Origin of the sequence: Winogradskyella sp. ECml5-4 (genome assembly GCF_036903175.1) — a bacterium.
Classification (GTDB): domain Bacteria; phylum Bacteroidota; class Bacteroidia; order Flavobacteriales; family Flavobacteriaceae; genus Winogradskyella; species Winogradskyella damuponensis.
Window position 1 is genome coordinate 230,687 of record NZ_JAYJLF010000007.1, and the last position, 57,671, is coordinate 288,357.

At 33.4% G+C, this 57,671-nt stretch carries 56 protein-coding genes (2 of these 56 running past the window's edge); 23 read left to right on the forward strand and 33 right to left on the reverse strand.

The genetic code is table 11. The features are described 5' to 3' along the window. The 4 genes from VDP25_RS08595 to VDP25_RS08610 all read left to right on the forward strand — a co-directional run. Window positions 1-2,316 carry the 3' portion of a penicillin-binding protein 1A gene (locus VDP25_RS08595; RefSeq protein WP_334468761.1) on the forward strand. The gene continues 42 nt to the left of window position 1, outside the view, so the window shows 2,316 of its 2,358 coding nt (coding positions 43-2,358); its start codon lies off the left edge, out of view; it ends in the stop codon at window positions 2,314-2,316. A 92-nt stretch (window positions 2,317-2,408) separates the two neighbouring features. Then, a complete protein-coding gene (locus tag VDP25_RS08600; RefSeq protein WP_215926534.1) occupies window positions 2,409-3,110 on the forward strand; it encodes a CoA transferase subunit A in 702 nt (233 codons plus the stop codon). Between the two features lie 2 nt (window positions 3,111-3,112). After that, window positions 3,113-3,766: a CoA transferase subunit B gene (locus tag VDP25_RS08605; protein WP_215926536.1), complete on the forward strand. Its 654-nt coding sequence runs from the start codon at window positions 3,113-3,115 to the stop codon at window positions 3,764-3,766. A gap of 240 nt (window positions 3,767-4,006) precedes the next feature. Continuing rightward, window positions 4,007-4,132, forward strand: a complete 126-nt coding sequence (locus VDP25_RS08610) for a hypothetical protein (protein ID WP_289846248.1) — start codon at window positions 4,007-4,009, stop codon at window positions 4,130-4,132. On the opposite strand, the gene VDP25_RS08615 is transcribed toward VDP25_RS08610, so the two are convergent. The 5 genes from VDP25_RS08615 to VDP25_RS08635 all read right to left on the reverse strand — a co-directional run bounded on the left by VDP25_RS08615 (window position 4,127) and on the right by VDP25_RS08635 (window position 9,499). Then, complete coding sequence (locus VDP25_RS08615; RefSeq protein WP_334468763.1) at window positions 4,127-5,812, reverse strand: ABC transporter ATP-binding protein; 1,686 nt, start codon at window positions 5,810-5,812, stop codon at window positions 4,127-4,129. The two genes, VDP25_RS08610 and VDP25_RS08615, sit on opposite strands and share 6 nt — an antisense overlap. Window positions 5,813-5,840: 28 nt before the next feature. Continuing rightward, window positions 5,841-6,554: a 3'-5' exonuclease gene (locus VDP25_RS08620; RefSeq protein WP_334468765.1), complete on the reverse strand. Its 714-nt coding sequence runs from the start codon at window positions 6,552-6,554 to the stop codon at window positions 5,841-5,843. Window positions 6,555-6,616: 62 nt separating this feature from the next. Beyond that, window positions 6,617-7,756, reverse strand: coding sequence for a serine hydrolase domain-containing protein (locus VDP25_RS08625; protein ID WP_334468767.1), 1,140 nt, complete (start codon window positions 7,754-7,756; stop codon window positions 6,617-6,619). A gap of 127 nt (window positions 7,757-7,883) precedes the next feature. Further along, a complete protein-coding gene (locus VDP25_RS08630) occupies window positions 7,884-8,372 on the reverse strand; it encodes a methylated-DNA--[protein]-cysteine S-methyltransferase (protein ID WP_334468769.1) in 489 nt (162 codons plus the stop codon). A gap of 8 nt (window positions 8,373-8,380) precedes the next feature. After that, window positions 8,381-9,499: a CNNM domain-containing protein gene (locus VDP25_RS08635; protein WP_215926548.1), complete on the reverse strand. Its 1,119-nt coding sequence runs from the start codon at window positions 9,497-9,499 to the stop codon at window positions 8,381-8,383. Window positions 9,500-9,635: 136 nt separating this feature from the next. On the opposite strand from VDP25_RS08635, the gene VDP25_RS08640 reads away from it, so the two are divergent. Next, a complete protein-coding gene (locus tag VDP25_RS08640) occupies window positions 9,636-10,256 on the forward strand; it encodes a GLPGLI family protein (RefSeq protein ID WP_334468772.1) in 621 nt (206 codons plus the stop codon). Further along, window positions 10,238-10,390 (forward strand): hypothetical protein, encoded by a 153-nt coding sequence (locus tag VDP25_RS08645; protein ID WP_334468774.1) that lies wholly within the window; start codon window positions 10,238-10,240, stop codon window positions 10,388-10,390. Before VDP25_RS08640 ends, VDP25_RS08645 begins: the two co-directional genes overlap by 19 nt. Window positions 10,391-10,422: 32 nt before the next feature. On the opposite strand, the gene VDP25_RS08650 is transcribed toward VDP25_RS08645, so the two are convergent. Beyond that, complete coding sequence (locus tag VDP25_RS08650) at window positions 10,423-10,830, reverse strand: Lrp/AsnC family transcriptional regulator (protein ID WP_334468775.1); 408 nt, start codon at window positions 10,828-10,830, stop codon at window positions 10,423-10,425. An 86-nt stretch (window positions 10,831-10,916) separates the two neighbouring features. Then, on the reverse strand, window positions 10,917-11,909 hold the full coding sequence (hemB, locus tag VDP25_RS08655; protein WP_334468776.1) for a porphobilinogen synthase: 993 nt from the start codon (window positions 11,907-11,909) through the stop codon (window positions 10,917-10,919). A gap of 109 nt (window positions 11,910-12,018) precedes the next feature. On the opposite strand from hemB, the gene VDP25_RS08660 reads away from it, so the two are divergent. Continuing rightward, window positions 12,019-14,655 (forward strand): DEAD/DEAH box helicase family protein, encoded by a 2,637-nt coding sequence (locus VDP25_RS08660; RefSeq protein WP_334468777.1) that lies wholly within the window; start codon window positions 12,019-12,021, stop codon window positions 14,653-14,655. A gap of 54 nt (window positions 14,656-14,709) precedes the next feature. On the opposite strand, the gene VDP25_RS08665 is transcribed toward VDP25_RS08660, so the two are convergent. The 7 genes from VDP25_RS08665 to hemA form a co-directional block, all read right to left on the reverse strand. Then, window positions 14,710-15,096, reverse strand: a complete 387-nt coding sequence (locus VDP25_RS08665; RefSeq protein ID WP_334468779.1) for a YchJ family protein — start codon at window positions 15,094-15,096, stop codon at window positions 14,710-14,712. Window positions 15,097-15,178: 82 nt separating this feature from the next. Beyond that, window positions 15,179-16,081: an oxygen-dependent coproporphyrinogen oxidase gene (hemF, locus tag VDP25_RS08670; protein WP_334468867.1), complete on the reverse strand. Its 903-nt coding sequence runs from the start codon at window positions 16,079-16,081 to the stop codon at window positions 15,179-15,181. Window positions 16,082-16,740: 659 nt separating this feature from the next. After that, complete coding sequence (locus VDP25_RS08675) at window positions 16,741-17,286, reverse strand: GNAT family N-acetyltransferase (RefSeq protein ID WP_334468781.1); 546 nt, start codon at window positions 17,284-17,286, stop codon at window positions 16,741-16,743. After that, a complete protein-coding gene (locus VDP25_RS08680; RefSeq protein WP_334468783.1) occupies window positions 17,283-18,068 on the reverse strand; it encodes an EI24 domain-containing protein in 786 nt (261 codons plus the stop codon). Before VDP25_RS08680 ends, VDP25_RS08675 begins: the two co-directional genes overlap by 4 nt. A gap of 73 nt (window positions 18,069-18,141) precedes the next feature. Continuing rightward, window positions 18,142-19,170, reverse strand: a complete 1,029-nt coding sequence (hemE, locus tag VDP25_RS08685) for a uroporphyrinogen decarboxylase (protein WP_334468785.1) — start codon at window positions 19,168-19,170, stop codon at window positions 18,142-18,144. Window positions 19,171-19,379: 209 nt separating this feature from the next. Then, window positions 19,380-20,960: a hydroxymethylbilane synthase gene (hemC, locus tag VDP25_RS08690; RefSeq protein WP_334468788.1), complete on the reverse strand. Its 1,581-nt coding sequence runs from the start codon at window positions 20,958-20,960 to the stop codon at window positions 19,380-19,382. Beyond that, a complete protein-coding gene (gene hemA / locus VDP25_RS08695) occupies window positions 20,953-22,200 on the reverse strand; it encodes a glutamyl-tRNA reductase (protein ID WP_334468790.1) in 1,248 nt (415 codons plus the stop codon). Before hemA ends, hemC begins: the two co-directional genes overlap by 8 nt. A gap of 210 nt (window positions 22,201-22,410) precedes the next feature. Between hemA and VDP25_RS08700 the strand changes: the two genes are divergently transcribed. Then, window positions 22,411-23,310 carry a helix-turn-helix transcriptional regulator gene (locus tag VDP25_RS08700; protein ID WP_334468792.1) on the forward strand — a complete coding sequence of 300 codons (900 nt, stop codon included), beginning with the start codon at window positions 22,411-22,413 and terminating at the stop codon, window positions 23,308-23,310. Window positions 23,311-23,331: 21 nt separating this feature from the next. On the opposite strand, the gene VDP25_RS08705 is transcribed toward VDP25_RS08700, so the two are convergent. The 5 genes from VDP25_RS08705 to VDP25_RS08725 form a co-directional block, all read right to left on the reverse strand. Beyond that, on the reverse strand, window positions 23,332-23,913 hold the full coding sequence (locus VDP25_RS08705; protein ID WP_334468794.1) for a DUF6705 family protein: 582 nt from the start codon (window positions 23,911-23,913) through the stop codon (window positions 23,332-23,334). Window positions 23,914-23,962: 49 nt separating this feature from the next. Further along, window positions 23,963-24,544 carry a DUF6705 family protein gene (locus VDP25_RS08710; RefSeq protein ID WP_334468796.1) on the reverse strand — a complete coding sequence of 194 codons (582 nt, stop codon included), beginning with the start codon at window positions 24,542-24,544 and terminating at the stop codon, window positions 23,963-23,965. Between the two features lie 47 nt (window positions 24,545-24,591). Continuing rightward, the gene (locus VDP25_RS08715; protein ID WP_334468799.1) at window positions 24,592-25,194 is read right to left on the reverse strand and encodes a DUF6705 family protein; all 603 of its coding nucleotides are present in this window, start codon (window positions 25,192-25,194) and stop codon (window positions 24,592-24,594) included. A gap of 11 nt (window positions 25,195-25,205) precedes the next feature. After that, entirely contained in the window at window positions 25,206-26,657 is a 1,452-nt protein-coding gene (locus tag VDP25_RS08720; RefSeq protein ID WP_334468801.1) for a hypothetical protein, read from the reverse strand. A 306-nt stretch (window positions 26,658-26,963) separates the two neighbouring features. Continuing rightward, the gene (locus tag VDP25_RS08725; RefSeq protein WP_334468803.1) at window positions 26,964-30,473 is read right to left on the reverse strand and encodes a TraB/GumN family protein; all 3,510 of its coding nucleotides are present in this window, start codon (window positions 30,471-30,473) and stop codon (window positions 26,964-26,966) included. Between the two features lie 315 nt (window positions 30,474-30,788). Here VDP25_RS08725 and hemH point away from each other — a divergent pair, with 315 nt between their 5' ends. The 9 genes from hemH to VDP25_RS08770 all read left to right on the forward strand — a co-directional run bounded on the left by hemH (window position 30,789) and on the right by VDP25_RS08770 (window position 40,744). Continuing rightward, complete coding sequence (hemH, locus tag VDP25_RS08730; protein ID WP_334468805.1) at window positions 30,789-31,826, forward strand: ferrochelatase; 1,038 nt, start codon at window positions 30,789-30,791, stop codon at window positions 31,824-31,826. Further along, the gene (locus tag VDP25_RS08735) at window positions 31,826-33,175 is read left to right on the forward strand and encodes an MATE family efflux transporter (protein WP_334468807.1); all 1,350 of its coding nucleotides are present in this window, start codon (window positions 31,826-31,828) and stop codon (window positions 33,173-33,175) included. The genes hemH and VDP25_RS08735 overlap by 1 nt, the downstream gene beginning before the upstream one ends. A gap of 4 nt (window positions 33,176-33,179) precedes the next feature. Then, window positions 33,180-33,728 (forward strand): CopD family protein, encoded by a 549-nt coding sequence (locus VDP25_RS08740; RefSeq protein ID WP_334468810.1) that lies wholly within the window; start codon window positions 33,180-33,182, stop codon window positions 33,726-33,728. 131 nt (window positions 33,729-33,859) lie between these two features. Then, window positions 33,860-35,329: a sensor histidine kinase gene (locus tag VDP25_RS08745; RefSeq protein WP_334468812.1), complete on the forward strand. Its 1,470-nt coding sequence runs from the start codon at window positions 33,860-33,862 to the stop codon at window positions 35,327-35,329. Between the two features lie 120 nt (window positions 35,330-35,449). Then, entirely contained in the window at window positions 35,450-36,232 is a 783-nt protein-coding gene (locus VDP25_RS08750) for an enoyl-CoA hydratase/isomerase family protein (RefSeq protein WP_334468814.1), read from the forward strand. Between the two features lie 8 nt (window positions 36,233-36,240). Then, window positions 36,241-37,947 carry a helix-turn-helix domain-containing protein gene (locus tag VDP25_RS08755; RefSeq protein ID WP_334468817.1) on the forward strand — a complete coding sequence of 569 codons (1,707 nt, stop codon included), beginning with the start codon at window positions 36,241-36,243 and terminating at the stop codon, window positions 37,945-37,947. 219 nt (window positions 37,948-38,166) lie between these two features. Continuing rightward, window positions 38,167-38,565, forward strand: a complete 399-nt coding sequence (locus VDP25_RS08760; RefSeq protein ID WP_334468819.1) for a hypothetical protein — start codon at window positions 38,167-38,169, stop codon at window positions 38,563-38,565. Window positions 38,566-38,651: 86 nt separating this feature from the next. Continuing rightward, window positions 38,652-39,521, forward strand: a complete 870-nt coding sequence (locus VDP25_RS08765) for a TraB/GumN family protein (RefSeq protein ID WP_334468820.1) — start codon at window positions 38,652-38,654, stop codon at window positions 39,519-39,521. A gap of 146 nt (window positions 39,522-39,667) precedes the next feature. After that, window positions 39,668-40,744: a PA0069 family radical SAM protein gene (locus VDP25_RS08770; RefSeq protein ID WP_443089855.1), complete on the forward strand. Its 1,077-nt coding sequence runs from the start codon at window positions 39,668-39,670 to the stop codon at window positions 40,742-40,744. Between the two features lie 72 nt (window positions 40,745-40,816). Here the strand turns inward: VDP25_RS08770 and VDP25_RS08775 are convergent, their stop codons facing one another. Together VDP25_RS08775 and VDP25_RS08780 are read right to left on the reverse strand one after the other, a co-directional pair. Beyond that, on the reverse strand, window positions 40,817-41,374 hold the full coding sequence (locus VDP25_RS08775) for a hypothetical protein (protein WP_334468821.1): 558 nt from the start codon (window positions 41,372-41,374) through the stop codon (window positions 40,817-40,819). Between the two features lie 344 nt (window positions 41,375-41,718). After that, window positions 41,719-42,276 carry a hypothetical protein gene (locus VDP25_RS08780; protein ID WP_334468823.1) on the reverse strand — a complete coding sequence of 186 codons (558 nt, stop codon included), beginning with the start codon at window positions 42,274-42,276 and terminating at the stop codon, window positions 41,719-41,721. A gap of 247 nt (window positions 42,277-42,523) precedes the next feature. Here VDP25_RS08780 and VDP25_RS08785 point away from each other — a divergent pair, with 247 nt between their 5' ends. The 3 genes from VDP25_RS08785 to VDP25_RS08795 all read left to right on the forward strand — a co-directional run bounded on the left by VDP25_RS08785 (window position 42,524) and on the right by VDP25_RS08795 (window position 44,495). Beyond that, entirely contained in the window at window positions 42,524-43,402 is an 879-nt protein-coding gene (locus VDP25_RS08785; RefSeq protein ID WP_334468825.1) for an AraC family transcriptional regulator, read from the forward strand. A 16-nt stretch (window positions 43,403-43,418) separates the two neighbouring features. Beyond that, window positions 43,419-43,592, forward strand: a complete 174-nt coding sequence (locus VDP25_RS08790) for a hypothetical protein (RefSeq protein ID WP_334468827.1) — start codon at window positions 43,419-43,421, stop codon at window positions 43,590-43,592. A gap of 123 nt (window positions 43,593-43,715) precedes the next feature. After that, window positions 43,716-44,495, forward strand: a complete 780-nt coding sequence (locus tag VDP25_RS08795; RefSeq protein WP_334468829.1) for a hypothetical protein — start codon at window positions 43,716-43,718, stop codon at window positions 44,493-44,495. A 60-nt stretch (window positions 44,496-44,555) separates the two neighbouring features. On the opposite strand, the gene VDP25_RS08800 is transcribed toward VDP25_RS08795, so the two are convergent. From VDP25_RS08800 to VDP25_RS08820, 5 genes are all read right to left on the reverse strand, one after another. After that, entirely contained in the window at window positions 44,556-45,218 is a 663-nt protein-coding gene (locus tag VDP25_RS08800; protein WP_334468831.1) for an HD domain-containing protein, read from the reverse strand. A gap of 9 nt (window positions 45,219-45,227) precedes the next feature. After that, the gene (locus tag VDP25_RS08805) at window positions 45,228-46,208 is read right to left on the reverse strand and encodes an acyl-ACP desaturase (protein ID WP_334468833.1); all 981 of its coding nucleotides are present in this window, start codon (window positions 46,206-46,208) and stop codon (window positions 45,228-45,230) included. Between the two features lie 20 nt (window positions 46,209-46,228). Beyond that, window positions 46,229-46,966, reverse strand: coding sequence for a lysophospholipid acyltransferase family protein (locus VDP25_RS08810; RefSeq protein WP_334468834.1), 738 nt, complete (start codon window positions 46,964-46,966; stop codon window positions 46,229-46,231). Between the two features lie 81 nt (window positions 46,967-47,047). Next, on the reverse strand, window positions 47,048-47,458 hold the full coding sequence (locus VDP25_RS08815) for a BrxA/BrxB family bacilliredoxin (RefSeq protein WP_215926607.1): 411 nt from the start codon (window positions 47,456-47,458) through the stop codon (window positions 47,048-47,050). Window positions 47,459-47,596: 138 nt separating this feature from the next. Then, the gene (locus tag VDP25_RS08820; protein ID WP_334468836.1) at window positions 47,597-48,001 is read right to left on the reverse strand and encodes a hypothetical protein; all 405 of its coding nucleotides are present in this window, start codon (window positions 47,999-48,001) and stop codon (window positions 47,597-47,599) included. 131 nt (window positions 48,002-48,132) lie between these two features. On the opposite strand from VDP25_RS08820, the gene VDP25_RS08825 reads away from it, so the two are divergent. Then, the gene (locus VDP25_RS08825) at window positions 48,133-48,921 is read left to right on the forward strand and encodes a TerB family tellurite resistance protein (RefSeq protein WP_334468838.1); all 789 of its coding nucleotides are present in this window, start codon (window positions 48,133-48,135) and stop codon (window positions 48,919-48,921) included. A 262-nt stretch (window positions 48,922-49,183) separates the two neighbouring features. On the opposite strand, the gene VDP25_RS08830 is transcribed toward VDP25_RS08825, so the two are convergent. The 6 genes from VDP25_RS08830 to VDP25_RS08855 form a co-directional block, all read right to left on the reverse strand. Beyond that, a complete protein-coding gene (locus VDP25_RS08830; protein ID WP_334468841.1) occupies window positions 49,184-50,344 on the reverse strand; it encodes a metal ABC transporter permease in 1,161 nt (386 codons plus the stop codon). Further along, window positions 50,337-51,464 (reverse strand): metal ABC transporter permease, encoded by a 1,128-nt coding sequence (locus VDP25_RS08835; protein ID WP_334468872.1) that lies wholly within the window; start codon window positions 51,462-51,464, stop codon window positions 50,337-50,339. The genes VDP25_RS08830 and VDP25_RS08835 overlap by 8 nt, the downstream gene beginning before the upstream one ends. 5 nt (window positions 51,465-51,469) lie before the next feature. After that, window positions 51,470-51,862: a VOC family protein gene (locus tag VDP25_RS08840; RefSeq protein WP_334468843.1), complete on the reverse strand. Its 393-nt coding sequence runs from the start codon at window positions 51,860-51,862 to the stop codon at window positions 51,470-51,472. A 69-nt stretch (window positions 51,863-51,931) separates the two neighbouring features. Continuing rightward, complete coding sequence (locus tag VDP25_RS08845) at window positions 51,932-52,729, reverse strand: metal ABC transporter ATP-binding protein (protein ID WP_334468845.1); 798 nt, start codon at window positions 52,727-52,729, stop codon at window positions 51,932-51,934. Between the two features lie 49 nt (window positions 52,730-52,778). Further along, window positions 52,779-53,690 (reverse strand): metal ABC transporter solute-binding protein, Zn/Mn family, encoded by a 912-nt coding sequence (locus VDP25_RS08850; protein WP_334468847.1) that lies wholly within the window; start codon window positions 53,688-53,690, stop codon window positions 52,779-52,781. A 40-nt stretch (window positions 53,691-53,730) separates the two neighbouring features. Next, on the reverse strand, window positions 53,731-55,983 hold the full coding sequence (locus VDP25_RS08855; RefSeq protein WP_334468849.1) for a TonB-dependent receptor: 2,253 nt from the start codon (window positions 55,981-55,983) through the stop codon (window positions 53,731-53,733). 99 nt (window positions 55,984-56,082) lie between these two features. On the opposite strand from VDP25_RS08855, the gene VDP25_RS08860 reads away from it, so the two are divergent. Together VDP25_RS08860 and VDP25_RS08865 are read left to right on the forward strand one after the other, a co-directional pair. After that, on the forward strand, window positions 56,083-56,739 hold the full coding sequence (locus tag VDP25_RS08860; protein ID WP_334468850.1) for a metal-dependent transcriptional regulator: 657 nt from the start codon (window positions 56,083-56,085) through the stop codon (window positions 56,737-56,739). A gap of 110 nt (window positions 56,740-56,849) precedes the next feature. Then, on the forward strand, window positions 56,850-57,659 hold the full coding sequence (locus VDP25_RS08865) for a DUF6503 family protein (RefSeq protein ID WP_334468851.1): 810 nt from the start codon (window positions 56,850-56,852) through the stop codon (window positions 57,657-57,659). 7 nt (window positions 57,660-57,666) lie between these two features. On the opposite strand, the gene VDP25_RS08870 is transcribed toward VDP25_RS08865, so the two are convergent. After that, on the reverse strand, window positions 57,667-57,671 hold the end of the coding sequence (locus VDP25_RS08870) for a hypothetical protein (protein ID WP_334468853.1). It continues 235 nt past the right edge of the window; only the last 5 of its 240 coding nucleotides appear in the window; its start codon lies off the right edge, out of view; its stop codon occupies window positions 57,667-57,669.

A 57,671-nucleotide genomic window follows, 5' to 3' on the forward strand; every position in this document is an offset into this window, starting at 1 on the left:
GATTTTTCAAAATATGTACGTTGGTTTTGGATGGTATTTTTAGGAGGTGTTTTAGCCTTTGTATTATTATTTCTATTCGCTTCTTGGGGATTTTTAGGTGAAATGCCAGATCACACCAAGTTAGAAAATCCTGAAACTAATTTAGCTTCGGAAATCATTTCTTCAGATGATAAAACATTAGGTAAATTCTATTTTAACGATAATAGAACGCCTGTAGATTTTAAAGAATTACCTCAAAATATTGTAGATGCTTTAATTGCGACTGAAGATGTGCGTCATTACGAACATTCAGGTATTGACGGCAGAGGTACACTAAGAGCTATTTATAAATTAGGAAGCGGAGGAGGAGCTAGTACAATCTCTCAACAATTAGCTAAGAATTTATTTACAAAACAAGTGTCTAGTAATATTATTGAACGTCTTTCTCAGAAAGTAAGAGAATGGATTATTGCTATTCGTTTAGAACGTCAATACACAAAAGAAGAAATTATAGCCCAATATCTTAACATTGTTGATTTCAATAACAATGCAGATGGTATACGTAGTGCCGCTAGAATATATTTTGGTAAAGAACCTAAAGATTTAGATATTAAGGAATCGGCTATGATTGTAGGAATGTTAAAAAATCCAACCTTATACAATCCTAGACCACATAGAAACCCTGTTGGGACTAGAAATAGACGTAATGTTGTTTTAGCTCAAATGAAAAAATATGGATTCATTACTGAAGACGTAAAAGATTCACTTCAAAAAACAGAGTTAGATTTAAATTATTCTCCAGAATCACATCGTGAAGGGATTGCTACTTATTTTAGAGAATACCTTAGAGGTTTCATGAAAGAATGGACAAGTGATAAAAAGAATAGAAAACCAGATGGTAGTAAATACGACTTATACACAGATGGTTTAAAAATCTATACAACAATAGATTCCCGAATGCAACAATATGCAGAAGATGCTATTGAGCAACACATGCCGAGATTACAAGCAGAATTTAACAATCAAAATACTCCAAAACGTAATAAAACAACACCGTTTCTAGGTTTAAGTACCTCAGAGGTTGATAAATTACTAAACGATCATATGAAACGTGGTGAGCGTTGGAGGGTGCTTAAAAGTCAGGGGAAATCTGAAAAAGAGATTAGAGCTTCGTTTCAAAAACCAATAGAAATGACGGTTTTTAAATGGGTAAATGGAAAAGCAAGCGAAGTAGATACGGTTATGAAACCTATAGATTCTATGCGTTATTATAAATCTTTTTTCCGTCCAGGTATGATGTCTATGGACCCATTGACAGGTCATGTAAAAGCTTGGGTAGGAGGTATGAATTATAAACACTTCCAATACGATATGGTAAAACAAGGAACAAGGCAAGTAGGTTCTACGTTTAAACCTTTTGTTTATGCCACAGCGATAGATCAATTACAATTTTCTCCTTGCGATTCATTTCCAAGAACTCCAATAACTATTGAAGCCAATAAATTTGGAAATCCAGAACCTTGGACGACTAAGAATTCTGATGGAAATTACTCAGGGAAACAAACCCTTAAAGATGCTTTGGCAAGTTCTACCAATACAGTAACAGCGCGTTTAATTAACGAAATTGGACCGCAACCAGTTGTAGAAATGGCAAAAAAATTAGGGGTTACTTCAGATATTTTACCTGTACCAGCAATTGCATTGGGTACGACAGAGATTAGTGTTTACGAGATGGTTGCTGCCTATTCTACATTTGCAAACAAAGGAGTATATAATAAACCTGTAATGGTAACACGCATTGAGGATAAAAACGGAACAGTACTTTATCAGTTTACGCCAGAAAGTAAGGATGTTCTAAGTGAAGAGGTTGCTTATGTAACTGTAAACTTAATGGAAGGAGTTACTCAAGCAGGATCTTCTGGAGGACGTCTAAGGTCTAAAGGTGTAGATAAATACAATACAATGTATAGAGAGATAATGACGGGTTATCCTTATGAATTAGACAATCCAATTGCAGGTAAAACAGGAACAACTCAAAATCAAAGTGATGGTTGGTTTATGGGTATGGTACCAAATTTAGTTACCGGAGTTTGGGTTGGAGCTGAAGATAGATCTGTACATTTTAGATCTATTACCTATGGTCAAGGTGCGTCTATGGCATTACCAATATGGGGTTTATATATGAAAGCTTGCTATGAAGATGAAACTTTAGATATTTCAAAAGATGAATTTGAAAAACCTTCAAATTTAACCATTAATATTGATTGTGATGTTAAAGGAGAAGGCGATCTTGGTGGCAACGAAGACCCAGAAGGGGTTATTGACTTTGATTTCTAATAATCTGCAATAGTCACACCCTTATTTTATGACTATATATTATAAAGTAAGAGCATAGTTTTGTATTTTTCAGAAGCAAAATTTCTTTATATATGATTAATAAAAAAGTGGACAATATTACAGAGGCGCTAAAAGGTGTTAGTGATAATATGACCTTTATGTTTGGCGGTTTTGGATTATCTGGAATTCCAGAAAATGCCATTGCAGAACTTGTAAAACGCAAAGTAAAAGGTTTAACCTGTATTTCTAATAATGCAGGAGTCGATGATTTTGGTTTAGGTTTATTACTACATCAAAAACAAATCAAAAAAATGATTTCCTCTTATGTAGGCGAAAATGATGAGTTTGAACGTCAAATGCTTTCAGGTGAGTTAGATGTTGAGTTAATACCTCAAGGAACATTAGCTGAGCGCGCTAGAGCAGCACAGGCAGGTTTTCCTGCGTTTTATACTCCAGCGGGTTACGGAACAGAAGTTGCAGAAGGTAAAGAAACAAGAGAGTTTGATGGTAAAATGTATGTGTTAGAGCATGCGTTTAAAGCCGATTTTGCTTTTATAAAAGCATGGAAAGGCGATGCTGCAGGAAACTTAATTTTTAAAGGAACAGCAAGAAATTTTAATCCAAACATGTGTGGAGCAGCTAAAATTACTGTTGTTGAGGTTGAAGAATTAGTTCCAGTAGGTGATTTAGATCCTAATCAAATACATATTCCTGGCATTTTTGTTCAACGTATTTTTCAAGGTGAGACATATGAAAAAAGAATAGAACAATTAACAGTTAGACAAAGAGCATAGTTATGTTAGATAAAAACGGAATAGCAAAACGAATTGCAAAGGAAGTAAAAGACGGTTACTATGTTAATTTAGGAATTGGGATTCCAACATTAGTAGCAAATTTTGTAAGAGACGATATTGATGTCGAATTTCAAAGTGAAAATGGTGTTTTAGGAATGGGACCTTTTCCTTTTGAAGGAGATGAAGATGCAGATATTATTAATGCAGGAAAACAGACTATAACGACTTTGCCTGGAGCTTCATTTTTTGATTCAGCAACAAGTTTTGCGATGATTAGAGGTCAACATGTTGATTTAACAATACTTGGATCGATGGAAGTGTCAGAAAAAGGAGATATAGCTAATTGGAAAATTCCAGGTAAAATGGTTAAAGGTATGGGAGGTGCTATGGATTTAGTTGCTAGCGCAGAAAATATTATCGTTGCCATGATGCATACTAATAGAGCAGGTGAATCTAAGTTACTGAAAGAGTGTTCTTTACCTTTAACTGGAGTTGCCTGTGTAAAGAAAATAGTAACAAACTTGGCTGTTATAGAAGTAACACCAAAAGGATTTAAACTTTTAGAACGCGCACCTGGTGTTTCTGTAGAAGAGATAAAAAAAGCAACAGAAGGAGAATTGATTATTGAAGGTGATATTCCCGAAATGGAATTATAAAAATAGCTTACATAATAAATTTAAAACCGCTAATGTATAGCGGTTTTTTTGTGCGAAAAATAACAATAAAATATGTTAAATGTTAAAATTAAGTGTATTTCAACGATTAATTATGTGTTTTAGCTGATTTAATAAAAATAAATTACATATTGCAGTCCCAAACAAAATGAATTAAATTAACCTGATTTACCATAAACTTAATTTACCTTTTTGCCCCAAATCTACCATGAATTACTGCTTATGAAATCAAAACCAAATCTACCAGAACCTACTTTAAATGAAAACGATGAGTTTTCAGTATTAGAAAACACTTTTGAGTTAGTGTCAAATGTTTTTAAATTAGCAAAAAAAGTATTCATGCTATAATCCTTTTGGAATAGCATGAATTAACTTTTTTGTGTAAGCTTTTTTTGGTGAAGCGTAAATTATATCTGCATCACCAATTTCTTCAATTTTTCCTTTATTCATTACTAATAGTTGATCTGACATATATTTTACAACCGCCAAATCGTGCGAAATAAATATATAAGTAAATCCAAATTGCTCTTTTAAATCATTCAGCAAGTTTAAAACTTGTGCTTGTACAGAAATGTCTAAAGCAGAAACAGACTCGTCACAAACTATAAGCTGAGGTTCTAATGCAATAGTTCTAGCAATACCTACACGTTGGCGTTGTCCACCAGAAAACTCATGAGGATAGCGATCAAAAGCAGTGGCATCTAACCCTACTTTGTTTAAAATGTCAATTACCTTTTCTTTACGTGCTTCATGGGAAATTCCAATATTATGAACCGTCATAGGTTCTAAAATAGCGTTACCAACAGTTAAACGAGGGTTTAAAGAGGCAAAGGGATCCTGAAATATAATCTGAATATCTTTTCGCAAGGCTCGCATTTCAGAAGTCCTTAAATTAGTGATATCCTTGCCTTTGTATAAAATTCTTCCAGCTGTGGCTTTGTCTAATTGTAGTATGGCATTTCCTAAAGTAGATTTTCCACAACCAGATTCTCCAACTAAGCCTAAGGTTTCACCTGTATATACCTTAAAGCTTACGCCATCAACAGCGTTAAACGGTTGGTTTTTAGAAAACCATCCTGTTTTTGAGAGGTACGTTTTTTCTACGTCAATGACTTCCAATAGCGGTTGTTGTGCATATAGCTTTTTATGATTTTTTATGCGATCTGCTTCAGAAATAATAGTAGTATTCACATTATCTGTCATAAAATCAGAAATGGTAGGTAGTTGTTTTAACCTAAAATCTGTTGAAGGTCTTGCTGCAATTAATGCTTTTGTATAAGTGTGTTTTGGTAAATGAAAAATGTCTTTAGTCGTTCCTTGTTCTACAATTTGGCCTTGATACATCACTAAAACACGATCTGCCAATTCAGAAACCAAGGATAAATCATGCGAAATAAATAAGACACTCATTTCTGTTTCTGTTTGGATGTCTTTTAAAAGCTCTAAAATCTCTTTTTGAACGGTTACATCTAATGCTGTTGTTGGTTCGTCTGCAATGAGTAATTTAGGTTTACAGGCAATAGCCATAGCAATCATGACGCGTTGTTTTTGTCCACCAGAAATTTCATGTGGATAAGCCTTTAAAATTCGCTCTGGATTGGGAAGTTTTACTTTTTCAAAGAGGTTTATAACTTCAGATGTTAGTTCTGTAGCTGATAATTTAAAGTGTTGTTTTAAGATTTCTTCAACTTGTTTCCCGCAACGCATCGATGGATTTAAAGAACTCATAGGTTCTTGAAAAATCATCGCAATGTCTTTTCCTCTTAGGGCTTGAAATTCTTTTTCAGGCAAACCAACGAGATCTTTATCCTTAAATAAGATAGAGCCAGAGGTAATTTTGGAAATCTGTTTGGGTAATAAACCTATTAGAGCTAATGACGAAATGGACTTGCCAGAACCAGATTCTCCAACAACAGCTACAATTTCATTTGCTTTTATATCAAATGAAATGTTTTTTATAATTTGTTTTTCAACCTTGTCTTTATAAAAAGAAATATGTAGTTGTTTAACGCTAATTAAATTTGCCATAAATAAAGTTTCAATCTAATGCGCTAAATTACACATGTTTTATTTCATTATCGTGAAGTAATTCGTCTCCTCGCAATCTTAAGAAAATTTGAGCTACAGCAATGGTGTCTTTTTCACAATAAATGATAATACGATCTATTTCTTTCTCTTTATAATAGACACGATATACTTCACTACCATCTATGTCATCTTTTGGTGAAGGAATGCCTAAAACGTTGGTTAATAGTTTTAAAGAGGTATAGGTTTTATAATCTCCAAATTTCCATAATTCTAACGTATCGAGATGTGGTACTTCCCATGGTTTTTTACCGAAAAGATTCAATTTGTATGGTAATTCTATGTTGTGGATAATCATACGTCTTGCAATGTATGGAAAGTCAAATTCCTTACCGTTATGGGCACAAAGTAAATGTTTATTAGAACTGAAATGTGAAATCAGTAAATTTTTAAAATCCTTTAAAATCTTGACTTCATCACCGTAAAACGATGTGACTCTAAAGCTTCGAGATTCGCCTTGCATTTTAAAATGGCCGACCGAAATACACACAATTTTACCAAATTCGGCCCAAATACCAGCTCTGTCATAGAATTCTTCCGCCGTAAACTCGTCTTTACGTTGGTAACGCGATTTAGCATCCCAAAGGTCTTGTTTTGTTTTGTCTAAATCAGTGAAGTTTTCTGTTTCAGGAACGGTTTCTATGTCTAAAAATAGAATGTGTTCTAAGTTGAGTTTTGAAATCATAGCTGTTAATTTTCTAAATCTCAAAAGATTTAAAAAGCTTTAGAGATTTTAATTCTAAAAATCTATTTCTTCATCATCGCATAAGCTTCATCAATATAAACATAAAAATCCGAAGGGAAAAAATTAACTTTTTCGGGACTCCTATGGTGTCCTAGTCTGATAATGATGACGTTATCTTCAGGAATTGTAATTACATATTGCCCTAAAATACCAATCATTGCAAAGGTGTGTTTGTTATTATAATCACTAACCCAAAAGCCATAACCATAAGGCTGACCTTTAAACCTAGATTGGGTTGACTTGGCAACAAAAGTAGAATCAAGGAGCTGTTTGCCATTCCATTTTCCATGGTCTTTATAAAGCTTTCCAAAACGCGCAAAATCGCGAGCATTACTAGAGATACAGCAAAAGGCTTTTGCTAGTTTATTTTCATCATCATCTAATTGCCATAACGCATCGTTTTCGGCTCCTAAAGGTTGCCAAAAACTTTCAGAGAGATAGTCTGCTAATTGTTTTCCGGTGGCTTCTTTAATGACCATACCTAGTAATTGAGTGCTGCCACTTAAATATTCAAATTCTTTACCAGGTGTTTTTACGACTTTCTGATTTAAAATAGTTTCAGCCAAATCATCATCATAATTTGCTCTTGCTGTAATAGAAAATGGACTTGTATAAGATTCTACCCAATCTAAACCAGAAGACATAGACGATAAGTCTCCAACTGTAGTTTTTGTATCTTTAAATTGCGGATAAAAATCACTAATGGGTTGATCTAAATTTTTTATATAACCCTCCATAATAGCCTTACCAAGTAATGCTGAGGTGATGCTTTTGGCCATTGAAAAAGAATTGGTTTTAGAGTCTTTACTGTAACCTTCTGCATACTGTTCGTAAAAAATGCTATCATTTTTTATAATTAAATATGCAATTGTACCGTACTTATCATTTATGGCTGTTAACTCGTCTGTAGCTGTCACAGCATTGTAATTTTTGTGTAAGGGCCAAGCATCAGTTTGGGGGCCTTTCTTAATTGTATCATTTTCAAAATAAGGGTAATCGTCAATAAAGGCTGTAGAATGACCAGTAAAATAGACGACGCGAACTCCTTTTAAAATATAATCATAATCAAAAATATAAGCAGCAATAACGAGTGCGACAACAATTCCGATAAGCCATTTTAGTAGTTTTTTAATGAATTTCATGTGTTCTTACTTATTGGTTTTTACTTGTCATAGGCTATGTGCTATGTATGACTTGGTTGTTTGATACGTTTGTAGAACGCTTGTTTTGTAAAAGCGGATTAAAAAAATAAATATAGTAAAATTCTGACTAAAAAAGGGACTGTTGTTTGTGCTCGCTTTCGTGATTAAGCAACCATTGTTTTCTGTGTAATCCACCAGCGTAACCTGTTAAACTTCCGTCACTTCCAATGACTCTGTGGCAAGGTATAATAATCCAAAGTGGATTTTTGCTGTTGGCACTTGCGACTGCTCTTATAGCTTTTATATCTCCTAATTGTTTAGATAATTGTAAATACGACATGGTTTTGCCAAATGGAATGGTTTCAAGAGCTCTCCATACTTTTTTCTGAAACGCAGTACCTTCAGGGTTTAATTTTAAGTCGAAAGTTTTTCGGGTTTCGTTGAAGTATGCTTTAAGCTGAATTACACCATCTAATAAGGGTTCAGGAATAGTGTCAGATAGTTGTTCTTGTGTGTCTAAAATTGAAACAGAGGTTAAACCATTTTCATTTCCGCTAATTTTGGCATGTCCAAGTGGAGTGTCAATATAGCAGATTTGTAGAGGTAGCTGTTCCAAAAGAAGGTTTAGTTTTCTGGATTATCATTATCAATGATACCCAATCGTTTTGCTCTAGATTCCCAGCTTCGTCTTGCTAAAAGTTGTAAGTCGGATACATTATCGCTTTCATCCATAATTTCTAAGCCAAGTAATGTTTCAATAACATCTTCCATAGTTACTAAACCACTTACCGAACCGTATTCATCTACAACTAAGGCTAGGTGGTTTCTACTTTCTACCAACTGTTCAAATAAAGTTGGAATAGGTAAACTACGATTTACAATAATAATACTTCGTTTAATATCAGATAATAATTTTGAACCATTACCTAGTGCCATTTCTTTAAAAACTTCAGCTTTTAAAACCAAACCTGTAATATTATCTGCATCATTAGTAAATACAGGAATTCTTGAAAATCTAACATTAGAGTTTGCATTAAAAAAGGCTTCAATAGTCATGCTTTCGTCTTCCGTTTTCATTACTGTACGAGGTGTCATAACATCTTTAGCTTGTACCTCTTTAAAGCTCAATAAGTTTTTAATGACTTTACTTTCGTTTTCTTCAAAAACACCTTCTTCTTGTGCAATCTCTGCCATAGCAGCAAAACTCTCTCTGCTTAAAACACTACCATGACCTTTACCGCCAATTAATTTTGTAGTGAGTTGAAGTACCCATAAAATACCAGTGTATTTTAATGGAAATATTAAAATGTTTAAAGCTTTTGATGTAAAGTTTGCTAATTGTCTCCAAAATGTGGCTCCAATGGTTTTAGGAATAATTTCTGAAGCGACTAAAATAAGAATAGTCATTATTGTAGAAACAACAGCAACCATAATGTCCTCAGTGAATTCGAATCCTAAAATGCTTCGTTTAGTAGAGCCATAAAGCTCAACATAAGCCACTTTTGCTTGCACACCAACTAAAATTGCGCCAACAGTGTGGGCAATGGTATTTAGTGTAAGTATAGCGATGAGTGGACGATCGACATCTTTTTTTAATTCTTCTAATTCTGTAGCATAAGTTTTTCCTTCTTTCTTTTTTATATTAATAAAAGTAGGAGTAATGCTTAAAAGTACAGCCTCTAAAATAGAGCATAAAAATGAAAAAAAGATAGAGATGACAGCGTAAAAAATGAGTAAGCCCATTAATGTTTTGTAGTTTTTATAAATACAAAGTTACGAAATGAATACTAATTACAACCTAGCTATTTTTTTAGTTATTACTAAGTTATAAGGAATACGAAATAAAAAGGGATATTAAAACATTTTGTAAATTAGACCTATGAGAACTATTATATTAATATTTGTTTTGTTAGGGTACTATAGTTTGTCTGCACAAATAAAAGGAAAGGTAACCTATCGTCTAGAGACTATAAAAGATAGTGTAGAAGAGCCGTTTCAAAATCGTAAAAATACAGAGGCCAAAAATGAAGCCTTATTGATGATGAAAGAATCTCAACCGGTTGAAGGCTATTTAGTGTTTAATGATAGTATCGCTATTTATAATGTGGAGCCAAAGATTGATATTCCGGGATGGAATAACAGTGGTGACGGACTTAGCATAACCCTAAGTAATATAAACCTTACTTGGTTTATGGCTGGAGGGAGTTCTATATATTACAATGACAGGAGTCGTAATTATAGCATTACTCAAAATACTATAATGGGGCCTACAAAAAGAGTAATTCAAAAACCAAAAGACTGGGTAATTACTAAAGAGACCAAACAAATAGACGGCTATACATGTTATTTGGCAACTATAGAGAAACGCAATAATAAAAAAGTAAAGGCGTGGTTTGCTCCTGAGATTCCGGTTAAACATGGTCCAAGAGGTTTTAACGGTTTGCCTGGCTTAATCCTAGAAATAGAAGATGTAGCGCTGTTATGGACTGTAATGATGTAGCGCTGTTATGGACTGTAATTAAAATTGATATTGACCACCCTGAAGCGGATGATATAATTGAGCCTACAGAAGGCGAACTGTTAACTCAAGAAGAATTTATTAGGTTTAGCGGTAATCCTTTTGGAGATAATTAAAGAACAATTAAAATGATATAGAAAGTAAAAAGTTAACTTTCTAAAATAATACGTGTATTTGGCACACCATATTGCGATATACGTTCCAATAAGGTTATTAAATCTTTGTTGCTTTTAAAATAAGCCAAAATGCAAAGACTGTCTTCACCTGTAATGCGATCACATCGTTGTACTTCGTCTAAGTATTTAATTTGATTGTAGGCTGTTCTTATAGTACTAGATTGATGGATTTTTAGATTGATATAAGCTTTAACATTCACTCCAAGTTTTTCATGATTAAGATGAAGCGAATAGCCTAAGATAATACCTTTTTCTTCCAATTGTTTGACGCGTTTTCCAACAGCAGGCGCAGATAAATCTACAGATTTTCCGATAGTTGCAAAGGACTCACGTGCGTTTACACTGAGCATTTTTATGATTTTTTCGTCAATGTCGTCCATTTTTAGTTTCGAAATCAATTTATTGGTTATTCGATTGATTCGAAACTAAAAATAGTAAAATTAATTTGATTAGTGTTTGATATTTATTAATCGTTAAGTAGTTTAACCACATCTTTAGCGAAATAGGAAGCAATAATATCAGCGCCAGCACGCTTAAAAGCCATCGTGGTTTCTAGCATTACCTGGTCATGATTTAACCAGCCTTTTTCTGCTGCTGCTTTTATCATGGCGTATTCGCCTGAGACTTGATAAACTGCCACAGGCACATTGACTTCATTTTTAATATCTCTTAAAATATCAAGATATGAAAGGCCTGGTTTAACCATAACAATATCGGCACCTTCCTCAATATCTATTAGAGTTTCTCTAACCGCTTCTATTCGGTTACCAAAATCCATTTGGTAGGTTTTTTTGTCTTTTGGTACATCCACTAAATCCACAGGTGCAGAATCAAGAGCATCGCGAAAAGGACCATAAAACGAAGACGCGTATTTTGCAGTATAAGCCATAATACCAGTGTTTTTATAGCCTTCTTGTTCTAATAATTGGCGAATTTGTAACGTTCTTCCATCGTTCATATCGCTAGGTGCTACAAAATCAGAACCCGCTTGAGCGTGTGTTAAGGCCATTTTTGCTAGCACTTCGGCCGATTCGTCATTAATAATCATCCCGTTTTGTACAATACCATCATGACCAACAGAAGAATAAGGGTCTAGGGCAACATCTGTCATCACTATCATATCCGGACAAGCATTTTTTACCGTTTTAATAGCACGTTGCATCAATCCATTTGGGTTTAATGCCTCTGTACCTTTATTATCTTTTAAATTATCCGGAACTTTTACAAAGAGTAACACCGCTTTTAAACCTAAGTTCCATAATTCTTTGACTTCACCTTCAAGTAAATCTAAACTGTACCTAAAATAATTGGGCATAGACGGAATTTCATCTTTTACGCCCTTGCCTTCAACCACAAAAAGTGGTACTAAAAAATCATTTGGTGTAATGTAGTTTTCTCTAACTAAACTTCTAATAGCCGCGTTAGTTCTTAGTCTTCTATTTCTTCGTAATGGAAACATGATTATATCTTTTAGACCTGTCAGGTTTTAGAAACCGGACAGGTTTTAATGTATGAGGATTATGATTACTTTTATCACCACAAAGTTAACTAATAAAACCCATTTCTGAGTGCTCAAATCCCTAGATGATTTAGAATTTATTTTTCCTTGGAGAAGCTATCAAGCTGAACTTTTAAAGCATTTTAATAGTCATATTGCAGACAATCATTTTCACGTGATTGCACCTCCTGGTTCAGGGAAAACCATCTTAGGATTAGAAATCGTTAGAAAATTAGGAAAGAAAACACTTGTCCTTGCTCCAACATTGACCATAAGAAACCAATGGGAAGACCGCTTACAAAACTTTTTTACCGAGAATTGTGATTTTGAAGCCTATTCATTCGATATTAAAGCGCCAAGCGATATCACGTTTTCTACCTATCAATCACTTCATGCGTTTTATAAAACGTTTGAAGATAAAAACGACTACTACCAATTCTTTAAAACCCATCACATTGAAACTTTAGTTTTAGACGAAGCGCATCACTTAAAAAATGCTTGGTGGAAATGTTTAATGGATTTAAAACAGAATTCTGAATTTTACGTTGTGGCGCTCACAGCAACACCACCTTACGATAGCAGTAGAGCAGAGGTATCTAAATATTTTACGCTTTGTGGCGAGGTGGATGATGAGATAGCGGTTCCAGATTTGGTGCGCGAAGGCGATTTAAGTCCGCATCAAGATTTTGTATACTTCTCAAAACCTGAAGATTTAGAGATAAATTTTATTGTTGATTTTAGACGCGATATTGCCGATTTTAAAGATGAATTATTAAAGGATGAGGTGTTCATTAACTTTCTAATTGAACATCGTTTTTATAAAAATCCGAATTGGCATTTGGATGAACTCTATTCAAATACGGAATACTTTTCGGCCATTCTCATATTTTTATATGCTTGTGGCTTTGAAATTGATCATCAAAAATTAGAAGTTTTAGGTTTTGAAAAACAAGAACTGATTCAGTTTCCTAAGCTCGATTTGCATTGGCTTGGTATTTTGTTTCAGAATATATTAGTTTCAGACAGAGAACAATTAATTGAGCAAGAAAAGTACATTTCAACTTTAGAAAAACAACTAAGACGACTTCATGTTTTTGAACGAAATTCAGTCGATTTTATTGGAGAACAACTGCTTTACAAATCCTTATCTAACAGTCCAAGTAAATTAAAAAGCATCGTTAGTATTGTTAAGGCAGAACGCGAAAGCTTAAAACGAGATTTAAGATGCGTGATTCTAACAGATTACATTCGAAAAGAATTTTTAAATATTAAAACTGAAGAAATAGAAGACATCGATAAAATTGGTGTGCTTCCTATTTTTCAATATGTTCGTTATTATTGTAATAGGCCTGAAGAATTAGCGGTGCTTTCCGGCAGTATTGTTATTATTCATCAATCCATTTTAAGGCATTTTGAAACGATTGCTTCTTTAGATGATTTTTCCTTTTCGTCCTTACAAATAGATGAATCCTTTTTATTGGTAACTTCAAAAGGAAAACCGAAAAATTCTATCGTTAGCATTCTCACCCAACTTTTTGAAGCAGGTTATATTAGAGTTTTAGTCGGTACAAAATCCTTATTAGGCGAAGGTTGGGATGCGCCATCTATTAACAGTTTAATTCTAGCGTCTTTTATAGGATCTTTTGTGTCTTCTAATCAAATGCGAGGAAGAGCAATCAGAAAAGATGCCAATGCACCCAACAAAACCGGAAACATTTGGCATTTGGCCTGCGTGGACCCAACAGATTTAGATGGCGGAAGAGAAGTAGATACTTTAAAGCGACGCTTTGAAGCTTTTGTAGGTGTAACCAACAGTACGATTCCTTTTATTTCCAATGGTTTTGAACGTTTAAATATTCCTGATGAGATTCCGGTGGAACAGATTGATACTTTAAATGAATCGACCTTAAATGTTGCAACCAAACGTATATTAACGACTGAAAAATGGAATAATGCCATCGGAAAAGGCACAAAGCTAACCAAGGAAGTCAAGGTTTTACATCAAGGCAAACGCCCTTATAAACGCCAACAGCAAATCTATTATTTTGATGTGCTTCGCTTTTTTATAGTCGAATTGTTATTTACCATGATGCTGTTTTATGTGGAGTTTGTTGCTCAAAGTTTTCATCTCATCTTACAGCGTGGTGTTTTTTATTTTATATATGCGCTTTTAGCGGCCTTTATAGGTGTGTTTGGCTATAAACTTTATAAGACCTTAAAATTATATCTACGTCATGGTTACCTCTATAAAAAGATTGGCAAAATGGGATTAGCCATTCTCGATACTTTGGATGACTTGGGTTATATCACTTCGGGTAGAGCTAGTATAAACATGAATTCTTATGTATTAGGAAAAGGCGATGTGGTTTGTAATTTGGTTGGTGCTAATGCGCTTGAAAATTCGCTATTCGCAAAAGCGTTGACTGAGCTTTTAGAACCTATAGAATCGCCAAGATATTTAATTGTAAAGACGAATTTTTTCAGAAAGCGATTAGATGTTGAAAATTTCTATCCAGTTCCGGAATTGTTTGGCGATAAAAAAGAAAATGCCTTAGTGTTTCAAAAACATTGGAAACATTATTTAGGGCAAAGCAAATTGATTTTTACACGAAGCGTGGAAGGCCGAAAATTACTTTTAAAAGCACGATTGTTTCATGTGTATAATGCTTTTAAGGAAGTGACCAAAGAGGTTATGGTTTGGAAGTGATAAGTTAGACCTGCAAGGTTTTTAAAACCTGCTAGGTCAGGTTTAAGGTTTTTACTATCGACTCAAGCCTAAGTAAAACCATTGCTCATTCTCTTTTACTAAAGCTGATTTTTCATGAATAACATCTACGTTTCCATTTTCAAAAAAGTAAGCATTAAAGGTTACCGTGCCTTCTGTATCGTTCTCAGTTCCTTTTGTGGTTTCTAAAACCTCAAGTCGTATCCATTGAACAGATTTTGCCCATTTTACAATCGCTTTTTTCTCTTTTGTTGGTCGTGTAGAGCTGTGATGCGTTGCCATTAAATAATCGCCATCCGCTAAAACAAAAGCGCTATAGCGCGAACGCATCAGTTGCTCAGCGGTTTCTGTTTTTCCGTTGTTGCTATGGAATATTTCGCAGCAGTCCTGGTAGGTTTTGGTATTTCCGCAATGGCAATTCATTGTTGCTATTTTTTAGAGACCTGCTAGGTTTTTAAAACCTGCTAGGTCAAACAGTAAACCTGCTAGGTCTAGTCTGTTTAAATTATACCCAATCTACAGGGTTTTGTAACACTTTAATTAGTTTTTCTTCTTCGCTTCCAGCTTCTGGCTGGTGGTCGTACACCCATTGCACATGTGGCGGTAAGCTCATGAGGATACTTTCTATACGACCATTGGTTTTTAATCCGAATAAGGTGCCTTTATCGTGTACGAGATTGAATTCTACGTAACGTCCTCTTCTAATTTCTTGCCAGTCACGTTGCGCTTTGGTGTAGTCTAAATCTTTTCGTTTTTCAACGATTGGTACATAAGCTTCTAAGAAACTATCGCCAACTTCGGTTACAAAATCGTACCAGTTTTGCATACTCATATTGTCGGTAGCTTTGCAATAATCAAAGAATAAACCGCCAATACCACGACCTTCATTACGGTGTGCGTTATAAAAATATTCATCGCAACGCGCTTTGTATTTAGCATAAAACTCTGGGTTGTGTTTGTCGCAAGCCGTTTTGCAAGTTTGATGGAAGTGTTTCGCATCGTCTTCAAACAAATAGTAAGGCGTTAAATCTTGTCCACCACCAAACCATTGGTCTACAATATTTCCATCTTTATCATACATTTCAAAATAGCGCCAGTTGGCGTGTACGGTTGGTACCATTGGATTTTTAGGATGTAAGACTAAGCTTAATCCACAAGCAAAAAAATCGGCATCCTCTACACCAAAATATTTCTGCATGCTGTCTGGTAACTTACCGTGAACACCAGAAATATTCACACCTCCTTTTTCAAAAACAGCACCGTTTTCAATAACGCGTGTTCTTCCTCCGCCTCCTTCTGGTCGGTCCCAAAGGTCTTCTTGGAATTTAGCCTTGCCGTCTACTTCCTCTAGTTTAGAGGTAATAGTGTCTTGTAATTGGTGTATGTATTTGAAGAATTGGTCTTTCATTGAAGACCTAGCGGGTTTTTCAAACCCAGCAGGTCTAGAATCATCGTATTCCATATTTAATTCGTTCGGTGTATTATTGTTATGTGTTATATTGAAGTTCTTTAAGGCATCAAAAAGCCCAATAATATATGGCTTTTTCTCGCTAATTAATGTAGTATTTTCAGTACTGTATAATTTAAAAGAGGAAAACTCATAAGATTTGAAATCTTCAACAATATTATGATTTTCTGGATTTCTATGTATGTATAAAATGAGTTGTTTTAAATAATTTTCATTTTTAATGTGCTTTCTTTTAAATGGTCTTTCAAATAAAGCACCTGTTCTATAATTCTGCTTGTTGTAAGCTTTGGTATAGGCATTAAATAAATTTGAAAAAGCTTGATTAACTTCTTTGGTGTCTGTTGTGACTTCAATAGCAAAATGAAAATGATTATTGAGTAAACAGTAAGCTAGAATGTTAACTTTTGGAATTAGGTATTTCTCAACAAGTTTGAGAAAATAAGACATATTGTTGTCGTCTTGAAAAACAGTTTCACTATTGATACCACGATTATAAATATGATAGTAATTGTCTTTTTTTAGTAATTCCATTGTATTACAAATTTAGTCTTGAATTAAGTGTAGGATTGACCTGCTAGGTTTTAAAAACCTGCAAGGTCTTAGCGTGTGTTTTGTTTATTTAACTCATACAATTCCATATCCAAAGGCGATTTTCCAATTGGTGTATACTCATTAGCCAAGGTTTTAATCCATTTGAAATCATTTTTTAAAGCCACTTTTACGCTCGGTAAATTATCTTTATGAGCAATAATCTGAAGTGTTTCTAGACCTAAACTAGTAAAAGCATGTTGAGATAGTTGATTAATAGCTCCAGACATTAAGCCTTGCCCTTCAAAAGGATAACCAATGCAGTAGGCAAATTCTCCTTGTTTTATAGTCCAGTCGAGTTCCTTGATGTAAACAAGTCCTGCGAGTTCTCTGGTTTCAGTATGTTTTAATGTGAATAGAAACGTTTCTTTGTTTTCGAACTGTTTCACCATTTTTTCAACAAAGAGTTGAGATAAGGTTGGGTTTAAATTCTGTTCTAAAGTTTTTGGAAAATATAGTTTTAGTCTATCTGCATTTGCGACACAAAAATCACAAATGTTCCATGTGTCTCTTTCATGAATGGGGGTGATTTTAAAACCATTGAATGCCGTTATCATGCTTTCCATTTTTCTATGTTGGAAAGGTCTTTGTTTAATAGGTTTTCATTCTTTAAAAGCTCAACGGTCTTTAGTGTTGCAGCTGTTACACTTAAGGGTAAAACGATGATAACACCAATAACAGGAATGAATAAAAACAACATGAAAACAATACCATTTCCTATAGCAACACCTCTATATTTTCTTACAAATTGAATACTCTCACGATACTTAAAATGACGTTCTAGCGTATAATCCATATTACCGAATCCGGCATAATATGCTTGTACTAAAAACAATATAACTGTAGATGCAATATTTCCAATTAGCGGAATGAAATTCAATAATAAAATGGGTAGTGTAATTAATAATTCCTTTCCTAAGTTTCTAACGTTAATACGAATACCTCTCCATAGTTGTTCTTGAAAAGAGGTCGTTCTGTGATTGTGCTTGTCGATGCCTGTTAAGTGTGTTTCAATTTTTTCTGAAACCGGACTCATAAAAGGTGCAGACAAGGCCATAATGATATGTTTATAAAGAATTAAGCCAATAGCTACTATCATTATACCACCAATAAAGGTAGAAATGGTAGTAAAGGTCTCTTTGCCCCAATCCCAAACCCATACTTTAGCTATAAAACGCCCCATATTATCAGAAAAACCATAAGCTGATAGTCCAATAATGGTAGCAGTAACAATGCTAATAAGTATAGGAATAGCGAAGTATTTCCAAAGTTTTAATTTTGAAATTAAAGCGAAAGTTCCGGTATAGGCTTGTATACCTTTTAATATGTTATTAATCATATTATTGTTTTTAATTGACGATACTTAAAAGACGTTAAAAGGTGTTTTAAGTTACAATAATAGAGAATTAATCTTACTCCGCTTTGTATTCCTTAACGGCGTCAATAAATGCTTTGGCATTCTCTAATGGAATGTTTGGTAAAATACCATGTCCTAAATTAACGATGTATTTATCTTTCCCGAAGTCGTTAATCATTTGAGTCACCATCTTTTTGATTTCTGCAGGTGGCGAGAATAATCGTGTAGGATCAAAATTACCTTGTAAAGTGATATTCCCTCCGGTGAGGTAACGTGCATTTTTTGCAGAACATGTCCAGTCGATACCTAAAGCAGAAGCTCCAGATTTTGCCATTGTATCTAAGGCAAACCAGCAGCCTTTTCCAAAAGCAATAACTGGTGCATCATCCTTTAGGGCATCAATGATTTGTTGTATATATTGCCAAGAAAATTCTTGATAATCTACAGGAGATAACATGCCTCCCCAAGAATCAAAAACTTGTACAGCATTACAACCCGCTTTTACTTTTTCCTTTAAATAGGCGATGGTTGTATCTGTGATTTTCTGCAGTAAACCATGTGCAGCAATCGGATTTGTAAAACAAAATTCTTTAGCTTTATCAAAGTTTTTAGAGCCTTGACCTTGCACACAGTAACAAAGAATAGTCCAAGGTGAACCCGCAAAACCAATTAACGGAATGTCGTCATTTAGCTTTTCTTTGGTCGCTTTTATAGCCTCGTAAACATAGTTTAAAGCCTCTTTTACATCAGGAACAATGACGTTATCGACGTCTTTTTGAGAGCGAATAGGATTTGGTAAGTAAGGCCCAAAATTAGGCTTCATTTGTACCTCAATATTCATCGCTTGTGGAATCACTAAAATATCTGAAAACAGAATCGCAGCATCCATTCCGTATCTACGAATAGGTTGTACCGTAATTTCACTTGCTAATTCTGGTGTTTGACAACGTGTAAAGAAATCATATTTCGCTTTGATTTCCATAAACTCAGGTAAGTATCTGCCCGCTTGACGCATCATCCAAACTGGTGGGCGTTCTACAGTTTCTCCTTTTAATGCTCTTAAAAATAAATCGTTCTTTATCATGTTTCTGTTATTCCTGTAAAGACAGGAATCTATTTTTTAATTATTTTTTCAAAAAACACCCCTAAAGTCCCCTCAAGGGGACAATTTACAGATTTAAAATTGAGTAAACTGATAATATTATGTTCATTTTGAAAATAAGATTTTTTATCATAAACCTCTAAAGTTTCATAGAACAATTGTCCCCTTGAGGGGACTTTAGGGGTGTAATACTATTTGTAAAATTCATTCACCAACTCAACAACACTCTCAACCAAAGGAACTTTAGCAACTCTCACTTCTTTAAAGTACTTTTTAGCTTCAGTAGCCGTCGTTTCGCCAATACAAAATGCAATGCCTTTAGCTTCATTTAGTTGTAAAAAACTTTGAACCGTTGATGGGCTATAAAACATGACGCCATCTAAGTCTCCTTTAACTTTCTTAGCATCAAGCTTAGTTTCGTATGCTTCAACTTCGTTGACTTTGATGTTGTGTTTAGATAAAATATCAGGTATAGTGTCTAATCTTAAATTACTACAGAAATAGGTCACTTCGGTACCATCCATGTATTCAGCCATGTGTTCGGCTAAATCTTTAGCGTACTGCTCGTAATGTTTTACTTTTCCGATACGTTTTTCAACCATTCGCTTTGTCTTTCGACCTACACAATAAATATTTTTGAATTGTAATTCTACAGGTGAAAAATTAGTAAGTAAAGAATCTACAGTATTCTGACTTGTAATGATAACGTTCTCAATTTCATTACGGACGATAGTTTTATTTAATCGGTTAGGATTAATTTTAATATCATCATTACTCTCAGCAACCACTGCTTCATGAAACTTGGCTAGCTGATCGTTGGTTAGTTTTTTTGTGGAATAGATATTAGTGATTTTGTCACCTTGCGTTAATTCGTCAATTAAAACTTTACCACCTTTTCCAATGATATAATTGGCACAGAATTCTGCTACCTCTTCATGTTTGCCTAGAGGTACCACTTTAGTAACTTCTATTTTTTTAGTACCGTCTTTACTTAAAAGAACACCTTTAAAGTTAACCTCTTCTTCTTTATTTATATAACAAATCGCTCCAATTGGTGCAGTACAACCTCCTTCTAAGCGATTTAGAAATTCGCGCTCAATAGACGTACAAATTTGTGTTTCTTCGTGATTAATTTCTGCACAGATTGCTCTAGTGTCCTCGTCAGCTTCTAAAGCCGTAATCATAATAGCTCCTTGTGCTGGTGCTGGAACCATCCAGTGTAGATTAATTGAGTTTTCGGGTGTAATGTTTAAACGCCCTAAACCAGCTCCTGCAAAAATAGCAGCATCCCAATCTTCGTTTTCTTCTAACTTTTCTAGTCTTGAATTTACGTTGCCACGCAAACCAACAATGGTGTGTGTTGGGTAGCGGTTTAACCATTGTGCTCGTCGCCTTAAACTTCCTGTGGCTATAATGGCATCTTTAGCAGATAAAAACTCTTCATTGTCTTTAAAAACTAAGGTGTCATTAATGTTTCCACGTTTTAGAACTGCCGCTTGAATTATGCCTTTTGGTAGAACTGTTGGGACATCTTTTAGTGAATGTACCGCAATATCAATACTCCCATTTAACATGGCAATATCTAAGGTTTTAGTGAAAATTCCGGTAATTCCAAGTTCGTACAAGGGTTTATCGAGTACTAAATCTCCGGTTGATTTTACTGGGACAAGGACGGTTTTATGACCTAAATACTCAAGTTGTGATTGAACGGTTTTTGCTTGCCACATAGCGAGCTGGCTGTCGCGTGTGCCAATGCGAATTATTTTAGACATTATTGGTAGTTTCTAACTGAAATATTTTTTTGATAAGCTCTATACTTTCATCTGAAGTGTTACTGTCTTCTCTAAGATGGTGTGCAAATTGATTGGTAATTTTTTGAATGATATTATTACTAATTAATTCTGCTTGATCTTCATTAAAATCAGCAATTTTCTTGCGTTGTGTATTAAGTTCAGAGTTTTTAAAATCTGTTAACTTATGTTTTATAGCTTGAATGGTTGGAACAAACTTTAAAGTGTTTAACCAAGCATTGAATTCTGATGTGATTTCTAAGATTATGGCCTCAGCATCTGGAATAAACGCTTTACGATTTTCTAAAGTATCATCTGTAATTTTAGCTAAATCATCCATATGTATTAGTGTGATGTTAGCGTGCTCTCTAATGTCTTCGTTTACATTTTTAGGAATCGAAAGGTCTAAAACTAATAGTGGTTTTTCAGTAGAAATTAGGTTTTTATAAACCGTAGGGTTTTGTGCTCCTGTTGCTACAATAACAATGTCTGAAGCATTAATTTCATCTTCTAGTTTCTCGTAATCTTTAACGATGAGGTTAAATTTACCAGCAACTTCTTCAGCTTTATCTTTAGTTCTGTTTATTAAAGTGATATGAGAATTTTTGGTGTGTTTTACCAAGTTTTCACAAGTGTTTCTTCCTATTTTTCCAGTTCCGAAGAGTAAAATGTTTTTTTCAGAAATGTTCTCAACATTCTTCATTATGTATTGAACTGAGGCAAAAGAAACTGAAGTGGCACCAGATGATAATTGCGTTTCGTTTTTAATGCGTTTGCTTGCTTGAATAACAGAATTCACTAAACGCTCGGTAAATGAATTTAATAATCCAACTTTTTTTGAAGCTCTCGCTCCAGCTTTAAGTTGAAAGATAATTTCAAAATCACCTAAAATTTGACTATCTAAACCAGAACCTACACGAAACATGTGATTAATGGCTTCTTTGTTTTTATGAACATAAGCGACGTCTTGAAATTCTTCAACGGTCCCTTTTGTGTTATCGCACAATAATTGAATGAGTTGATAAGGATGTTCTGCAAATCCGTACATTTCTGTTCGGTTGCATGTTGAGATTACTAAAAGACTCTCAATACCGTTTTGTTTGGCCTGCGATAAAACATTTTGCTTAGCAGTATCGCTTAGACTAAAGTGACCACGTATTTCGGCATCTGCTTTTTTATAGCTGAGACCTATAGCGTAAAAATATTTGCTTTTATTATGCATGTGTTGCGTTCGCTCGTTTACCTGACTTTGGAAAGTAACAGCACAAATGTAAATTTGATATTTAAATAAAAACAACGCTAGAAGAACTTAAAGTATCGATTGTGGTTTTTTAGCTTAGTTTTTTACTAAAACATGATAAATATCATATTTTTGTAGTAAAACCAATGGCTTTTTAGCCTTTTGTTTAGAACGAATCTAAATAGGAATGAAATGAATTTAGAAAATACAGGTTTAAAAAGTATCGCTAAAGGTACTTTTGAAGAAACGCGTATTGAAGATGGCTTTTTTGTGCTAACGCATAAAAATGAGAACGATACGGTTGAAATTCTTGAGCGCGAGATTGATAGTAGTTTTATTCAGTTTCATTTTTGTACTAAAGGATCAGCTGCGTTTATGTTTAATCAAGGGAATTATACCTTGAATATTGATGAAGAAACATCGTTATTATTATATAACCCACAGCGCGATTTGCCCATTCACTTAGAATTAAAACCACATTCTTGGTTGGTCTCTTTAGTGATTTCTATTAAAAAATTCCATGGCTTATTTTCTGAAGATGCGAATTATGTTACCTTTTTAACAGATGATAATAAGGGGAAGAAGTATTATAAGGATGGAAAAATATCTCCATCCATGGCGGTTGTTTTAAATCAGTTGATTAGTTTTAATCTTAATAATTCTATTAAGTCTTTATATTTTAAAGGTAAAGCTTACGAATTAATAAGCTTGTTTTTTAACAGAAGTGAGGATGCCGATATTGAACAATGTCCGTTTTTAGTGGATGAGGTTAATGTAGCTAAACTTAAAAAAGCTAAAGATATTATCATCGCTAATATGGCAGAACCGCCAACCTTACAAGAGTTAGCAGACGACATAGATTTAAGCTTAAAAAAATTAAAAGAAGGGTTTAAACAAATTTATGGAGATTCGGTTTTTAGTTTTCTATTTGATTACAAAATGGAAGTCGCACGTAAACTCTTAGAATCTGGTGATTATAACGTCAATGAAGTTGGACTAAAAGTGGGGTACAGCACAGGAAGCCATTTTATTGCCGCTTTTAAGAAGAAATTTGGGACGACGCCTAAGAAGTATATTCAGGCTTCAACATAACAATTGAAGCCTTTTTATAAATTACTGTTTTGTAAATGTTAAAAATGTATCTATAGGAAAAGGAAATGTTACAGGTGCGGTACACTCATTAGAGTTAATAATATCATGACCTCTATCAAAATGAAAAATCATTTCATTTCCTAATACATTATCATTATCTATATATATGATTACATCACCAAATTGCCCACATTTAGAATTTGAGCCAAAATAAGATACTAAATAAGTTTCATTATCACTAAGGAAGAACCGTCCTTTCATAATTAATGGACTCTTATTTGGTAAGATAGTGGTATCATCTAGCACTACACCATTATTATCTGTGATCTTATGCTTAATTAATAAAATATCGTTTGGGATATCAACAAGCATACTCTCAAATTTTGTAATGGTTAACTCATAATGTTTGTTGTTATAGTCTAGTGTCCAAACGCCTAAAAACTCATCGAGTGTATTATTAATGTCTTTTACCCCAGTAACATGGTCTGGTAGGCCTTCATCTTCGCTTAAAAAATAGGTGTTTGCTTCTTCTAAAGAGATTACCTGAGCTTTACAGTTGTATACTGATAAGCTTATGATGAGTATTATAATTATTTTTTTCATATTTAAAATAAAGGCTTCGATACATACATAACCGAAGCCTTTTTATAAATTACTGTTTTGTAAAAGTTAAAAATGTATCTACAGGAAAAGGAAACGTTAAAGGTGCATTGCAATCATTAGACGTAATTGTGTCATGCCCAGGACTTAAGTGAAACAGCATTTCATTTCCACCTAAACTATCATTATCTATATTAATTACTACATCTCCAAATTGCCCACATTTAGTATTTGGTCCCAAATAAGATACCAAATAAGATTCATTATCATTAAGAAAGAATTGTCCATTCATAACTGAGGGACTCTTATTTGGTAAGTTTGTGGTATCATCTAGAACTACACCATTATTATCTGTGATCTTATGCTTAATTAATAAAATATCTATTTTTATTGTTGCTAGCATACTCTCAAATTTTGTAATGGTTAACTCATAATGTTTGCTGTTATAATCTAGTGTCCAAACGCCTAAAAACTCATCGAGTGTGTTGTTAATGTCTTTTACTCCAGTAATATGGTCTGGTAGGCCTTCATCTTCGCTTAAAAAATAGGTGTTTGCTTCTTCTAAAGAGATTACCTGAGCTTTACAGTTGTATACTGATAAGCTTATGACGAGTATTATAATTATTTTTTTCATAATTAAAATAAAAGGCCTCAGCTTAAAACCAAAGCCTATTAAAATTTCTACTGCTTTATAAACGTATAATTTCCAAAAGGAATTCTATTTTCCATGGGTGAATCCAAATTTGGCGGTACGAAACTGTTGAAAGAGTAGAATACAATATTCATTTTTTCTACACCATTTTCTACCTTGTGTCTTAACACCATAGCAGAATTTATATATTCATAAAGGGGATCTTGGTAGTAAACAAATACTTGCCTTTGATTAATGGCGCAATCATCGCATACTGGTTTCCGATTTCTGTGTAAGATTGTGTTACCGGCAATATAATGATCTAACCCTATTAATGTGTTGTCATCAAGTCGAGACAGGTAATCCTGTATAACCGTATTTCCAACTGTAAATTTGTACTCTCCTACAAGGTAATCCTCGTATTGATTATAATCACTATCGTAAACATCTTCTTTTTTTTGTAAAACAATAGTAACTATAGAGTCATTTCTTTGCCATTTCCAAGTGCCTTCAAAATGGTCTAGGTCATTATCTAAGTCTTTAAAATGAGTGCCTTCGGGTAAATCTGTATCAATTTGATATAAAGGTGCGATTTGAGCTTTACATGAGCTAAATATAAAAGTAAATAGTATTAATAAAAATGTATGTTTCATGTTTTTTAGTTTTAATTACAATTTGTTTTTTTAATCTCGTTGGTAGCGTTTGAATCATGTTCAAGTCTTTCCCAAGTTGAAAGCTCATTATTTGCCTTGTATAGAGATATACCTTTACTTTGTATATACTTTGTAAAGATTTTTTCATAATCAATAAAATCTCCTGTAGCTCCAGTTATTGGGTTGTAATGCTTATTATATTTTTCGTTGAATCTTTTGTGTTCCTTCAACTGCTTTTTTAATGTTGGGAATTCATCGCCATAAGCATTTATTGCAGCTAAATCATTAATTTTTATAGCATACGTTCCCGTAGCTACAACTAAAATATAAACTGGTAATGATTCGTCAGTGTTACCGTTGTTATGGTCAAAAGCATTGTTGTAACTGTTTAAAGCAAAAGCATCCATAGCAGAAAACATAGGGTTTGATCCAACCAATTGATGTAAGTGCGCTACACCAAATAAATTTATTAAAGGGCGGTAACTAATACTACCTATATCTGCAGTAATAATAGGTGTTGAGTATGTTTCGTTATTAGCGTTTTTTCTTAAACTAAACCCTTTTTCGTTCTTTAGATATTTATTTTTTGCATCAGCTTTAAGTAAATTCAGCTTATTTTTAATGACGTTATCGTCTGTAAGTTTCTTTAGTTCATTACAATTATTAAGGTGAGTTATTGCATCATCATCTAAAGCTATTGTACCAATTGATTCATCATCATCATTGTCATCATCGTCATCATCAGTATCACCACCACCAGTTTCTCCACCAGAATCTGGGCCACCTGAGCTACTGCTACCTGTGCAACTCCAAGTATTAACATTTGTCCAACCACAATCGTAGGAGGCTCTAGTGCAATCGTGATAATAACCATTTTCAATTGTACCACATTTACAGCCTTCATCTTCTGGGCCATGGTTTTGACCACCACAATTCACTGCTGTACAACTATAAGTTGGTGTTACATCTATAAGTTGAGGTACTGTGCCATTTGTACAAGGAGCTAAAGTACCTCTTCCTAAAAGCGATTGGCCATCTAAAGATTGTAATGTTGCGCTATAATGGTCAATTTCTAAGCCTTCTGCGGTCTCAATTCTGGGGTAGGTGACTAAATACTGACGTTCTTCTCCATCATTATATACAATTAAAACGTAATTTAATAGATTGTTGTTTTGAGATTCGTTTTCTACTACAACCGTATATTGTGTATAGGTGTTTTTCTCAATAATTTGAATATTGTCTAAGTTATAATAGAAATTATAATCGGTAGAATATTCTGTGCCTCTAGCTGCTATATGGTTTTGATTAGCATTTTTAAGTTTGTTATAAATATCTGGATTGGCTTTTGCAAAATGCGCATTGCCATGTACAATCGATATTTTTAAAGGTGGTTTTTCTTCAGCGATAATTGTTTGTGAATCATCAAACTTTTGGCATTGGTAGAGTACTATTGGTATTCCCAAAACAAAAATAATTATTTTGAGATAATGAGATAATGAGATAATGAGATAATGAGATTTTTTTGTTTCATAATTACATTGGTTTTAATAGTAGTGTACTAAACTATATTAATTATTAGTGTCATACTATACGTAAAGTCACGTATATTTTGTTTTAAACAGAATATAAACTTATAAGAAATAACCGACTATTTCAATTATAACTGAGTAAACGCCTCTTTTCAATTAGTGAATAGGCAATTTTTTAAGAAAGTTGTAAAATACAAGTAAATTTAATTTGAGGATGCTTTCTTGTAAGGGTGAATTTTACTAATAATCATAATACCCATCACCACCACTTGGCGTAACACGTTGTCTATCTTTGTAAATCGCTAAATTGAGGATTTCGGTATATTGTTCTTCTATCTCTTTGGTTTTATCTACGATGGTACCATAACTTTCAGATTTAGAATAATAATCTACAGATAGTTGCTTAGGGTCTTTTGGCTTAATAAAAGAGATGTAATGTAAAGCTTCAGTCTTTCCAGAATACTCATCGTCTTTATCTATTTTAAAGAAATACATTTCGGCGTTTTTCCCTTTATCGGTTACAAAATCGCGTTTAAAAAGAAAGGCAATAGAATCTTTTTCTTTTTCAAAATTAGCATCAGATAAGAGCTTTGATTTGGCGAATTGTTGTTGACTGATATTAATAGATTTTAACTTACTTAAAAGCTTGGCGTCATCTAGTTTTTCTATAAGCAAATACTGATTTTCTTCGTCTTCTAAAAGCTTTTTTGTTAATGCTTCTGGAATTGTTTCTTTAGCTTTAGTTAACAATACGTAATATTTTACTAAGGCATTTGTATCCTCTACATTCATCAGTTTTTCAAAAAAATCTTGAGCACTGCGTTCGTTTCTATAAGGGAAAATTAACCTTACATAAGTCGCTAAATTTTGAGAATAGGAATTGTAACCGTAATTATTGTAGTTTCCTAAATTTCGTTTAATCTCCATTTTAGCATCATTAATCAACTGGTTTTTATATTTCTTATAAGTTTTTTGCTTAACCATTCCGCTATCTTTCAGTTTAGCTAGTAAGGTGTAAAGAGGGTATTTGTATTCTTGTATAGTGCTGTATTCTAGTATTTTAGGAAACAATGATGCCTTTAGTTCTAAAGAATCCTTTCCTTTATAGTTATAAAACATACTACTAACACTTCCTAAAGGTAAATCACGCTCCATTAATTCTAAAGCGATAGAATAAGACGCCTTTGTGTTAGAATCTAATAAGCCTTCTAAAATAGAGGTTTGAGTTTGTGGATCAGAATAGCTATCGTGATAGAGTTGTTTTATAAATGGTAAATTGTTTTTTAAATCTATTTTAATAAGTTGTTCTACGAGCTGCGATTTTATCTCTAAGCGTTCTTTATCAAATTCAAAATCCTTCAGAATAGAAACAATGTCTTTACTGTTATGTTTCTTGAATTTAACTAAGCTATAAGACTCTAAAACAATACTGTCTTTTGCTCGTAAGGCTTCGAAAAACTGTTTGGTTTTATCTGTTAACACATTTTTACCCAAAAGCGTATCTTTTGGTGTGAATGTCTCGTAAAATTCAGTGACAAACTTAGAAGGTCCACTAATAGAATCTATCAATGTTTTTAGTTCAAAAAGCACTCCTTCCTTAAGGATGTTTTTTACCAATACTTGCTTGGCGCTTAAAGTATCTGAATAGGTAAAACTATGTGTGTAAATAGTACCTTTTTTTGAAGATGAACGGTTGCTTATAGAAAATGCTTTTTCTGTTTTATAATAACGCGATCTATAATTTACTTTGTCTTCTAAATCTTTCCAAAGACTATCTACATTATGAAACATTTGTAAATCGTGAAACTTAGTTCTTGAGACTGAGATTTGCTCGTTAGCATAGGTAGAATAAACGGTTTCGTTTATGGTTTGTTCGTAATCTTTTGTTTTTTTACTTCCATTGTAGTTGTACGGATTTGGCAAAGGCGCTTTTCCGTTTGTGTAAACCGAAAAATGTAAAGAGGTATCTATCACTTTTTCAAATCCTTTATAATCTGTTTTATTAAACTTAAACGACTTAAAGTATGCCGATTTATCAGCTTCATTTGTGCCTACATAACCTAACAAATAATAACTGCCATCTTTTACAATGGTTTTTAAATATAGCCTTTTATTGGTGTCGGCATCTAATATGGCATTCGATTCATAGGTTCGGTAATCGCCTGCTTTAAAACCACCTTCAGCTTCGGTTAATTTGTAGTTTTTATATAAGGCATGGTGGAAGTATTTAGCCTCAAAACTGTCTTCTTCTATATATGTTAAGTCGTTTAAAACAGCTTCTTCAATAAAATAATAGGCTCCGTTTTTGTAGCCTTCTACTAGCTTTTTGCCATAATTATTCATATTACTAGAAATGTAATACTCTGGAAAATCAACTTGAAATTTTTTCTCAGGAGACACAAATAATTGTGTGGCGTTTGAAGGGTGTTTAAGGGCTATAGAATTAAATATTTTTTCTTCATGTTTTAATACAAAATCACTGCGACCCGCAAATTTTATAATTATAATTTCTAAAGGTGTTTCATAAATATGGTACTTCTGAAATTCTCCTTTTTTGGTTTTATTAACAATGCTGATGCCAGGATAAGGTTGGGTTAATTCTTCCTTTTTAATGATGTCTCCAGGAATATCTTCGTATAATAAATGATCAATCTCTTTAAGGCTAATGTTATCTTTTTCGTTTGGTAAATAGGTAAAACGACTAATTCTATTGATGGTTAAATAGGCACCATTAGTCATGTCTGGGTCTAGATAATATTTTTGTCCTCCATAGGAAAACTCTCTAAGTTTATCATACGTGTTAATGCTTAAGAATCCATCTGGTGTACTGTGTTTTTGTAATTCTGGTGTTACAAAAAGGCTGTCGAGTTTTGTTTTCTCTGTTTTACTATAATCTGTCTGGTTAGATGTTAACGCTTTTACAGTATAACCGCGTTGACGTAACATGTTAATCATACCGTGTTCTCCTGGTAAATGTGCAGCACCAACTCCTGCAAATACAGATTTGGTTGGCATGAGTTTTTCTAAAGAAATTACCATATTCTCGTTTCGGATATAGAGCATGTTTTTGCGGAAGAATTCAGTATTTACTCCAGCTCCAATAGAATCGAGTAGGTCTAAGTTTCTATCGCGATATAAGTTTTCTTGAATTAAATAGGCATTTTCTTTAGCATATAGTTTTTGTACCCAGGGATCTAATTCTTTTTTATTGGCATTGTAAGCTGCTTTTGTAGTTAAGTATCTAGATTCTTCTAAATCTTCTAGGGCATATATTTTTTTATTGTTTTTCTTTCCGGCCTGAAAAATGAACATATCCAAATAGGTTTCTTCTTCAAAATTATCTGAAGAGCTGCTTTTTCTATATAAATACGCATTTACAGCATTGTTGTCCATACGTACAGAACCTCTAATGGCCATTTCTTCAGGGTGGGTTAGTTTAAAAAGATTGGTGTAGAAATCCTCATTATAGTTAGTATAAGCAGCCATTTGGCCAAGCATCATTTCATAATTAAATTCAGGCCACGTAGTTGGATCAGATTCTAAGGCAATACAATCACTTTTATCTAAAGCTTTATAAAATACATCGTCTAATCTAAATGCTACTTTTTTACTGACGTGCATAGTACCATAGAGATATGACGGTTTTTCTAATCCGTTTCCTGTAATTTTCCAAAGTAAACTTTGATATTGTTGTTGTGAAAATGCAATTGTGGTAAATAAAATAAGTATTAGTGCTAAGGATTTTTTCATGTGCTTGTGTTTATTGACATTTAATTGTCACATGCTATTCGCGATTAATCATTGCTTTAAATGATGCCATTTTGAATAAGCTTCTACTTTTCATTATAAAATTTAGTCAAGGCTTGTAAAGATATTTAAATCCTTTAAACAGCCTTAAAGAAAAAGTTAAACTCGATTAAAAGCTGATAATAAAGCTATTTGTTTTAGTGAGTATAACTGAAAAGTATATAAAATATTTTAAGATAGTAGGATAAATAAAAGCAATGCAAACCGTTATTAAGTATTACAATTAGTATCGTATTTTTGTAGTTGAAAATGAAAAGCATGTCAAAAGGAATTTTATTAGTGAATTTGGGCTCTCCAGACAGTCCTAAACCTAAAGATGTTAAGAAATATCTTGGCGAATTTTTAATGGACGAACGCGTTATTGATGTGCCGCTATGGGCGCGTACGCTTTTGGTTAAAGGAATTATTTTAAATACCAGGCCTAAAGCATCTGCAGCAGCGTATCAAAAAATTTGGTGGGAAGAAGGCTCGCCGTTAATTGTACTTTCGGAACGACTTCAAGAAAAAGTGCAGCAAAAAGTAGATTATCCTGTGGCTTTGGCTATGCGTTATGGTAGCATGACAATTAAAAAGGGGTTACAAGAATTAGTAGATAAAGGCTGTACTGAAATAAAAACCATTCCGCTATATCCACAATTTGCGATGGCAACAACAGAAACGATTGATGTTAAAGTAGATGAGTTGGTCGCTGAGCATTTTCCAGGAGTAAAAATTACACGAACACCAGCATTTTACAATCGTGAGGATTATATCAATGTACTTTCAAAAAGTATTGGTGAAACCTTAAATGATTTGGATTATGAACATATCCTTTTTAGTTATCACGGAGTTCCTGAAAGACATATTCGCAAAAGTGATATTACTAATGGCAACTGCCAAATGAATGGCAAGTGCTGTTTTAAAATGGGGAGCAAACAACACGAATTTTGTTACCGTCATCAGTGCGAAATTACCACTGTAAATGTGGCTAAAAAGCTAGGTTTAAAAAATGGTACGTATTCTACGACGTTTCAGTCGAGACTTGGTTTTGATCCATGGTTAAAACCCTATACAGACCGTACTATTGAAAGAATGGGTAAGGCTGGTACTAAGAAAATGGCTATTGTAACACCCGCTTTTGTGAGCGATTGTTTAGAAACGTTGGAAGAAATTGCGATGGAAGGTGAAGAAATTTTCCACGAAATGGGCGGAGAAGAATTTACAGTTATTCCTTGCCTTAACGAGCGCGACGATTTTGCCGATGTGCTCGCTAATATTGTAGAGGAATGGGCAACTGCTAAAATCGAAGCCGTGTAATGGCAAATGTATCGTCACAAGATTTAGGAAATGAGCCTATAGGCAAATTACTTATTAGGCAAGCCGTACCAGCATCAATTGGTATTTTGGTGATGTCATTAAATATCTTAGTCGATACGATTTTTGTTGGTAACTGGATTGGTTCTACAGCCATTGCGGCGATTAACGTGGTGTTGCCTGTGTCTTTTTTTATTGCTGCACTTGGAATGGCTATTGGTATTGGTGGATCGTCTATTATTTCTAGAGCTTTAGGTGCCGATAATACAGTAAAAGCACTTAAAACCTTTGGAAACCAGCTAACGTTAACACTTCTTTTTACCGTTTCGTTTGCTGTCTTTGGGCTAGTTTTTGTAGATACACTAATTCCTGCTTTTGGAGGTAAAGGCAATATTTTTGAGCCTGCAAAAGTATATTATGAAATCATTCTCTACGGTGTTCCCATCTTAGGGTTTGTAATGATGGGAAATACCGTTATAAGAGCAGAAGGAAAACCAAAATTTGCCATGTATGCGATGCTTATTCCGTCCGTTGGCAACTTGGTTTTAGATTATGTTTTTATTAGTATTTTAGATTACGGAATGGCAGGTGCAGCATGGGCTACAACAGGTTCTTATGTTGCCGCATTTCTATTTATTTTTTGGTATTTTTTATCTGATAATTCCGAATTAAAAATCAATCTCTCGCATTTTAAATTAGAAAAATCAATTGTATCTGAGATAGCTTCTTTAGGTTTTGTGACTTTAGCACGACAAGCCGTTGTAAGTGTTACGTTCTTATTGGTTAATAATGCGCTCTTTAGATTTGGTGGTGAAACGTCAATTACAGCTTATGCTATTGTTGGCAGGATGATGATGTTTGTGTTGTTTCCAGTTTTTGGAATTACACAAGGCTTTATTCCTATTGCAGGTTTTAATTATGGAGCAGAAAAATATGAGCGAGTAAAGGAGTCTATTTATACGGCTATAAAATATGCTACTATTTTAGGAACTATAGTGTTTATTGGTTTAATGTTTTTTCCAGAAATTATTACTAGGTTGTTTACAACAGATGCAGATGTGATTCGGGTTACTCCAAATAATATGCGTTGGGCATTCGCTGCTGTTCCAATTTTAGCGTTACAACTTATAGGAGCGGCCTATTTTCAAGCTGTTGGTAAGGCATTACCAGCATTGTTATTAACACTGACAAGGCAGGCCATTTTCTTTATTCCGCTAATGTATATCTTACCTTTGTATTTTGGGGAATTAGGAATTTGGATGGCATTTCCTATTTCAGATGTATTGTCAACCATCGTAACGGGTTACTTTTTAAATAGAGAGATTAAAAAAACATTAGTAGATAAACGTTAACTCTATGGAATATTATAATTATATAAAATCGCTACATCTCATTTTTGTGATTACTTGGTTTGCAGGCTTGTTCTATATTCCAAGATTATTTGTCTATCAAATAGAAGCTTTTCATAAGCCATCTCCAGAAAAAGAAATTTTAGGTAAACAGTTAAAATTAATGGCCAAACGTCTCTGGTTTATTATCACTTGGCCTTCTGCAATTTTAGCAACACTATTTGCGGTATGGTTGCTAATTTTAATGCCAAGTTGGTTGCAACAAAGTTGGATGCATGTGAAATTATTATTTGTAATTCTGTTGTTTATCTACCATTTTAAAACACACATGTATTTTAAGCAACTTCAAAACGATGAAGTTAAAGTCACGTCTAATTTTATGCGCATTTGGAATGAAGGCGCTACTTTTATCCTATTTGCCGTTGTTTTTCTAGTCATTCTAAAAAGTTCTATCAATTGGATTTTTGGAGTTCTAGGCATTATTGTTTTAGGAATATTATTAATGTTAGGTTTTAAGCTTTATAAACATATTCGTTCTAAAAATCCGGAAGCATAATACTTGCTTTAAAGGTTAAATTTTGATGTTTATTAATTTGAGATTTGCACATGTTGTCTTTGGATTGATTATTGCTATATTTAAAACTTATAATTCAGAATTAAAAGAGACCCATCGTCATGGGCATTTCTATGAGTAAAAAACGCCTATCCTTAAGAGCTCGAATAAATTTAGCTATGATATTGTTAGTGCTTGTAGCATCGGTTTTAATCGCTGCGGTAACTATCTATCAATATAGTGAAGAGGCGAAAGAATATCACACAGAACGGTTAGAGCGTAAAGAAAAAGCGATTAAGCAGAGTATTAATTTTGTTATTGGTGAAACGACATATCCTGTTACAACAGAGAATATTCCTTTAATTTTTAAGGATGAAATATTTGAAATTGATGCCATTCATAATTTACAAATTAACCTTTACGATTTAGAGGGGCAACTATTAAAAAGCTCAAAACGAACCATTCAAAGAGATTCTTCGGATCTCTGTTTAGATGCCGAAATATTAAATACCTTATCCAATACTTTAGAACATCGTTATGTGGTAAAGAATAAAGTGGCTGGACAAACATTTCAATCCTCTTATTCTTATATCATGGATGAAAAGTTTAAGACATTAGGAATCTTAAATTTACCTTATTTAGAGAATGATGATTTTTTCAATAAAGAGCTAAAGGAATTTTTAATGCGTTTGGCTTATGCGTATTTAGTATTGATTTTAGTGGCTATTATTATTGCTTATTTTATCTCTAAATACATCACCAAATCACTGAGAACCATTAGTGATAAAATGAATGAAACGCGACTAGAAAAGCGCAATAAGAAAATACAGATTGAATCCTCTAGTGAAGAAATTGAAACACTTGTCAATTCTTATAATAGCATGATTGATGAGCTCGAAGCTAGTGCTGTGGTTTTAGCAACAAACGAACGTGAACAAGCTTGGCGTGAAATGGCAAAACAAGTGGCTCACGAAATTAAAAACCCATTAACGCCTATGCGATTGACGGTACAGAGTTTTCAGCGTAAATTTAATCCTGAAGATGAAAATATTCATAAAAAAGTAGATGAATATAGTAATACCTTGATTCAGCAGATAGACACAATGAGTTCAATTGCATCGGCATTTTCTAATTTTGCTAAAATGCCAGCACAGAAAAGTGAAAACCTAAACGTAGTACATATTGTAAAACTAGCGCTCGATATTTTTAACGAAGACTATATTGAGTTTTATTCTGAAACTGAAGAAATCATTGCTAAATTTGATAGAACTCAGTTAATACGAGTGGTGACTAATTTGGTAAAAAACGGTATTCAAGCCATTCCTGATGCTAATGAAAACCCAAAAATAAATGTTCGTGTCTTTAGTGAAGGAGAAAATGTAAATATTACTATTGAAGATAATGGTTCAGGTATTAACGAAGACACTAAGGACAAAATCTTTGAGCCAAAATTCACCACAAAATCTAGTGGAATGGGCTTAGGGTTAGCTATGGTGAAAAATATTGTGGAAACTTATAATGGAAGTATTACCTTTACCACGGAACTAGGAAAAGGTACTGTTTTCAGGGTAACTTTCCCTAAGAGTCAAACCATTTCTGTGTAAGCAGAAATCTCTAAGTAAAAAAACTATAGTCCATTGTTGAGGCAATAGTGTTTGCAAAGACATTTTAAGAATATAACAACTAGATTTCCAGTTTCAATGGGAATGAAAAATAATTTTTCAATGAATTACAAAAACATTTTATCAGAATACTCAAACGGAATTACAACCATTACTATCAATAGACCAAAGAAGTTGAATGCCTTGAATAAAGAGACTATTCAAGAACTACACGATGCTTTTAAGGATGCAGATGCTGATGCAGATACTAAAGTTATAATTATCACTGGTAGTGGAGAGAAAGCTTTTGTAGCAGGTGCAGATATTAGCGAGTTTGCAGATTTTAGTGTAGAAGAAGGAGGAAAGCTAGCTGCGCAAGGACAAGATTTACTATTTAATTTTGTTGAAAAATTAAGCACCCCTGTTATAGCAGCAGTTAATGGTTTTGCACTTGGTGGAGGCTTAGAATTAGCAATGGCTTGTCATTTTAGAGTCGCGAGTAGTAATGCAAAAATGGGATTGCCAGAGGTGTCTCTTGGCGTGATTCCTGGATACGGAGGTACACAGCGTTTGCCACAGTTAGTAGGTAAAGGTAGAGCTATGGAAATGGTGATGACAGCAGGTATGATTGATGCGAATCAAGCTTTAAACTACGGTTTAGTTAATCATGTTGTTGAATTAGAAGAATTATTGCCTTTGGCTGAAAAAATTGCAGGTAAAATTATGCGAAATTCTTCAGTAGCTATTGGTAAAGCTATAAAAGCGATAAACGCTAATTACACAGACGGAAAAGATGGTTATAAAGTAGAAATCAAACAATTTGGAAAATGCTTTGGAACTGAAGATTTTGTGGAAGGGACTACGGCATTTTTAGAAAAACGTAAGGCAGATTTTCCAGGGAAGTAACCTACTTAATGAAAAAAGTAATTCTCGTTTTTGTTTGTTCACTATTCATAATCTGTTTGAATGGTCAAGAGCGCGATACACTTTTTTTAAAATCTTACGATAATCTTTCTAGTTTAATTGATAAAAGCTATCTAAAAGACTTAGAGCTTACTGAAGAGTTAATCGCGTATTACATTCAAAAAGCAGAAGGGGAGTCTAATGCAAAAGAAACAATACGAGGATTATCTAAGTTTATTGATCTTCAAATTAATTTAAGACAGTTTGATACTTTTGAGGCCGAACAAGAGAAAATGTTTGCCTTAGCAACAACGGATGTTTTAGAGCAAGAGCTGGCTGCAATTAACTATAAGCTAGGACGCAGTTATTTTTTTCAAGGACGTATTGGCAAATCTATGGAAATGCAAACCAGAGCCTTAGCCTTGGCCAAAAAACAAAATAAAATGGAGCTAGAAAGCTCCATTTTAATGCAATTGGGTTTTGTAAAATCTTTTGTTGGCGATCGGGAAGCATCTATAAAATATCTTAAACAGGCATTGGCTTTAAGTAGGCGCAAAGGTGTAGAGCCTAGCTCTTCAACTCATAAGAGTAATTTAAAATCTGAAACAGTTACACTATATTATTTAAGTTTAGCTTATATAAGATCTAAAGTAAAAGATTCTGCTAAAGCTTATTTAGACCAAGCCATTGCATTAAATAAGATTGTAAAGGATAGTTGCCTTTCAAAAACGCTGTATAGAACTCAAGGCGAAGTCAATATCTTGTATGGCAAGTACAACGAAGCACTTTCTAATTTTGAAACCTCAAAAACATATTGTTTACCAGTAGGCGAATTGGAATCTTTGGTTTATTCCGGACTTTATGGTAAAGCGTATATAGGTTTAAAAGCGTATGCAAAAGCCCAGACAATTCTACAAGAAGGATTAGATAATTACAAGGTGTCTGAAGAGGAAGAAGGCTTTATGGAGGACCATTATAAAATGTTAGCTAAAGCCTATAAATACAATGGTAATATAGAAAAATCTAATTTTTATTTTGAAAAATATATTCTTACCACTGAAGCGCTTAATAAAATTCAAGATACAGTGGTTGCTGTTTTTAAACAGCAAGAGTTAAAGGCTTTTGAGGCCGAATTGGATGCTATAAATTCTGAAAAGAATAACTTTAAATATAGTGTTGCGGTTTCCGTTGTAATCATTCTTGTTCTGTTAGTTTTTCTTTTTAGATTCAGTAGGCTTAAAAAGAAAAACGAAGCAAAATTTAAGATGCTATTAGAAAAAGTAAATACAGAAAACAATGTAGGTTCTGTTAGCGATGATGTAAAAGATGAGGTTCAAGAAGATAATTCTTCGGATATAAATGAAGCTACCAAACATCAGATTCTTGAAGGTTTAAATAAGTTAGAAGAACAAGAATATTTTTTAAGGCAAGATTGCAATTCTTACAATGTAGCTAAGAAAATAAAAACAAATACGTCGTACTTGTCTAAAGTAATCAATTCTCATTACCAGAAAAATTTCAATGCCTATATCAACGATTTACGAATTAACTATGCGGTTTTAAAACTCAAAAATGATAATCGTTTTAGAAAGTTTTCTATTCAATCCATCGCTGAAGAAGTAGGTTATAAAAGTGCAGATTCCTTCACCAAATATTTCAAAAAGCAAACCGGATTAAATCCGTCGTTCTACATTAAAAAGTTGAATGCTTTAGATTAAAATACATTCATTTTTACCCTAAATTTATAAATTTAGGGGCTTCATTATATAAATGCTGCCAAACTACTTGTCGACGTGTTAATTGTTTTAATTTCAGATAATTAGGCTTTATTTTTTTTGCCCTGTTTTTCTAAAACTGGGTATGCTTCCTTTGTTTTACGCGTTTTTTTAAAGGTACTTTGGGTTCACAATCACAAACCAATTAAATCTCTTTTAAAAATGAAAAAACAAATTATTTACATCTCAATCGCTATGGTAATAGGAGCTTTTCTAGTAGGTGTTTTTAGTGCTTTTTATGATAGCTATACAGCTGATGAAATCACGGTAAATCAAATTGAAGCCTCTTTAAATACGCATTGCCATTGCGAGAACATTTCAAAGGATATGTATTCTAAAGGAGTGCAGTATTCTAAAGCTAAAGGATTTTCTGTAGAGCACGTAAGTTTCAGTTTAATTAACTGCAAATACGAATCCTTACAAAAAGAAGCCAATCGGATTCATCAATTATTAGTAAATGATGTAGAAGCTCTTGAAAACTTCAACTTAATAAGTCTAGATATTATTTCAGAAGATAGGCACGAAACAATAACAATCAAAAACGGTCAATTAGAAATTTAAAACAATATGGTATCCCTAATCAAATTAATTATAGAAACTTTAATAACAATATTAAGCTAAATCATAATCATTAATAAACTAAAATCATGAGAAAATTAAATCAAATCACGTTCATCATTGTTGTATTTATCGCAACAACATTTAACATAGTAGCTCAGAATAATCCCAAAACTAATTTGTGGAAAATAGAAGGAGATAATATTAAAACGTCTTACCTATTTGGTACCATACATATGATACCTAAAAAGGATTTTATTATAAAGGATAAAGTACAAAAGGCTTTTGAATCTTCAGATAAAGTGGTGCTAGAGATTGATATGGATGATCCTAATTACAAAGTAGATTTTATGAAATTATCAATGTTAAACGAAGGTGAATCGTTAAAAACGTATATGTCTGATGATGAATTTAAAACATTAGATACTTACTTAAAGGAGAAGACAGGTGTAGGCGTTAATAATTTCAATACGTTTAAACCCATGATGTTAATGTCTGTATTAACGATGACAGCAATTGGAGGTGGACCATTAGAGAGTTATGAGATGAGCATAATAAATATGGCTAAATCGGCCAACAAAGAGGTGAGTGGGTTGGAAAACATAGCCGATCAGATTAATGCTTTTGACGAAGATCCTTATGAAGAGCAAATAGATACCTTAGTTGAAATGGTAGACAATGGAAATAGCGAAGAACTCTATAACCAGTTGTTACAATACTATCTTGCGGAAGATGTAGATGGCATGTATGACTTTATGGACGACTATATGAATGATGATATTGAAGGCATGAAACGTTTTCTAGATGACAGAAATAATAAATGGATTCCTAAAATGGAAGCTTACTCTAAAGATAATGCGGTGTTTTATGCTGTTGGAGGAGCACATTTAGGTGGTGATCAAGGGGTTATTAATTTACTTAAAAAAGCAGGTTACACCGTTACACCAATATTAGATTAATAAGAACAACAGCAATCAAATTTAAAAAACCTTAGTTTTTAAATTAAGGTTTTTTATGCAAAAACTTAATACTGTTAAATAAATCAATAGCGTTAAAACTACAACCTGTAGCCATGTTCAGTCAGTTTTCATACTAATTTTATAGTATGATAAATTCCAAATCTAATATAAAAGGAAGAGGCGCTCAGAAAAATACACATAATCGTTTTTTTGAGTTGTCTTACGAAATGCGAGATGATTTCCTTGAATTCTGCCAAAAAGAAGGAGAAGTAGCCGACAAAAACAAAACGCAATATCTCAATGTGTTTCCTAAAACTATTGTGAATAAAGTAACGAGTCCAGATATTGGTATGGCTTATTCTATGAATATGTATCAAGGTTGCGAGCATGGCTGTATTTATTGTTATGCACGCAATAGTCATGAGTTTTGGGGGTATAGTGCAGGTTTAGATTTTGAACGTAAGATATTAGTTAAAAAAGATGCATCTAAACTATTAGAAGCACATTTAAAAAAGAAAAGTTGGAACGCGCAGACTATTGTTATGTCTGGCAATACCGATTGTTACCAACCTGCCGAAAAGCAATTTGAGATTACTAGGCAATGTTTAGAGGTGTTTTTAAGGTACAAACACCCTGTTGGTATCATTACTAAAAATGCTTTAATATTAAGAGATTTAGATCTTTTAAAAGCCTTAGCTAAGGACAATTTAATATCAGTAAATATTTCTATAACGTCACTATCAGAAGATACTAGACGAGTTTTAGAGCCGCGGACTACAACGATTAAAAAACGGCTTCAGGTTGTAAAAGAATTAAGTGACAATGGTGTTCCGGTAAATGTAATGTTAGCACCTATCATTCCATCTATTAATAGTCATGAGATTTTACCTATGGCGAAAGCCGTATCAGAAGCTGGGGCTTTAGGTATTGGGCACACTATTGTGAGGCTAAACGGAGCTATTGGAGAAATCTTTACAGATTGGATAATAAAAGCAATGCCAGATAGAGCAGAAAAAGTCTTGCATCAAATTGAAAATTGCCATGGAGGTACACTAAATGAAAGTAGATATGGCAAACGTATGCAAGGCGAGGGGCAAATTGCCAAGCAGATTAACGATTTAATAAAATTGGCGAGGTTTAAATATTTTAAGTATAAGACAATGCCAAAGCTAAACACGTCTCTTCATCAGCCTTGTAAAGATGGTCAAATGAAACTCTTTTAAACAAAAAAAAGTGGGTATTAGAGAACCCACTTTTTTAACTAAATAAATAAAACTAATTTATAAACAATCAATTTATAATTTAAAATCTTCAACAAATACACGGCCATTTGCTCTAATGATAGCTGTGTAGTTACCTTTAAGGTTTTGATCTAATTTGTATACGCGATTTAGAATCTCTTTTCCTTTTATAGTTTCAGTATGGATAAGGTCATTTTCAAAATATAACTCTATAACCATTTCATTAGTATCCATGGCTAATTTTGAGATGATAACTTTAGAATCTTCAGATCTAAATACAGGCTTAAAGATTTTTTTATTTGAAGTTTCTAAATAAGTAACCTTGTTGTTTTTTACTTGTATTGAGTTAATATCAATTTCAAAGTCTTTATTCACTTCAACAGTGTAAATACCATCTTCTAATTGTGAAAAATCATAAAGCTTTTCTATATTTCCATTATAGTTAATACGTCCACTGTAAACAACTTCTCCTGCCTTATTAGATACAGAAATATGGTCTCCCTTGCGTAAATCTTTAGAAGGTGATGTTGTGTTTATTGTTGTGTTTGCGTAGCTTGTGCATGTTCCTAACACCACTGCTAATACTAAGATGTTTTTTAATAATGTTTTCATAATCTTTAATTTTAATCGTTTTATGTTGTTAAAGACATCACTTCAACTATTAACGATTTTATACTGCAAATTTATAGCAGCTTTGCCTTTTGAAAAACAAGCATATTGGTAGATTAGTATACAGAATTAACATGTATAGGGTTTTGATTGAATCAATAGGTTAAAATAGTATATATTGATGGTAATTTGCTATAATTTTATCGAACTCAAATATTTTTAAAGTTAGAAATTCTATTCGCCATACTTTTATTTGGGGTTGATTAGTGTCGTTTTAAATAAAAAAAAGTGGACCTTAAGTGGCCCACAATCAATTATGTAATTCTAAATTTAGAAAATAGAATAATCTATATTTTAAAGTTTTTAGTAAATACTCTGGCGTTGGATTTAACAACTGCTGTATATTCTCCTTTAATAGTATGGTCTAATTTGTAAACTCTATTTAGTACTTCTTTTCCATTTACCGTTTCTGAATAAATTAATTCGTTATTGTAATATAGCTCTATGTCCATTTTTGGATTGTTTAAAGCTATTTTGGAGATTATAAGTTTGTCGTTTTGAACTCTAAATACAGGTTTGAAAATCTTTTCATTTTTAGTATTTAAAAAATGTACCGTATTGTTTTTAACTTCTACCGTATTAATTTCAATTTCAAAATCCTTATTGATTTCAATAATATATATACCATCCTTTAATTGTGAGAAATCGTATAGTTGTCTAATATTACCATTAAAGTTAATAAGACCACTAAATACAATATTTCCGCTAGCGTCAGTAACCGATATGGAATTCCCTTTTTCTACACTATTAAAAGAAGGTAATACTTCTAATGTTGCATTTGCGTAGCTCGTAAATGTGCCTAACATTACAGCTAATACTAAAATGTGTTTAAATAATGTTTTCATAATATTTCATTTTTTAGGTTAAAACTGAAATCGAAGTGGTTATTTACAACTCCAGCTCAAATGATTTTATACGACAAAGGTATTGCCAATATTACTTGTGTAAAACATTGATTTTGGCACATTTATATACATAATTAACTTTATGTGTCGTTTTATTATTATATTAGGTTAAAATAGCGCACATTATTATCAATCTGCTATAGGTTTTAAAATGTAGGAGAATTAAATTTGCAATAATTGATATGTTATGAATACAAGAAAACCTACTTTAGAAAAAATAAGCCCTGAATTTGGTAGTTCTATTTTAGTTAGAAAGCATCAAATAGACTCTTATAAAGAAGAAAAGAAGCCGTTTTGGCATTTTCATCCCGAGATAGAATTAGTTTATGTTAACAAAGGACAGGGTAAGCGCCATATAGGAAATCATTTGTCTTATTTTAATAATAGTCAGCTGTTATTAATAGGATCTAATTTACCGCACAATGGTTTTACGGATCGATTAACCATAAATGGCTCAGAAACCTTAGTGCAGTTTAAACCTGAATTTTTAGGAGATCATTTTTTTGATATTCCAGAAATGGAAGCGATTAATAAAATGTTTGAATTGTCTAAGAAAGGCATTCTATTTGGCGTTAAAACAAAGCAAAAATTAGGAAAGAAGATTGAAAAGTTAAATGAAAAAGAAGGCTTTAAAAAAATCCTAATTTTATTAGAGGTGTTGCATGGTTTGGCTAAATCTGAAGATTATACCATTTTAAATGCAGATGGTTTTGCTTTTGAAACAGAACCACAAGATAGTGCTAAAATAGATGTCATTTTTAAGCATGTTAACCAAAACTTTAAAGAACATATTAGTTTAGATGAGATTGCAGATAAAGTGAGTATGACGGTTCCAGCGTTTTGTCGCTACTTTAAAAAAGTAACAGGTAAAACATTTACAAAGCTAGTTAATGAATACCGTATTGTACATGCCACAAAATTACTTTCGGAAAGCCAAATGAGTATTACAGATATTAGCTTTGAATGTGGTTTTAATAATTTTTCGCACTTTAATAAATTGTTTAAAGAGTTTACAGGCAAAAGCGCTTCTAAATATAGAAGTGAATTAAAATTGATGTTGCAATAATCAAATTTTGATACTTATGGAAGATAAAATAGAGGCTACAATTACCTATTATACCAAGAAAGGCCAAAATATTTTAGATGCTGTAAATGCAAATAATAATTTAACCGCTGATGAGATTATTCAGTATGGTGAGGAAATGGCAGCTATAGAGTATAATTTAATAGCTCTAGAAGTGGCAAAAGAGAATTGAATGTTTTATTTTTTAGATTAAATCTGAATTTTAAACACTACTTATGAAACATTTACTTTACGATTTGATTTCCAGTCTTTAAAAATTATATTTGCGCTTCAAAAAACAAAAAAATATAATATTATGAATTTAAAATTTTTACCATTTTTCTGCATTTTCTTACTTGTTTTTACGAATTGTGATGATTCAACTTCAGATGAGTTTGATGATGCCAATCCGGACGCTGTAGCAAGGTATATTGAAACAATTGCTATTGTTTCAGCTCAAGATGCTGACGAAGACACAACAATAACTGTTAATTACGATGCTAACGACAGAGTGTCGTCAATAACTGACGGAATAGACAACAGTATTTTTGTATATGATAATAATGAATTAACGAATATTAGTGGTCAAGGTGATAATTTGAATATTGAAGAACTATATGAATCTCCATACGATGCCTTTGAAACTGGTGAAGTAATGCAATATGATGATAATGGAAATCCAACCTTAATTAAGTTTTTTGAATATGAATATGATTATTTGAATGATACTGAAGAAATGGTAGAATATACTGCGGAAGTTGAATACGACTCTAATCCTAATCCATATTTTTACACCTTACAAGCTGCAGGAATTATTTCTGTTCTAGATAATGTTGAATTAAATTTATCAATGAACCCAACAAGTCCAGAATTGGTGCAGGCAAGATTACTATTTCCTCTTAATAATATTACAGGTATCACCTATAAAGACGAGGATGGAGTTGTTGTCTTTGATATTAATGCAGACTATGTTTATAATAGTGATGATTATCCAATATCAGGAACTTTAACTGCAGTAAGTTATGACGAAAATTATGAAGGAGAACAAGAAACAGAAACTAGTATTTATTCATCTAGCTACACTTATAGAGATTAAGCTCAATTAGATATTTTATACAAAAGCCATGATTTTAATTCGTTAAATCATGGCTTTTTTTTATTTCTCACCTTCCCATTCAGCATAAAACTGTTTTAGAAAACCTTCCATATACTTGTGGCGTTCTAAAGCAATGCGTTGTCCTGTTTTAGTATTCATCTGATCTTTTAACAATAACAATTTTTCGTAAAAATGATTAATTGTTGGTGCTTCTGAGTTTTTATAGTCTGCCTTAGTCATGTTAAGATTAGGCTTAATGTCTGGATTATGGAGCGCTCTGTTTTTAAACCCTCCATAATTAAAACAACGTGCAATACCAATAGCACCAATAGCATCTAAGCGGTCGGCATCTTGAACTACTTCCATTTCTTTAGACGTAAAAGAGGTATTTAAATCAAATGAATTTTTAAAAGACATGTTATTTATAATCTGAGTCACATGCTCAATAATTTCACTGTCTACATTGTGTTTTAATAGAAATGTACTGGCTATTCTAGAGCCGAGTGCTTCATCTCCGTTATGAAATTTAGGATCTGCAATATCATGAAGTAAAGCTGCTAACGAGACAACTGTAATATTTACATTTTCGTGCTTAGCAATTAATAAGCTGTTTTTGTAAACGCGTTCAATATGAAACCAATCGTGGCCACCTTCAGCATTCTTGAGTTCGGTTTTAACGAAATCAATAGTAGCTTCAATGAGTTGCGCATCAGAAATTGTCATACGAAATTATTACGCAGGATCTACCCATTTAAATTGATAAGAATTCTCCGGAATCTTCATGCGCTCAGACAAACGATACATTCTAGGAGGTAGTTTCATTAAGTAGTCTCTTGCTTTTTCGGCTTCCTCATTAAGTCCGGTCATTTTTCCTATTTCCCAACGGTCAATTAGTTTCTGTAAGATATCTACATAATCGTTAGACGTGTATACGCCAAGACGTTGTGCGGTGTTAGAAAATTCTTCAAAAGCCGTACCAATACTCTCGCCAGATTCTCTTAAAAAGTGTGCTGGCATCGCAATTTTGCGTTTCATCATATCATGAAAAGCCATCATCATCTGGTTAGGGTCTATAGCAAAAATGCGCTCTACAAATTCCGAATACGCATGGTGGTGGCGCATTTCGTCTCCTGAGATGATTTTACACATTTTAGCCAATTGTTTATTGCCTTTTTGTTTGGCAATTTTAGCGACACGGTTATGAGAAATATAGGTTGCTAACTCTTGAAAGCTTGTGTATACAAAGTTTTTATAAGGATCTCTGCCTGTACCAATATCAAAACCGTCATTAATTAAATATTGAGTCGTTTTTTCAATCTCACGCATATTTACTCGACCAGATAAGTACAAGTATTTATTTAAAACATCACCATGTCTGTTTTCTTCACCTGTCCAATGTCTTAGCCATGTAGACCATCCATTGCGTTCAATTTGGCCTACACCTTCAACGTCCATAAGCCATGATTCGTAACTTGGTAAGGCTTCTTCAGTAATCATATCTCCAACTAAAACAACCCAAAAATCGTAAGGTAGTTCTTTAGATAATTCTCTAATTTCTTTAACCTCTTCATGAAAAGAATCTTTTGTAGAGTCTGGTAGGAAATCTGTAGGTTGCCAGATTTTTTCAACAGGAATTAAATATTTTTCAATCAGCGATTGTACATCTTTTTCGAGATGCTGCATCACTTCTAATCTTACATTTTTTAGAGACATCTTAATGGTGTTTTTGGTAATTAATTCTCAATAGCAGCAACAATGGTTTGTTCTACTTGCTCAATTAATTCAGTCTTATTTGTAAAGTTAATAATTTCTAAGGGCTTATGAACAGTAAATTTCATATGATTTCCTATTCCCATTGGGAAATTTCCGTAGCGTAACATTTTCCATGAGTTATTAACTGTAATAGGAACAATGAGTGCAGAAGGTATCTTTTTGATTAACATTTCTAAGCCTTTGGTTTTAAATGGTCTTGGAACCCCATTCTTACTTCGCGTACCTTCGGGGAAAATAACGGCTGCTCTTTTTGTTTTTTCAATATAGTCTCCAAAGGTCATCATTGCAGATAGCGATTGTCTCGCATCTTTTCGGTCTATTAAAACAGAGCCTCCGTGACGTAAATTATAGGAAACACTTGGGATTCCTTTTCCTAATTCTTTTTTAGAAACAAATTTTACATGGTGCTTGCGCATATACCACATAATAGGAGATATATCATACATGCTTTGGTGATTACAAACAATAATTAAGGGTCTGTCTGTACTAATATTATAAGGATTGTAAAATGAGATTCTAGTGCCCAAAAGGTTAAGGCAGCGCATAATAAAAAATTGTAGCCAATCTACACTAATCTTAAGTGCTTTATAGCCAAATACATTAAAGCTAATCCATTGGATTATATGAAATATAACCAAGGTTAACCCAAAGCATAAATAAAATATAATAGAAAGCGGATAGGCTAGTAGTTTTCTCATGTAACAAAGGTAATCATTGCAATTTATGTACAAAAAAACCACGATAAAAATCGTGGTTTAAATACTTCGTTTTTTTATCTTTTAGCAATGCTCGTTATATGCATCTTTAAGATTTTCTGCAATTAATTCTGCAGGACGACCTTCAATATGGTGGCGTTCTAACATGTGTACTAGCTCTCCGTTTTTAAACAAAGCCATACTTGGCGAGCTTGGAGGAAAAGGCACCATGTGTGCTCTCGCTGCATCAACAGCTTCTTTGTCTACACCTGCAAAAACAGTAACGATATGATCTGGTTTTTTAGGGTTTTGTAAACTTGTTTTAGCTCCTGGTCTAGCATTTGCTGCTGCACAACCACAAACAGAATTTACAACCACTAAGGTTGTACCTTCTTTAGCAATAGCATTTTCTACAGCTTCTGATGTGTGTAATTCTTCAAAACCTACGCTGGTTAAATCCTCACGCATTGGTTTTACTAATTCTGCTGGATACATATTTTTAAATTTTAATTTATCTATTTTGAATTGCAAAGATAATGAAAATATGTCGGCAGTCCTTAGTCTTCAGTAAGCAGTTTGAATTGTGGTATTTTGGTTTTCAATAGTACTAAAAACGTTGAATAAAAACTGAGACTATCTATTAAAAGTGTATTGAAAACCGTCAGAAACCATACCTTCATCTAAAATGAGTTGATTAATGGTTAAACTTATAATTCTTAAATCTGTATTCTCAATAACTACAGTGGTGTCATTAGGAGTTGTTACGACTTCATAACTATAGGTTCCAGAAGGGTAACCACTATGTATAGCATTACTTGTATCATTATTGGTAACGGTAATTTCAGAGGGTTCATTATTAAAATGCCATGTAATTATACCCGATTCAAAATCGTCATTCACACCTGCTAAACCACCAGTAACATTAACTAAAGACCACGTTGCATGAAGTGTTGGTGCTGGGTTTTGTTGTGTATCGTCATCACTATTGCAACTTAGTGTAAGAAGCATCAAGGCTAGAATATAAAAAGAAGTTTTCATAATATTAAGGTATTGGTTATGCCTATAAGATACAGATTTATACACATGGTTGCGCACAAAACGTAACAAATTACATTTTCATCCAACTAACATATAGTATATTTACAGCTTTAGAAAATCAAAAATATAATATGAGTTTTGCAAAATGGATTGGTGGTGCTTTAGGTTGGTCTTTTGGTGGTCCAATAGGCGCTATTATAGGATTAGCTTTGGGTAGTTTTGTCGATAATTTAACAGATAGCGGTACGCCTTTAATAGGTGATCGTCAATCGGGAAGACAGCGCGATACGTATCGAAAAACACCAAATTACGGTCAACGTACATCACGATCACAAACACAATCTGGTGATTTTGAAGTGAGTCTTTTGATTTTAGCATCTATTGTTATTAAAGCCGATGGAAAACAAGACCAACGCGAATTAGATTTTGTACGTCAACAATTTACCAATATGTACGGTAAAGATAGAGCGAATAAAGCCTTTGAGTTGTTTAAGCGTGTTTCCAAACAAAATATATCTACACGCCAAGTGTGTTTGCAGATTAGGCAAATGATGGATCATGCGTCGCGATTACAATTACTTCATTTTCTATTCGGAATTGCAAAAGCAGATGGTTTAGTTACTGAAGACGAATTACGTCAAATCTATACAATAACAGGGTATTTAGGAATTAGTAATAGAGATTACGAAAGCATAAAAGCCATGTTTTATAACAGTAGTGATAATGCTTATAAAATCTTAGAAATTGATAAGTCAGTTTCTGATACGGAGGTTAAAAAAGCATATCGTACTATGGCTAAAAAATACCACCCAGATCGTGTCGGTCATTTAGGTAAAGAACATCAAGAAGGTGCAGAAGCTAAGTTTAGACAAGTGCAAGAAGCTTATGAGCATATTCAGAAGGAACGTGGGTTTAAATAAGTCTATAGTTGTTAGAAGACAATAGGATGTTATAAAAGTTTATTCTTTCCTTTCTTTTTCTTTCTGTCGTTTTTCAATGTATTTAAAGTAGCGTTGTGTTTTATACTTGTTATAGATAAAAACACATAGGACAATAAACCCTAAAAGGATTAATCCGTTTTTACCTGTAAGATAATTTAATAGGTTCATGATGGTTTAAAAATATTGGCATCTGTCGTTATTAAGTATTGAAGCTTTCAATAGTATTACAAATAAATCCAATTTATCCTCTAAACAAAAAGAAATCATCCTTCATGTCTTCAATTTGCGCATCTTCATTAGTAATAATGTAATCAATGGCTTTAGACGTGAATTCATCTCCTTTTTTAGTTAAGGACACAATATTGTCTTCAATATGAATCATATTATTTTTATTGGCTAAATCGAGAACGGTTTTAGCACGTACTTTTTGCCAATTAATATGCTCGTTGAGGTGATTAACGTGGCGCTCTTCAATTTCATCATGATTCTTTAAGTGTAGTAAAAACGTCAATAAAGAGACTTCGGTACGTTGCTGTTTTTCTCTGTACATAACGGCGATAATACCTTTTGAAGGAGCAAATAAATAGACCAATAAAAAGACTAAACCAAGAACCGTTGTAATAGAACCTGCAATTGAAGCATCTAGCCAATGTGCTACCCAATAGCCAAAAATGGCACTAAAAATGCCGAAACCTATGGCTAAAGCTAGCATCTTCTTTAGGTCTGTGGTTAGTAAATAGGCAGCAGCAGCGGGAGCAATCATTAAAGCGACTACTAAAATAGCTCCAACCGCATCAAATGCACCAACAGTTGTTATGGATGATACAGACATTAATCCGTAATGGATAATCGCTGGTGAAAACCCTAAGGATGCTGCCAAACCTTTGTCAAAGGTGCTTATTTTCAATTCTTTAAAAAATAGAATTAAAAGTGTAATTGTGATGAGTAGAATAGTGCCAACGACCCAAAGTGATTTTGGACCTACATCAGTTCCGGCAATGAGTAACCTATCAAAAGGAGCAAAGGCTAATTCGCCTAATAAAACAGCATCGACATCTAAATGGACATCGTTGGCGTTTTTAGCAATTAGAATGACGCCAATACTAAACATGGCTGGAAATACTAGTCCTATGGCTGTGTCTTCTTTTACCAATCCTGTTTTCTGAATATATTCTACTAAAACCACCGTAATAATACCTGTTAAAGCTGCTAGTAGAATTAATAAAGGTGAATTTAAATCTTGTGTTATAAAAAAACCAACAACAATACCAGGTAAGATAGAATGACTAATAGCATCGCTAATCATAGCCATTTTTCTAAGGACTAAAAACGTCCCAGGAATGGCACAAGCAACGGCTACTAAACTTGCTATGAGCTGTATTTCTAGTTGTGCACTACTCATCTTCGGTAGATAGTTTAGTATATAAATTAGCTGCGGTTTCAAAACCAGTTTTGGTTAAACTCCACATATTTCCATCGAGTTGTACATAATCTTTATCTACCAACTTTTGAAGCGTAGAACGTGTATAACCCTGAAAATTATTCAAAAGTTTTATGGAGTGTGGATGTGAAATATCTTCGTGAGTTTCTGCAATATGATGCATAAATGCGAGTGTTTTATGTAGTTCTAAATCGCGACGATTTTTAATGAATCGGATTTGCTTAAATAATAAGCCCCGACTAGGAGAAAATATAAATGAAAACACGACAAAAACGCCAGCCACTAACACAATAACAGGTCCTGTAGATAAATTATCTTGACTCGCACTAATTGCTGTTCCAAAGACCCCAGAAAAGGCACCAAAAAGTGCTGCTAAGAGCACCATAACTGATAAACTGTTTGTCCATTGTCTAGCAGCAGCAGCAGGAGCTAATAGCATAGCACTCATTAAAACTACTCCAACGGTTTGAAGTCCTAACACAATAGCTAAAACTATAAATGTTGTGATAAGAATATCTATAAATTTAGTATTGAAACCGAGTGTTTGGGCGTAATCGGCATCAAAGAGTAAAATTTTAAACTCTTTCCAGAAGGTAAGCATGACTATAAAACATATTCCTGTAACAATAACCATTAACCATACATCACTTTCTACTAAGGTAGCTGCCTGTCCGAAAAGGTACTTGTCTAATCCGGCTTGGTTAGCATTAGGTTGTTTTTGAATAAAGGTGAGTAACAACATTCCAAATCCGAAAAACAAAGATAGAATTAAACCTAAAGCGGTATCTGATTTTAAGTGGGTTTTGGTGACAATACCTCTAATCCAAAACGTACCAATTAATCCGCTAATTAAAGCTCCAATTAATAACGTATTACTGTCTTTAGCTCCAGTAATTAAAAAAGCAATCGCAATACCTGGTAAAGCGGCATGAGAAATAGCATCTCCTAATAAACTTTGTTTTCTAAGTACAGCAAAACTACCAAGCATTCCAGTAACAGCTCCTAATATGGCTGTTCCAAGTGTGATGGTTCTTAGCGTGTAGTCTGTAAAGACAAGTTCTATGTATTCGATTAAGTTTATGGCCTTTAGTGTTTTATTGGTGTACAAATTTCTATTAGAAACCCATTAATATCTCTTAAATATCCTACTTTTTGTCCCCAAGGTTTTTGGGTAATACTTTCGTATTCAACAGCACCTGCTGCCAATGCGTTTTTAAAGTCTATTTCAATGTTTTCAGTTGTAAAAGCCATTTCAATTCCGTTGGGCTTTTCATGTATTGAAAGTTGTTTAAAGCCTTTTTTTAAGTTTGAATTGCCTAAGGAATGAGATGCAAAAGCGATTGTGGTTTCACCGGAAAGTAACTCTCCATAATCATGCTCTGGTGTGATGAATTTGTTTTGAAATCCAAAAGCATTTTCATAGAATGACATGGTCTTTTCAACATCTTCGACATATAAAATAGTGTATGCGTATTTCATGTTTTTATTGATTTCATGTTTTCAATAGCGTAAGCACTGCTTACTGCGACTGAAAACTGACAACTAATTTTATTCCTGTATACTTACTTTATAGTTAATACCATAAGTTTTCGTTAAATTATCGTCATTAAAGATATCCTTTACAGGTCCTGTGGCAATTTTCTTGACGTTTAAAAAGGTCACCCAATCAAAATATTCGGGCACGGTTTGTAAATCGTGATGTACCACAATAACTGTTTTACCTGCTTTTCGTAATTCTTTTAAAATATTAATGATGGCGATTTCAGTGGTTGCATCGACTCCTTGAAATGGTTCATCCATAAAATAAATTGAAGCATTTTGTACTAAAGCGCGTGCTAAAAAAATACGTTGTTGTTGTCCTCCTGAAAGCTGACTAATTTGTCGACTTTTAAACGCTAACATCCCTACTTTTTCCAACGCTTCAAGTGCTGCTTTTTTTTCTTTTTGTCCAGGACGTTTAATCCAGCCTAGACCTCCATAGGTTCCCATCATCACCACATCTAATGCTGTGGTAGGGAAATCCCAATCTACACTTCCTTTTTGAGGCACGTAGGCAACGAGTTGTCGTTGCTTTTCGTATGGTTTTCCGTAAATGCTAACACTTCCAGCAATAGGTTTTAGTATCCCTAAAATCGATTTTATAAGTGTAGATTTTCCTGCGCCATTAGGTCCAACAATAGCCATTAAAACTCCTTCTGGGATTTCTAAATCGATGTCCCAAAGTACAGGTTTGTAGTTGTAGGCAACGGTAAGGTCGTCTACTTTTACAGCAATTACTCCTGCGGAAGCAGGAGTCTTATCAGTAGTATCGTTGTTTTTTATATTTTCCTTTGATTCTATTTTCATTTTTGAGATTTAACTCTAATTTAATGAGATTCCTGCCTTCGCAGGAATTTTATTTTAAAGCATTTACAATCGTGTTTACATTATATTCAAACATACCAATATAAGTGCCTTCTGCTGTGCCTGCATTTCCGAGCGCATCAGAATACAAGGTGCCTCCAATTTTTACATCGTGTCCTTTTGATTTTACTGCAGCTTGTAAGGCTTCAATTGTTCGTTTAGGTACAGAACTTTCTACAAATATGGCTTTGATTTGTTTCTCGATAATAAATGTAGCCAATTTTTGAACATCTTGTACACCTGCTTCAGTTGCTGTAGATATGCCTTGTAAACCAACCACTTCAAATCCGTAAGCTTTTCCAAAATAATTAAACGCATCATGAGCAGTTACTAATATTCGTTTTTCCTTAGGAAGTGTTGTTATAATTTGCGTGATGCTAGTTTGAAGTGCTTCTAATTTAGTAAGGTATGCGTTTTTGTTGGCTTCAAATGTTTTAGCATTCTCAGGGTTTCTTTCAGATAAAATGGTCGCTGTTTTTTCTGCAAATTGTTTAAAGTAATTAATATCGAACCAAACGTGCGGATCAAAATTTGAAGCAAAATATTCAGAACCTATTAGTGTACGCTTGTCTAAAGCATCTGCTAGAGCGATTGGAGTTTTTGTTTTGCTGCCCATTTTTTCAAAAACTTCTACGAGTTTACCTTCTAAATGTAGCCCGTTGTAAAAAATAATATCTGCCTTAACCAGTTTATTAACATCTCCTTCACTGGCTTTGTAGAGGTGTGGATCTACTCCGGAACCCATTAAACCTTGTACATTCACCATATCACCACCAATATTTTGAACCAAATCGGTTATCATGGTCGTAGTGGTTACAATATTGAGTTTGCCGTTATCTTTAGATTCATCCTTACACGCCGTAAAAATGAGCGTGATAGCTAAGAAGAAAATTATTTTTTTCATATATCTAAATATTTATTACGAAGGTACTAAAATTGTATGATTAATTTAGGTTATATCTCATTCCAAAGAATAATCTTATACCTTGGTTGGGTCCATAAACATATGACGGGTCAAATGTTAGTGCGTATGGATTGTCTGTTGTAGGAATGACATCACTATCTCCATTAAATTGAACGTTTTCATCAAAAGGATCGTTTGCTCTAGCGATTATAAAAGGGTTTCCTTTATTTGGTGTCCAGTTTAATAGGTTTTTTACTCCAGCATAAATTTCAAGATTATCTAAACCATCATAGGTTGCTTGTATGTTTTGAATGCTCCACGTTGGTGAATACTCTTGTCTTGGATCTAAATCTCCTAACAATGGCAATCGCATTGGTCCGTAAAGATTTCCTGTATAATCTAATGTCAAATTTGTTTTGTAGTTCCTGTAGGACAGCGACCATACGCCAGAGTATTGTTCGGTTAAAATTTGTTTAATGCGTTGGCCATTTTCAGTTTGAGAAACATCTTGATAAGTGGCACCTATAGACGCTTTTATACCACTGCCAAAAACGGCATCGACATTAAAACTAAGGCCTTTAGAGGTGGAGTAACCATCCAAGTTGCTGTATATAATTTTATTAGGATTGGTGTCGTAATCTGGTAGTATAGCGTTAGTAAAATACGTGTACCAAGCTGAGGTGTCAAAAGTAAAATACATACCATTGTCTAGGTATAATTTTTTTAAATAATTAAGTGTAATATTATAGGATTCTTCGGGTTGTAAGGTCTCTTCTATGATAACATCTCTTGCTCCGGTAAGTGCTGCGTGTTCTTCGGTAAATAAATTGACCACTCTAAAGCCAGTACCTGCATTAAGGCGTATAATGTCATTATCAGTGGGTTTGTATCTATAGGCTATTCTTGGTGTAAAAATATTGCCATGTCTGCTATCGTAATCATAACGCATACCAAGTAATAAACTTTGCTTTTTGTTGAAAGCAATTTCATCTTGAATGAATAGTGAAGGCATTGTTACTTCGTCGGCACTTATGGTTGCGGTTGTATTGTCATTATAATAATTATAACGTAATGCAGTTCCGAATAATAAGTCGTGTTTGTCTATTTTTTTATCCCAAATTAGCTGTCCAAAACCAATGCGTTGTTGTGCTAAATAAGGAGTGTTTCCATATACTGAATTTTGATCGTGATCGGAATATGAAAATTGAAAGTTTACTTTTTCACTCAAAGGCAATTCGTAGTCTCCTAAGATTTCAAAACGCGACGTATAGATGCTTTCACCATAAATAGCATCTCCACCTCTATACGTTTTGTTCCATTGAAGTTCACCTCCCCAACGATCCTCATAAAAGTAACGACCAGCCAAAGATAATTTTCGGTTACTTGCCCTTTTAAAATCCCATTTTTGAAATATTGAAATGCGATCTTGTAAAGTTAAATCTGTAAAATTATCATTGTTATTATCTATAAGTTCATCAAACTTAAAGTAGTTAGTACCTACTAAAACAGTTGCTTTTTTACCTACTTGGGCTTTAAAACCAAGGTCTAAGTTGGTTTCGCCCCAACCCGTTACAAAGGCATCTGCAAAGAAACGAGGGGAATTTTCAGGTAATTTGGTAATCACATTTATAAGTCCACCAACAGCCTCACTACCATATAATGAAGATGCAGGTCCTTTAATTACTTCTATTTGTTCAATAAGCGAATTAGGAATTCCAGATAACCCATAAACGGTAGATAATCCACTGACAATAGGCATACCATCGATTAAAACCAGTGTATAGGGTCCTTCTAAACCATTGATGTGAATGTCGCCAGTATTGCAAATGTTGCAGTTTAATTGTGGACGAACTCCATTAACATTCTGAAGCGCTTCAAAAATATTTGGTGTTGGATTTTTCTTTAAAAACGTAGGTGTATAAACTTCTACAGGGACAGGGCTTTCTAATCTTGAAACCGCTTTTAAGGTTCCTGTGATAATCACTTCATCAAGTGCATCATCTTCGTTTAAGTTAAAGGTGATATAGCTGTCTTTGGCTTTAATTATAACTGTTTTCTTTTGAAGAGTATACCCTGTAAAAGAAGCAGCTACAGAATAATTTCCAGGAGCTAAGTTAGGGATGCTAAAAACACCATTCTCATTAGTTATGGCACCTTTATCTGTGTTTTCAATATACACATTTGCATACGGAAGAGGCTTACCGTTGGATAGAACTTTTCCTTCTAAACTAAAAGTTGACTGTGCTGTTGTATTAGCACAAATCATAAAAATAATTATATTAATTAGTCTCATCTTGAATTAATTTTACACAAATATAAAAGTATTTTTAGATTAGTCTAAAAATATTTTAAGAAGTTTAGTTTTTCTATATTTGCAGAACACGATAAACTTATGATTACACTAACAGAAGAAAATTATATTAAAGCGATTTACCACTTAAGTAGTAATGGCGAAAAAACGGTAAATACAAATGCTATCGCTTCTGCTATGCAGACCAAAGCATCTTCTGTTACAGATATGATTAAAAAACTATCTGAAAAGAATTATGCGGATTATAAAAAATACCAAGGTGTTACTTTAACAGATGATGGTAGACGTGTCGCAGTAAATATTATTAGAAAGCATCGTCTTTGGGAAGTGTTTTTAGTAGAAAAATTAAACTTTTCTTGGGATGAGGTTCATGAAGTGGCAGAGCATTTAGAGCATATTAAGTCTGAAAAGTTGATTGACGAACTTGATGCATTTTTAGAATTTCCGACGTATGATCCTCATGGAGATCCAATTCCGGATAAGGAAGGTAACTTTAAGCATATTGAAAAAATAGTTTTGGCTAAAGCTGAAGTAGGTTCTACATACAAATGTGTTGGAGTAGATGATACCTCTTCTAAATTTTTGAAATACCTAGACAGTAATAATATTGCACTTGGCACAATAATTACAGTGAAGCATAAAGAGCCTTATGATAATTCTATAAAGCTAACTTTAGGTGATTCGGAAATAGTAGTCTCTCAAAGTGTGGCTAAAAATTTATACTTAAAGAAGGTTTAATTCCGCTTTAGCTAGAATTTTTACATAAAACGCTAAACTTATCTTAAAATTCCTAGACCTAAGCGTTTTACACTCTAATTTGGTCGATACGTTTAATAAAACCCCAAAATATGTCTTATATGTTTAAGTTTAGTATTGTTTGTGTATTGCTTTTAATTGTTTCAACAAGTTGTAAAAGCGAAAAGAAAGCACCAGTTGAAGTAGAAACCTCTGAGCCTGCCATAGAAAATAAGATGCTCATACCTGTAGAAACTATTGAAGAGGCATATAATAAGGACGTATTTTTGTCTAAAGAAGCTATTGAATTAGATATGGTCATTAGTTTTGGTGGTAAAGAACGCCTTAGTGGCAAAATGACGTATTTAACCAATTCTACAAAAGGAAAGATGGCATTAAATGATGGTACTTTCATTTATTATGATGGCGAAAACGTATTTCATTCGCCAAACCTTAAAAATGATAAAGCAGCGCGATTTGATGCTTACACGTGGATGTATTTCTTACTATTTCCTACTAAGTTGAGCGACCAAGGAACTATTTGGTCTGATGTAGAAAGCGCAAAGCTTAATGATAAAACATACAATTCGCAACGTTTAACGTTTGAAGCCAATACAGGAGATGCTCCAGATGATTGGTATATTGTTTACAGCGATCCAAAAACACATATGATGGATTACGTGGCTTATATTGTTACGGTTAATAAATCTACAGAAGCGGCAGAGGCAGATCCGCATGCCATAGGTTACTCTAATTATAAAATGATAGATGGTGTACCAATAGCACATCACTGGGAATTTTATGAATGGTCTAAAGAGGATGGCTTAGGAAAAGTTATCGGTAATGCAACGTTAAACAATGTAAAGTTTGTAACACCAGATGCTGATACATTTTCTGTTCCTTCAGGTTTTATAGAAAAATAGGAGCAGCTTATT

Coding starts and splice junctions, on each gene's coding strand:
- VDP25_RS08600 (WP_215926534.1), top strand. CDS start 2,409: ATGATTAATAAAAAAGTGGACAATATTACAGAGGCGCTAAAAGGTGTT.
- VDP25_RS08605 (WP_215926536.1), top strand. CDS start 3,113: ATGTTAGATAAAAACGGAATAGCAAAACGAATTGCAAAGGAAGTAAAA.
- VDP25_RS08610 (WP_289846248.1), top strand. CDS start 4,007: ATGAAATCAAAACCAAATCTACCAGAACCTACTTTAAATGAAAACGAT.
- VDP25_RS08615 (WP_334468763.1), bottom strand. CDS start 5,812: ATGGCAAATTTAATTAGCGTTAAACAACTACATATTTCTTTTTATAAA.
- VDP25_RS08620 (WP_334468765.1), bottom strand. CDS start 6,554: ATGATTTCAAAACTCAACTTAGAACACATTCTATTTTTAGACATAGAA.
- VDP25_RS08625 (WP_334468767.1), bottom strand. CDS start 7,756: ATGAAATTCATTAAAAAACTACTAAAATGGCTTATCGGAATTGTTGTC.
- VDP25_RS08635 (WP_215926548.1), bottom strand. CDS start 9,499: ATGGGCTTACTCATTTTTTACGCTGTCATCTCTATCTTTTTTTCATTT.
- VDP25_RS08640 (WP_334468772.1), top strand. CDS start 9,636: ATGAGAACTATTATATTAATATTTGTTTTGTTAGGGTACTATAGTTTG.
- VDP25_RS08645 (WP_334468774.1), top strand. CDS start 10,238: ATGGACTGTAATGATGTAGCGCTGTTATGGACTGTAATTAAAATTGAT.
- VDP25_RS08650 (WP_334468775.1), bottom strand. CDS start 10,830: ATGGACGACATTGACGAAAAAATCATAAAAATGCTCAGTGTAAACGCA.
- hemB (WP_334468776.1), bottom strand. CDS start 11,909: ATGTTTCCATTACGAAGAAATAGAAGACTAAGAACTAACGCGGCTATT.
- VDP25_RS08665 (WP_334468779.1), bottom strand. CDS start 15,096: ATGAATTGCCATTGCGGAAATACCAAAACCTACCAGGACTGCTGCGAA.
- hemF (WP_334468867.1), bottom strand. CDS start 16,081: ATGAAAGACCAATTCTTCAAATACATACACCAATTACAAGACACTATT.
- VDP25_RS08675 (WP_334468781.1), bottom strand. CDS start 17,286: ATGATAACGGCATTCAATGGTTTTAAAATCACCCCCATTCATGAAAGA.
- VDP25_RS08680 (WP_334468783.1), bottom strand. CDS start 18,068: ATGATTAATAACATATTAAAAGGTATACAAGCCTATACCGGAACTTTC.
- hemE (WP_334468785.1), bottom strand. CDS start 19,170: ATGATAAAGAACGATTTATTTTTAAGAGCATTAAAAGGAGAAACTGTA.
- hemC (WP_334468788.1), bottom strand. CDS start 20,960: ATGTCTAAAATAATTCGCATTGGCACACGCGACAGCCAGCTCGCTATG.
- hemA (WP_334468790.1), bottom strand. CDS start 22,200: ATGCATAATAAAAGCAAATATTTTTACGCTATAGGTCTCAGCTATAAA.
- VDP25_RS08700 (WP_334468792.1), top strand. CDS start 22,411: ATGAATTTAGAAAATACAGGTTTAAAAAGTATCGCTAAAGGTACTTTT.
- VDP25_RS08705 (WP_334468794.1), bottom strand. CDS start 23,913: ATGAAAAAAATAATTATAATACTCATCATAAGCTTATCAGTATACAAC.
- VDP25_RS08710 (WP_334468796.1), bottom strand. CDS start 24,544: ATGAAAAAAATAATTATAATACTCGTCATAAGCTTATCAGTATACAAC.
- VDP25_RS08715 (WP_334468799.1), bottom strand. CDS start 25,194: ATGAAACATACATTTTTATTAATACTATTTACTTTTATATTTAGCTCA.
- VDP25_RS08725 (WP_334468803.1), bottom strand. CDS start 30,473: ATGAAAAAATCCTTAGCACTAATACTTATTTTATTTACCACAATTGCA.
- hemH (WP_334468805.1), top strand. CDS start 30,789: ATGTCAAAAGGAATTTTATTAGTGAATTTGGGCTCTCCAGACAGTCCT.
- VDP25_RS08735 (WP_334468807.1), top strand. CDS start 31,826: ATGGCAAATGTATCGTCACAAGATTTAGGAAATGAGCCTATAGGCAAA.
- VDP25_RS08740 (WP_334468810.1), top strand. CDS start 33,180: ATGGAATATTATAATTATATAAAATCGCTACATCTCATTTTTGTGATT.
- VDP25_RS08745 (WP_334468812.1), top strand. CDS start 33,860: ATGAGTAAAAAACGCCTATCCTTAAGAGCTCGAATAAATTTAGCTATG.
- VDP25_RS08750 (WP_334468814.1), top strand. CDS start 35,450: ATGAATTACAAAAACATTTTATCAGAATACTCAAACGGAATTACAACC.
- VDP25_RS08755 (WP_334468817.1), top strand. CDS start 36,241: ATGAAAAAAGTAATTCTCGTTTTTGTTTGTTCACTATTCATAATCTGT.
- VDP25_RS08760 (WP_334468819.1), top strand. CDS start 38,167: ATGAAAAAACAAATTATTTACATCTCAATCGCTATGGTAATAGGAGCT.
- VDP25_RS08765 (WP_334468820.1), top strand. CDS start 38,652: ATGAGAAAATTAAATCAAATCACGTTCATCATTGTTGTATTTATCGCA.
- VDP25_RS08770 (WP_443089855.1), top strand. CDS start 39,668: ATGATAAATTCCAAATCTAATATAAAAGGAAGAGGCGCTCAGAAAAAT.
- VDP25_RS08775 (WP_334468821.1), bottom strand. CDS start 41,374: ATGAAAACATTATTAAAAAACATCTTAGTATTAGCAGTGGTGTTAGGA.
- VDP25_RS08780 (WP_334468823.1), bottom strand. CDS start 42,276: ATGAAAACATTATTTAAACACATTTTAGTATTAGCTGTAATGTTAGGC.
- VDP25_RS08785 (WP_334468825.1), top strand. CDS start 42,524: ATGAATACAAGAAAACCTACTTTAGAAAAAATAAGCCCTGAATTTGGT.
- VDP25_RS08790 (WP_334468827.1), top strand. CDS start 43,419: ATGGAAGATAAAATAGAGGCTACAATTACCTATTATACCAAGAAAGGC.
- VDP25_RS08795 (WP_334468829.1), top strand. CDS start 43,716: ATGAATTTAAAATTTTTACCATTTTTCTGCATTTTCTTACTTGTTTTT.
- VDP25_RS08800 (WP_334468831.1), bottom strand. CDS start 45,218: ATGACAATTTCTGATGCGCAACTCATTGAAGCTACTATTGATTTCGTT.
- VDP25_RS08805 (WP_334468833.1), bottom strand. CDS start 46,208: ATGTCTCTAAAAAATGTAAGATTAGAAGTGATGCAGCATCTCGAAAAA.
- VDP25_RS08810 (WP_334468834.1), bottom strand. CDS start 46,966: ATGAGAAAACTACTAGCCTATCCGCTTTCTATTATATTTTATTTATGC.
- VDP25_RS08815 (WP_215926607.1), bottom strand. CDS start 47,458: ATGTATCCAGCAGAATTAGTAAAACCAATGCGTGAGGATTTAACCAGC.
- VDP25_RS08820 (WP_334468836.1), bottom strand. CDS start 48,001: ATGAAAACTTCTTTTTATATTCTAGCCTTGATGCTTCTTACACTAAGT.
- VDP25_RS08825 (WP_334468838.1), top strand. CDS start 48,133: ATGAGTTTTGCAAAATGGATTGGTGGTGCTTTAGGTTGGTCTTTTGGT.
- VDP25_RS08830 (WP_334468841.1), bottom strand. CDS start 50,344: ATGAGTAGTGCACAACTAGAAATACAGCTCATAGCAAGTTTAGTAGCC.
- VDP25_RS08840 (WP_334468843.1), bottom strand. CDS start 51,862: ATGAAATACGCATACACTATTTTATATGTCGAAGATGTTGAAAAGACC.
- VDP25_RS08845 (WP_334468845.1), bottom strand. CDS start 52,729: ATGAAAATAGAATCAAAGGAAAATATAAAAAACAACGATACTACTGAT.
- VDP25_RS08850 (WP_334468847.1), bottom strand. CDS start 53,690: ATGAAAAAAATAATTTTCTTCTTAGCTATCACGCTCATTTTTACGGCG.
- VDP25_RS08855 (WP_334468849.1), bottom strand. CDS start 55,983: ATGAGACTAATTAATATAATTATTTTTATGATTTGTGCTAATACAACA.
- VDP25_RS08860 (WP_334468850.1), top strand. CDS start 56,083: ATGATTACACTAACAGAAGAAAATTATATTAAAGCGATTTACCACTTA.
- VDP25_RS08865 (WP_334468851.1), top strand. CDS start 56,850: ATGTCTTATATGTTTAAGTTTAGTATTGTTTGTGTATTGCTTTTAATT.